Source organism: Paraburkholderia sp. NMBU_R16 (assembly GCF_013282575.1).
GTDB lineage: Bacteria > Pseudomonadota > Gammaproteobacteria > Burkholderiales > Burkholderiaceae > Trinickia.
This window is the reverse complement of sequence record NZ_JAAAYE010000050.1, coordinates 1-42,180: the sequence shown is the minus strand read 5'-3', so window position 1 is coordinate 42,180 and position 42,180 is coordinate 1. Positions and strand designations below refer to the sequence as shown.

Below are 42,180 nucleotides of genomic sequence, written 5' to 3'. Positions count from 1 at the left end.
CCGCTGCCGCCACGCCAGTACTCTCATCCTGATTGACGCGCTGCTCTCATCTTGTTTGACGCGCGGCATGGTTGTCTCGTTGACCCATCCGCACGATCCCTATGCGATACCACGCGAGTACTGGGACCTTTATCGCGACGATGAAATCGAGATGCCCGCCGTGTCGCTCTCGCATGACGAGAGCGATCCGCATTCGAAGCGTGTGCGTGCCGTTTGCGAGGTCGACCGCACGCCACCGACGCCGCAGCAGGTCCGCAATGCCAGGCACGCGTATTACGGTGCGGTTTCCTACGTCGACGCACAGTTCGGTGCGGTGCTCGATGCGCTGCGTTCGACCGGCCTCGCCGAGAACACTGTCATCGTCGTGACGTCGGACCACGGAGACATGTTGGGCGAGCGCGGGCTTTGGTACAAGATGACGTTTTTCGAAAACGCTTGCCGTGTTCCCCTGATCGTGCACGCGCCGCAGCGTTTCGCCTCCGCCCGGGTCAAAGCATCGGTTTCGCACATCGATCTGTTACCCACGTTCGTCGAGCTGGCGAGCGGCAAGCCGAGCGGGAGTTGGCCGGACCCTGTCGATGGGTCGAGTCTGATGCCGCATCTGCGCGGCGAGGATGGCCATGACGAGGTTTTCGGCGAATATCTCGCCGAAGGCGCGATCGCTCCCATCGTGATGATTCGGCAGGGTCGCTACAAGTACATTCATTCGCCGGCCGATCCCGATCAACTATTCGACCTTGCGGACGATCCGCGGGAGCTGCACAACCTGGCGTCCGATCCGGCTGCGGCCCACGTCCTCGACACGTTTCGGGCTCGCGTGGTGCAGCGGTGGGATCTAGCGCGCTTGCGCGAACAGGTGCTGGTGAGCCAGCGGCGCCGGCGCTTTCACTATGAAGCCACGACGCAAGGCAAGATCGAGTCATGGGACTGGCAACCGTTTTCCGACGCGAGCCGCCGTTTCATGCGTAACCATCTCGAACTCGACACGCTCGAAGCGATGGCGCGCCTGCCACGCGTCGCGCCGAATCCAACCGCCTCTCATGGAGAGCCGCAATGAGGAAGACCACACTTGCTTTTTGGTGCCTGTCGTCGCTTTTGTCCGCATTCTTCGTCAGTTGGGCGTCGACGGCTGCCGCAGCCGACGGCGCGAGCTGCACGTCGGTGCGCATGGCCGACCCGGGTTGGACCGATATTGATGCGACGAACGCGATGGCGGGTGTCGTGCTCAAGGCGCTGGGCTACCGGCAGACAGTGCAGAACCTGTCCGTTCCGATCACTTACGAAGGTCTTCGCAAAGGACAGATCGACGTTTTTCTCGGCAACTGGATGCCCGCCCAGGCGCCGCTAGTGAAACCGTTTATCGACGCGCATGCATTGGACGTGGTCCAGGCCAACCTGACGGGGGCGAAGTTCACGCTTGCCGTGCCCGATTACGTGGCTGCGGCCGGCGTTCATAGCTTTGCCGATCTCGCCCGCAATGCGTCGCGCTTCGGCGGCCGCATTTACGGCATCGAGCCCGGAGCGCCGGCCAATCAGAACATCAAGAAAATGATTGCCGATAAAGCGTTCGGCCTCGGTGATTGGAAGATCGTCGAATCGAGCGAAACCGGCATGCTGACCCAGGTTTCGCGTGCGGTACGCGAGAAACAGTGGATCGTGTTTCTTGCATGGGAGCCACATCTGATGAATACCGAGTTTCATCTCACGTATTTATCGGGAGGCGACACTTATTTCGGTCCCAACTATGGGGGCGCAACGGTCAATACGGTGGCGCGTAGCGGCTTCACCGCCGAATGCGCGAATCTCGGGCGGCTATTCAAGCAGATGACGTTCGATGTGACGATAGAAAACCAGATGATCGCGCGCGTGCTGCGCGATAAGGCCAGCCTTGAGACCGCCGCGCGACAGGCTTTATCGGCTCATCCGACGATGCTCGAAAAGTGGCTCGATGGTGTCACGACGGTAAAGGGAACGAACGGTTTGCAGGCGGTCCGTGCATCGCTCGATGCGCATTAGCGCAACGGGCGGCCAGAGCGAACTCAGGTTGCCCGTGGACAGCTCGTCTCGCCTTGTATGAACGCTTCCACCGAAATCATGGCCGACGCATTGGCCGGTGCAGGCCGCTCGGCGGGACGAAACACGGCGTCGCCGCGGCGGATGGCACGGCGCGAAACGACGCAGGTTCCCGACGAATTGGCCGAGCGGCGACGCCAGCGCTGTTCGCCGTAATGGCAACGACCCGGCTCGACCCAGCGGATCACGAGCGTGTTTTCGGACTGCTCGAGTATTTCGATCTGGACGCGGCTTAGGTCGGGGGCGGGAGTTTTTCTAGTCCTCATTGCAGCTCCTTGAATCGAGCTCCCTAAATGTATTCGCCCGAGCGCGGAACGAACATCGCTATATCCGTAGAAACACAATTCTCGAAACCGCAATAATGACGTGTCGTTACTTCATATTTGACGGATTGTTCGTAATCTCCGGCTAGTTTTTGGGCTGGAACTACGTTTTGGCGGATTAATCGACGATTGAAGCCGCGTGCGCGTTGTGCCGGCATGCGGCGATCGGAATCACGCGGGACTGTGGATGCGGCTCGCCCAGGCATCGAGCGAATCGAGCGAGGGCGATTCGATTGCGGGACGTTGGGCGCCGGCGGCGAGCGGCAGCCCGACACGGTTGTGCCAGTAGGTACACATCCCGAGCGCGGCAGTGCCGAACATGTCGTAGCTCGACCCGGCAACGAAGGCGGCATCGCCCGCGCCCACGCCGAGCTTTTGCAACGCGAGCTCGTAGGGGCGCTTGTCAGGCTTGTAGGCACCGGCTTCTTCCGCCGTCACGACGGCGTCCCATTGGACAGGAACGATCGCGGCGGCTTGTCTGCCGAGCCGCTCGGAGCAGTTCGTGACGACCGCGAGTTTCGTGCGGCTGCGCAACCGGCCCAGCACTTGGGCGGCCTCGGGCCAAGGTTCGAGTGTCAGCCAGTTGTCCTCGAGAGCGTGCGGCGCGGACGGCGGCAATCCCACGTTCTCGGCGGCTTGTCTGACGAGCGTTTCGTACGCCACGTATCGTCCGCATCCGTAGGTGAGCCGCAGATATTCGGCGCGCCATGCGCGGCCGGCTTCGATCGTCCCGGCACTGCGATTCCACAAGCTCCACGAATCGAGCAATGCGGTCAGCAAATCGAACAATATGGCCTTGGGATAGTGCTCCGAGCGGGCGTTCATCTTGCGCAACCTCGACATGGATTTCGGATGCGTTCGAGTATACGTTTCGAGAAACGACGTTGGGTTAAGCGGCGCTAACTGTACGATTTATCCGTGCTACATGCTCGCCGACGTGATTTGCCTTTGCCAAAATTCCGAGGCCGGCCAACGCTGCTCGAGGCAATAGAGATCGCGTCGCAAGTCCACATATCGGCGGTACTGTGTGCGGACCATTTGCGCAAATGCTTGGAGCGCATCGGAGGTTCCGCTCATCCAGCTTTGAATCGCCTGGGCGGCATGGATCCCATTTGAGAGAGATTTGACGATTCCCTGAGCAGTAATGGGATCGTAGGCTGACGCGGCATCACCGATCGCGAGCCATCGTTCGCCGCATAGGCGGTCCAGGCAGTAGGACGGCACGGGATAACACCGGACGTGTGCATCCCGCGGATCGATGCCATCCGTCAGTTGCGACATATGAGGCGCAGCGCGGAGCATCCGGTACCAGCGCTCAGCTTTTTGCAACTGCATCGTGCGCACGATTTGCGCGTTCGTTGCGAACGCGATGACGACAGCGTTGCCTGGTACGGACGCGACATACCACCAACCTTGCTCGACAGCCTCGAGGTGGGTAAGCCTTGAAAACGCTACGTCGACGTTGCGTCGCCGCAAGGTCGCGGCACAGCAGATGAGGGGATTTGAATTGATTTGCCTGGCACCGCGTTGTCGGGCAAACAGGGAGCGTCGACCGCTTGCATCGACAACGAAATCCGCGTGCACGCGCGCGAGGACGCCGCCGGGGCATCTGATGTGCAACATGTGTCCCGTTGAACCGAGCGGCTCGGATCCCGACAGCGAACTCCCGGTCAGCAATTCCACGCCGGCGGCGTGCGCTTGCGCGGCGAGAAAGGCATCGAACCGGCTTCGGTCGAGATGCCATCCGTGCCCATGGGGGTTAAGAAGAAAATCGTTGTAGCCGCGTTTGTCGCTGCCCCAATAGGAACAACTGCCGTAGCACGGCTCATGATGCCGCGTGAGAAACGCCTCGTCGATATTCAGGCTTCTGATCAACATCCGGGATTCGGGGGGAATACTTTCGCCCACCTTGAATCCGCTGTAGGAAGAAGCTTCAACGACCAGGATATCGCTGACGCCGGCGTTTGCCAGCGCCAGTGCGCAACTGCTACCGGCGGGTCCGCCTCCTATCACCGCGACCCGATAGTGCGATTGACTGGGTACCGGTGAAAGCCGATTCTCCACGAGGGCGGCATGGGCCCCATCGCATTGGGTGTTCACCTATCGCGGTTCCTCGGCGGATGGACCCGATCGGTCACTGTGTTGGCCCAAGGTTCGACGAGATTGCTGTGATCCTCCTTGAAGCGGCTTTGGACCTCCAGATAGTAGTCTCGCGGATAGCCGGGGCGATATCCCTCTATCGCGACACCCTGAATGACAAAGCCGATCTTGTCCCAATTGACGAGGATATCCCGGCGCTGCTGATAACGCCCGACGTTCATGGCCGGCGTATTGAACTTGTCGGATCCGGCATGACGCACAGCCGCCGTGCCTTCGCCGCGAACGGAATAACGCTGAACGGGCAGCTCACCGCCGTTCGCCGCAAGATCCTCATAGGTGTAGACCGCCACCGGTCTTTGTGCTGGCCAGGACCAGAACAAGGTCGTATTCACCCGTCCTCCATATACGTTGCTCTCGGTCAACGGGCCGTTCGGGTTGGGGTCGGGGACATGCGTCGCACATGAGTTGTAGTCCGTATGCCATGGAATGGACATGAACTTGCAAAGATCTCCGGGCTCGACCGTCTGATATTTCTCGTTTGTTGATCGCGGTATATAACCGATGCCGAGAAATGGCTTGTCCGCGGTGGCGGTTCCGTAGTCGAGCTTGCGCATGTTGATCCGAAACGGTCCGATCGTCGGCTCATGCCAGTTCGCCTTGTACAGATTCGGATCCCGGACGATAAACGTCAGGTCGATTCCCGGGCTGAAACGCCCACCCAGACAGTTGGAAAGCACGGCTTTATCGAGCGCTTCGCCCGGGCCGAGGTGCGCCTGCCGCCCGGACGGCTGGCACCGGCCGTCGGTCCACTGCTTGATGAAGAAATACTGCGACGTGGTGAGCGTCAGGAAACTTTTCCCGTTATCGCCCAGGGAAAGCGGCATCAGCGGCGAGCCGGTCTTTATCTGCGTCGAAGACTTTGGGTCGCGAATGAAGGACAGAATGTTGAACGTAGGCTTCGTCGCCTTGAGCTGGTCGAGGTTGCGATGGCTACTGATCGCCGATTTCGGCAGATTCGTGGTCCACATCTGCAATGAGGCCGCGCGAAGAATCGGGAAGACGTCCTCATCGAACGACGGCTGGAAGTCGGTCTGGTAGGTGAGATCTCTGTAGATGTCAGGTCTGAGTTGGAACTTCTCGATCCATGTGTTCAGGATGTCGTCCCACAGCGTCACGACGTTTCTCGTCTGCGGCGCATAGGCCGGGTCGGTCGACACCACCCACGCACCGCTGTCCACTTCACGCTTGCTGCCATCGTCGAAAACGAGCCATGCGGTAACGGGGCCGTCCGCGGTGTCGTCGAACCAATTGTCGTTATCGACATCCTCGTTCAACGGTGCATCCGGGTTGGCATGTCCCTTGGAATCGAAACCGCAAGCGCGACCGTAAGCCCCCAGCACAAGCAGACGCCCCTTTGGCTCGGTGGTCATCTCTCCCAGCTTCGTAATCGGCTGGCTGGCCGACGACGCAACCTGCTCCGTACCATCGGACGGCGGAAACGACTTCGGATAGTGGTGTAAGTCGACTAGCTGGCCTTTGGCGTTGCAGTAGCTCGCCATCGTGGTCTTATCGAATGCAACTTTCTCCTGTTTCGATGCTGCAATCGCTCGAGGACCGGCATCGATGACGAGTTGCCTCAGGCGGATCTCGTCGCCGGGGTCCGACGGCTTGCCGGAAGGGTCCCGCATAAAATTCGGATTGCGAAGCGGTGGCTGTTTATCGCCTGCATAGCCGTCGAGGCCGCCGGGCCACGGCGCTGCCTCGATCCGCCAGCAGTTCGCTTTCTTGTTGGCAAGATGCACGGTCCAAACGATGTCCTTCACGAGCTTGCCATCGACTCTCGAGCCGATGACGACCTCCGTGCCTGCGCCGCAGGGATAGCCGGTGGGGCCGGCATCGTCGTACTGGTAAATTCGGAAGCGTGCGGCTTGGCGCTTGAGACGTCCGTGCTGATCGCGGAGGTCCGCACTGGTAATGGGGGTGTTTTCTTCCGTACCCGGCTTGATGGGAAGTCCTCCCGTGGCCTCTTGCCCGGCGACGGGCAAGCCAGCGGACGTTTCCGGGCCGATGTAGTACTCCTCACTGCTGCCGACCCGCGCGAATCCGATGCTGGGATGAATGCGTAGGCTGGTTTTCGACATGGTGGGCTCCCTGGTCTTGACGGCGAACGTGCGGGATGGCGGTATCGCGCGGAAATGAATGTCCGCGTCGTGTGCCGGCTATCGCTTGATGACGGGGTTGTTCATGTATTTGCGCAGCAAGATATGACTGGTGTTGATATCTTTGCCCGGCAATACGAGCGGCAGGTCGCGTGTATCCGTGACTGCCATCGTGTTGTGGCAACTGAAGCATTGATTTTTGGAAACCTTGTTCTGCGTAAACGTCTCGATCACCGAGTTCGAGAGCTGATCGGAGCCCTTGATCTGCGAGTTATCGATCTGCGGACTCCAATCAGGATGAAATGGTTTCGCCGAGGCCTGATCCTCTCCCATCCATACGGCACCCACCTCTTCGTAGTTTCGCCAGACTGACTGCTTGGTTGCGAGGTGGTCCCGAACGCTCTTGTTGAGCGAATCGATATTCTTGACGTTGAGTTCTTCGCCCCCTCCAGTCCGGTACTGCCGGCAAGTCTGAGTCACAGGCGTCAGCTTTTGTGTCGACTTATCGAGCTCGATCACTGATGCATTGTTGACGTTGCAATCCTGAGCAGGGGTGCCGGCACGGTAAAACGTGTAGGACTTGTTCGCGACAGGTTGCGACATCTGCTGGTTTTCCTTGAAATCCGGCGCGTTATCGACCTGTTCGAACGTGGCCCAGATGGCTTCGGGATGGCCGTCTACCACCCATGCGATATGAAAGCCGACCAGAGCGACCTTTACGGTCTCGAGCTTGCGCTGTGGGTCGATATCCACGGTGTTACCCGCTTTCGAGAGCAACGCAATCTTTGCAGTGGTGGTATAGAAGCGGCTGACGTCTTCGTTCGGGCCGACGATTTTCCAGGCGGCTTTCAGCGAGATGGCGCCGGTCGGGAAGACCAGGTTGGCAGCGGCCTCTTTCATGCCTTCCCGCGTGTTCAGTCGGCGGTCGATGACGAACTGGCGATAAACATCGTTGATGAGCATGTTGGTATAGACGGCTCGACCATTCTGGTCCACCAGAATGCCGAGCGAATCGGCCTGCTGCACGCCGTCGAGCACATGTTCGGTTGGATTCTTGACCTTGGAATCGATTGAAGCATCTGAAAACATGCTCTGGAACCGTGGTGTGCCGTTTTGTAGGGCGTCGGTGAGCCATAGGAACGCTTGCCACGAGAATTGATGGAACGCGCAGTTCGAGTGGAATGTGCTTCGATGCGCATCGTCCGGCTTTGGAACGCCGGTCGACGCGAACCAAGTGTCGGAGGCCTCGCATTCTTGCGCCGACGCGGGCTGACCGAGACACGCCCAGCATCCGGCGACAGCGATGGCAACCCAGATTCTTGGATTCATCATTCGTCTTCTCCGCTCAGTGGATGCAGCAGACGGCGGATGAGATGCGCGACGCCGCCGTCGACAAGTGAGTCGATTCAGCATAGGCGTCGTCGGCGGAGAGGGGCACCTATCGCCGTTGACGGGTGGGCATCGATGGATTTATGGGATAGCGGACGAGGTCCGCGGGGCGATCGGCAGACGCTTAGCGAAACGCGTTCACATCGATGCCATGTCGGGCAATCTTGTCATAGAGCGTTTTGCGCGGGACATCGAGCAGCTCCGCTGCTCGCAGCACCTGTCCGTCGGCGCTTCGCAATGCCTCCTCGATGCATGCGCGTTCGGCGCGCGCCATCCGAGCTTCGAGCGAACCCGCATCGTGCGCCGGTTGCGCCAAGCCATCGTCGAGTCCGAGCGAGAAGCGCTCGGCGATGTTCTTGAGCTCCCGGACATTGCCGGGCCAATCGTAGGCTTGCCAGCGCGCCATATCGGAGGCTGTCCATGCCGGCTCGGCGCGTCCATAACGTGCGCAGGCATCGCGGACGAAGTGCGCAAAGAGCTCGGGGATATCGTCGCGCCGTCCCCGCAGCGGTGGAAGATCGATCGTCGCCACGTTGAGGCGGTAATAGAGATCGGCGCGAAACGTCTGGCGTTCGACCAGCTGCTTGAGGTCGTCCTTGACGGCCGCGATGACGCGCACATCGACGGACATTGCCGTGTTGCTGCCGAGGCGCTCGACGGTGCGTTCCTGCAAAACGCGCAGCAGTTTGGCCTGTAATGGGAGCGACAGGCTTTCGAGCTCGTCGAGAAACAGGGTGCCGCCGTGTGCGTGCTCGAACTTGCCGATCCGCTTTTGCTGCGCGCTCGTGAATGCCCCGGCTTCATGGCCGAAGATTTCGCTTTCGAAGAGCGTTTCGGGCAGGGCGGCGCAATTGAGCGCGACGAACGGACCGCTGCGGCGGCTGGACGCGTGCAGCGCTCTCGCAAGCACCTCCTTGCCGGTTCCCGTTTCGCCGCGGATCAGCACATCGGCCGGTGTGGGCCCGATGGCATCGATCATCGCGTGGACGTTGCGCATGGCCGGCGAGCGGCCCAGCATCAGCTGCTCGCCGCGCAGTTGCGCCCGCAAGTGGCGGTTGTCCACGACGAGCCGTCGATGCTCGAGCGCGCGGCGCACCGACTCGACGAGACGATCCGACTGAAACGGCTTCTCGATGAAATCGTAGGCGCCGGCGCGCATGGCGGTCACCGCCATCGCGATGTCGCCGTGGCCCGTGACGAGGATGATCGGGATGTCAGCGTCCTTCGCGCGCGCTTTGACGCTTGCCAGCAGCGTGAGTCCGTCGATGCCGGGCAGACGGATATCGCTGACGATCGCAGCGGGCACCGCGTGGGACAGTGCGGCGAAGGCGCTTTCCGCGTCTTCGAATTCGCGTACGGCGATGCCGGCGAGCGAGAGAGCTTGCGAGCATCCCAGCCGGACGGCGGGATCGTCCTCCACGACATACACAGGGTGGTCGGCAGGAAAATCGACGGAATTCATGTGGTGGACTCTGATTGAACGGTTGCGCGTTGCAGTTCGACGACGAATACCGCACCCGAGCGTCGTCCTGGCTCGGCTTCGACGTTGGCGGCGCTGAGACTGCCGCCGAATTCGTCGACGATGGCCTGCGAAATTGCCAGACCCAGCCCGAGCCCCTTGCCCGCGCTCTTCGTCGTATAAAACGGTTCGAACAGCCTCGGCAACGCTTCGGGCGCGATGCCGGGCCCGCTGTCGCGAAAACTCACTCGCACGGTGCGGGCCGTCATCGCGGCTTCGACGACGACTTCTTTTCGGTCTTCGCTCATGGCACACGCGTCGATTGCGTTGGTGAGCAGGTTGACGAACACCTGCTCCGTGCGGATCGCGCTCGCCAATGCGATGGCTTCGTCGGGAATGGGTGCCACGCGGATCGTCACGTCGTTTGCTTTGCGGTGCCCCTGCACGAGCGCGAGCGACTGCTTGATCGTCTCGTCGATCGAAACCGGTTCGCGCTCCACAGCATCGTTGCGTGCGAACGCCTTGACGTGCGCCACGATTTTTCCCATCCGCGCGGCCAGATCGTTGATGAGTTCGAGATTGCGCGCCAGCTCGCGAATACGTTGAAGTTCTATCAGACGGACCGCGTTGTTCGATAGTGTCATCAGTGCGGTCAGCGGCTGATTCAATTCGTGCGTGATGCCCGCCGCCATTTGACCCAATGCGGCGAGCTTGCCGGCCTGGATCGCCGCATCGCGCGTGTCGCGCAGTATCCGCCGCGCGTCATCGAGCGCTTCCACTTTCCGCGCGAGATCGCTGTTGGCCTGCGTCAGTTCGGCCGTGCGCTCCGCGATGCGCGTTTCGAGATCGCGATGTGCCGCCTGTAATGCGAGGCGGGCTCGCACGCGTTCGCGCTCGCGAGTATGCCGCAGCCATAGTGCGGCGGCCAACGCGAAGGCGAGTGCGCTGGCCGCCGCGGCGCCTATGGCCGCCAGCGCTGCCGTCTGGCGGTCTTCGGCGGGGGCCGTGAGGATGGCGATGCGCCAGCCGAGCGAGCCCGTCGGCCGATAGTGCACGCGATAACGACGCAGCGTATCGCCCGGCAGCGCGTCGAGCGGCGCGTCCCCGTACTGTCGGGTCGCGCGCAAATGCGCCCGTGCTTCAGCTGAAAGCGGCGCAAGGACGCGATAACGCCATTGGGGTACCGAACCGAGAAACACGACGTTGTCGCGATCCGTTAGGACGACGATATCGCCGCTGTTGGCCAGTGCGTCCTCATAACTTCCGAGCGGCGCCTTGATCGCCACCACGCCGATGGGCGCGGCATTGGGATGCTCGGGATCCCGTATCGGCACCGACAGAAAGTAGCCTGCTTCTCCCGTGGTGTTGCCAACACCGTAAAAGCGGCCGACGCCGTGCGCGACCGCGTCGCTGAAGTACGGCCGATAAGCGTAATTTCGTCCGACGAAGCTGCCTGGCTCGTTCCAATTGCTAGCGGCAAGCGTATTGCCGCGAGTATCCATCAAATAGGCAGCGGCAAGCTGTGCGTTCGTCTGAACGGCCTTTAGATAGCTATTCGCAGCCGCTTGCTCCGCGGGATCGCCCGGGTTGCGCAGCAGCCGCGTCAGCACCGGAGCCAGCGCGGCGATACGAGGCAGCGACTCGTAGCGCGCGAGCTGCGCTTCGAGCGATAGCGCGTAAAACGATGCGCGCTGCGCCACCTCTCCGGCACGGACCCGCTCGTAATGGCGCAGGGCCTCTACGTAGGCGAACCACGCCATCAGCGCGCAGCACGCCAGAACGCCGACACCGATCGCGACATACCGTACACGCAGCGCGGAACGCAGCTTCATCGCGTGCGCCCCGCCGCGCAGCCGGCCGCGCCGGGATCAGTCCTCGATACGCGAATGCCGTTTCGAATCGCGCGAGAAGATATACACGAGCAGGGAACAGAAGATCGCCCCCGTGACGTACCAATAGAACATTTCCTCATGTCCTGCCTGCTTGAGCCACAACGCAATGTACTCGGCGGTACCGCCGAAAATCGATACGGTAACAGCATACGGAAGGCCCACACCCAAAGCACGCACTTCGGCCGGGAAAAGCTCGGCTTTCACGACAGCGTTGATCGAGGTGTAGCCCGAGACGATGACGAGTGCCGCCACAATCAGGAAAAAGGCGGTCCACGCGCTGTGAGTATGACTGATGGCCGTCATGATCGGCACGGTAAACAGTGTGCCGAAAATGCCGAAGGCAATGAGAATCGGGCGCCGGCCAATGCGGTCCGAAATGGCCCCGACGAGCGGCTGCAGCGCGGCGAAAAGCGCAAGCGACGCACCCGAAACGAGCGTAGCGTCGAGCTTGCTCATGCCGACGGTGTTCGCGAGAAACTTCTGCATGTAGATCGAGTAGGTGTAGAACGCGACCGTACCGCCCATCGTAAGCCCCACGACGGTCAGCACCGCACGCGGATGCCTGGCCAACTCGGCCAGCGTGCCGCGGGCTTTGCGCGCCTTACGGGCCTTTTCGAATTCGCCCGTTTCTTCCATCGTGGCGCGCAAACGCATGCCGACGAGCGCGCACGCCGCACCGACAAAAAATGGGATGCGCCAGCCCCACGACTCGAGTTGCTGCGTCGTCAGCAGGAATTGCTGCATGAGGATCAAAAGCACGATCGCCACGAGTTGGCCCATGATCAAGGTCACGTACTGGAAGCTCGAGTAAAAGCCGCGATGCTTTGCGGTGGCGACCTCGCTCAGATAGGTGGCCGACGTGCCATATTCGCCGCCGATACTGAGGCCCTGAAGCAGGCGCGCGACGACGAGCAGTGCCGGAGCGGCGGTACCGATGGTTTGATAGCTCGGGCACAGCGCGATGATGAGCGAACCGAGGCACATCATGACCACGGAGATGAGCAGGGCCGAGCGGCGTCCGTGCCGGTCGGCATAAATGCCCATCAACCAGCCGCCGATCGGGCGGGCAAGAAAGCCGACGGCAAAGACGGCTGCCGTATTGAGCAGTTGGGCGGTGCTGTTGCCGGCCGGAAAAAACGACTTCGCGAAATAGAGCGCGAACGCGGAATACACGTACCAGTCGTACCATTCGATTAGGTTGCCGACCGAGCCGGAAAAGATCGAGCGCAGACGCCAGCGCGTGTCTTTCGAGGTGGAAACCGGTAGTTCGCCGGTGCTGGCGACACGCGCGGGCGCGGCCACGTTTGAAGGAACAGGATTCATTGTGTCTCCGGAATGTTGTCAAACATTCGCTCGCGAACGAGCGACGGCGCTTGGCAACGCAATGGCTATGCCAATTCCGGCTACACGCCGGTCGGGATGCAAGTAATTGTTTTTAAAAGAAAAGCAGGCGGGAACTGCCAGATGCGACGGCCGCCCTGTGCGATGCGTCGGAATTCAGGCTCTGTCGTGTGCGGAATTCCGCATTGAAGCGCGGCCGCCGGCGCCGACTTGGCGGCAAAGCGAGTCGCGCGGCGAGGGCAACGGTTTGGTATAGTGCGTCGTCTTCACGCATGCGCTCGGATGGAAAGATGTTTTCAGCTGCTGTTTTCGATATGGATGGATTGCTCATCGATTCCGAGCGCACGATCATGAATACCTGGATTGCCGTCGCGCGGGAGTTGGGCATCACGCTGCTGCCGAGCGACTATGTTCGGATCATTGGGCGATCGTTGCGCGAGTGTCACGTGATGCTGGCCGAGATGCTAGGCAGCGAGGCCGTTTTCAGCGAGGCGCGCACTCGCGTGCGCGCGCAATTGACGGAGCCGCAGGCAGGGCCGTTGTTTCCGTTGAAATCGGGCGCCGCCGACTTGCTCGCTTCGCTCGCCCGCGCAGGCATCCCCTGTGCCGTGGCTTCTTCCTCCGGGCGGGAGGAGATCGAATTGCGCCTGAGGCGCGTCGGCGTGCTGCCGTTCTTTCGTGCAATTGCGGGTGGCGACGAAGTTGCCCGCGGCAAGCCCGATCCCGCGGTTTATCGGCTCGCGGCCGAGCGCCTGGGTGCCCCAGCCGCCCATTGTCTTGCGTTCGAGGATAGCGAGAACGGCATCCGAGCGGCCGTCGATGCCGGCATGGCAGTCGTCGCTGTGCCGGATCTCAAAGCGCCAACCGATGAAATCGCCGCGCTGAGTCTGCATGTGCTCGCCCAACTCGACGACGCGCTCGCGCATGTGCCCGCCTGGTTCGGGCCGCGAGCAAGCGTCGCCGCTTAGGCGCGTTTTGGCTGTGCGCCGATACCGATAATCGAGACGCCGCTATTTGCCTGGCGTTCGCGAAGCGCCTGTTCTCCAATGATTCCGATATGGTTGCCGGAGACGTCGACCCACTCGCGCGACACGGGGTCTTGGGCGATCGACAACGCGCCCAAGGTGCCGAACTCATTGCGACTGACGTCGATGCGCCGAAGCGTGTAGCTCTCGAAGATCGTCGCTATGCCTTCATAGCCAATGCGATTATTCCCCAGCATGGCCGACGTCAGCGCGGGCAGCGAGACGAGAGATTTCATATCGGCATCGTCGAGACCGCAGCCGCACGCTGTTAGCGATGTCAAAGTGCCAAGTTGCGCAAGCGTCGGCGCGGCCTTCCATTGTCCAATCGGGTGTCCGCTCACATCGAGCGCAGTGAGCCGCAACGACGACAAACCTTCGAGGTCGGCGTGCCTGAGCCCGCGGCATTCGGAGAGATCGAGCGCGCCGACCCATTCCGGCAGGTATTGCAACTCGCCGGGACCAAAATAGCCTTCGAGTTTCAGCGGCGGTGCCTCCGTTCCGTCGTACTGCTCGCGTAGCCGCTTGAGCGCGGCGGCGTCGCGTATCACGAGGGGCGCTGCTGACGACAACGCGTCTGGCGCGCGTACACCGTCCGCGTTCTTTGCATGCGCAAAGCGCGCGGTAGCCATCGTACCCGGCGTTTCACCGTCAATGGGGGGGGCGCCACCATCATGCGCATCGGAAAGTCTCCTCGGCGCATCGCCGTGGCGGCCCAGTGCGCGGACAGTAGACGGCGATACGGCGGCCGGCGTTTCGCCATCCGTCGTGCTGGCCTGATAGTTCGGAGAAAAGTTGCTTCCGTCGATCGATATTGGCATCTGGCTTTTGGGCGGTTACTCGAATGGGCCAATGGTAGGATGGTTCGCGGCCCCGGTTCATGCACGTGCGAAGCGGCAAAGCGTTGCGCGCAGCGACGGTCTGTTCGAGGTAACCGCAGCGCGGGCATCGCCCCCTCGTCCGCGATTCCCCGATCGGTCCATGGGAGGCTTTGGGGTACGATGGAACTACGCTACTTCGCGGGACTTGCGCACAAAATGAAATCCGTCTTCCGGCTGATGACCGTCGCTTCCGTCGGCGTCGCAGTGCTGCTGGCCGGCTGCGATCAACAGGATAGCGAACATGCCATGCAAAAATTCAAGGCTTTTCTCAACGCGATCAAGCCCGATGCGCTATTGCTGCGAGGGCTGACGCCGGGCGTGACGACCGAGGCGCAGATTCGCGATCAAATGGGCCAACCCGAAACCGAGCGCAGCTTCACCGACGGTTCGAAGCGGCTCGAATATCCGCGCGGCCCGCAGGGCGTGACGACGTATATGGTCGACATCGATCCGCAAGGCAAGCTACGCGCCGTCACGCAGGTGCTGAGCGCGGAAAACTTCGCCAAGGTTCGGCAAGGCATGACCGAGGACGAGGTGCGTCGATTGCTCGGCAAGCCCGGTGAAGTCGCCGTTTATCGGCTCAAGCCCGAGACCGTCTGGAGCTGGAAATGGAACGAAGGGCCGCCGGCGGGCGAGGTCTACTTCAACGTCCATTTCAACGCCGAGGGCGTCGTTTATACGACTTCGCGTTCGGACATCATTCGCGGGCGTTAGGAAACGCGCAGCGGGCAAGACATCATCGAGATCGGTCAGTGCCGTTCCAATTGCAGATAAACGCGTTGCACGTTTTGGGGGTGTGCGATCGAATACAGCTTCCAATGACGAAAGTTCGGCGTTACGACTTGCGTCCGCGCATTCGTCAACCCGACGCCTGCGCCATAGGCCTGACGTACGCCACGATCGAGCTCTCTCAAGTAGTCTCCGACCGAATCGATGCGGTCAGGCTTCACGACCGGACCGAAGCCCGGCACGACCTCGGTGACATCCAGCGCATGAATTCGGTCGAGGGCTGCCAGCCACCCCGGAATGGATTCGTTGCGCAACTCGGGAATGCGGCCGACGCTCACGAGCGCGCCGGCGAACAAGACGCCGGTCTGCGCATCGCGAACCGCGAGGTCTCCCGGCGTTGCGGCCGCACCGAAATACAGCAGCTCCAGTTGCCGGTCGCCCGCGTCGATGCGGGTGGTCGCCTCGACTGTGCGATCCGGAACAGTCACGCGCGAACCGCTCATTTCCTCTTCGCCCAGCGTGCGGCGCAGATTCGCCAGACAAATGGAGCAACGGGCGGCGATCAAGTCGGCAGTACGGCGATGCGCAAGGATCGGTACCCCCGCATCGCGAAAAGCCGCCGCGCCGAATACGAACTCCGGCGCCTGATGCGTTATGACGACGAGTTCGATCGGCAGCGGTGTGACCCTGCGAATCGCTTCGATCATGGCACGGCCGTAGCGATAGGACGCGCCTGTATCGATCACGACCACGCCGCGCTTGCCGACAACGAAGCCGTTGTTTGCAACGATTCCGTGATTGCTGGGCGCGACGGCGTCGCCGCTGCCCTGCATGGCATAAACACCCGGCGCGATTTGCACTGCGCGGGGAATGTCGCGCTCGTTCGCGACTTTTGGCTCGCGCTCGACGGCGGCTGCCGCCCCGGACGCTGCGCTAATCGTCTGCTCTGCGCTCGCCGCGCTGATTGGTGCGGCGGGCGCTGCGGCCGCGGCGGGTAGCGCGGTGATGCAGAGGCTCGACACCCACGCCATCGCAACGCTGACGCGCTGCGCGCGCGCGGCGAATTTTCCGAGCAGCCCGACCCGCGCGCCGAATGTGCGCGATAGCGGCGTTTGCCCCATCGTCACATCCGCGCGGGCGCCGGCTCGGCGCTCGCGTTCTTGGCCGGCACGGGAATGGCGGCTTCGAACACGTGCTCTTGGGAATCGCGGACCGTCGCTTTCAACTCGCCGGGCGTGCGCGACAGGAAGTAAAAGCGGAAATTCGGATTCTCGCTGATCGAGAAGTTGACGTTTGCGGTCATCACCGGTTTGCCTGCGTAGGAGACCTCGATTTTGCGGACGAAGTACGCCGATGCGTATTGCCGAGTGATCTGGTTCATCGCCATGCCGGTGCGGTTCGGATGGCTGATCATCAACTGCGCAAGCTGCGGTTGGCCGGCGGCGGCACTCCCCTGCGTGCGCAGACGCATCTTCCCGATGTTCGCGAGCGCCGCTTCGTCATCCTTGCCCACTGGAGCCGAGCAGCCTCCCGATGCCTTGACGAAGCGGATCGCGCTGTAGAGATGGCCGTCGTTGGTCTCGGCGATAGCGCGCATGAACGTGTAGTCCTCCACCCGTACGCGCGTTTCGATACTCGCGCGCCCCGATTCGGGCGTGAATTCGAACCAGCCCGCGTAGGGCTCGGGGTTCTGATCGATGAACAAGTAAATCCGCCGAATGTAGCGTGCCGGCGTCTGAGGAAACTGCGCCGTGATCGAAATGGGCACGATCGCGGCGTCCGCCGCGCGGGCGGGGGCATCGAGCTTGATGACCGCTTCCCCGTGCGGATCGATCTGGCGGTCTTTGAAGGTGCCGTCGCGGAAATCGACCCAACTGGCTACCTTGTTGGGGTCGTCATCGGCCGACGGTGTCGCGCCCCGGGCGGCGGGCGCTGCGACGAGCGCGCCGGCGGCGCCCACGGCGAGCGCCGCGGCCGCAATTGCCCGACGAATGGCTTCGGTTTTCATGTGTCGCCTCCATAGCTACGTGGCTAGGGCTCCCACTCGAGCTCAGCATACGCCGTCGTGACGTTGCGGCGTTGATAGACATCGAACAGCTTCCATCGCGCACGTTCGCTCAGGCCGATGGTATCGACGGCCTGCCGCATCGTCCGGCCTGCGCGAATGGCCGCGCGCACGTCGTTGGCGAGTCGCTCGAGATAGCCGCGCTCGGCGTCGAGCGCCTGGGGCCAGGGTGCGTCGAGCGGCCCGTGGCCCGGCACCGCGCGACGGACTCCCGGCAAAGCGCGGATTGCCGCGAGATCGTGGAGCCAACCCGTTACGCTGCCGTCAACCACGGGCAGGCAGCCCGCGAAGAGTAGATCGGCGAGCCATAGCGTGCCGCTGCTTTTATCGTAGACCGTCAGATCGCTGTTCGTATGTGCTGTTTTCCAGGTTTGCAGCGTCAGCACCCGGGAGCCCAGGTCCAGATCGAGCGTGTCGTGAACGAGCAGCGTCGGCGGGATCACCCGGCTGCCCGCGGCAACGCTGCCGAGTTCGCGCGTCAGCACGCGCAGATAGCTTTGCGAATGCGAGAGCTCGGCTTCCCGGAGCTTGTCGCTGCCGACGAACTGCGGATGATCGTCGAGGAATGCTGCGTTTCCGAAGATGTGGTCGGGATGCATATGTGTGTTGATCACATAGCAAACCGGCAGCGGCGTGGCGCGGCGGATGGCCGCCCGCAGTGCACGCCCTTCGGCCAGCGTGCCGCCTGTGTCGATCACTGCCACGCAACGCGTGCCGATGATGAAGCCGATATTGGCAATATCGCCGCCGTTTCGAGGCGTGGCCACGTCGTCATGTCCGCGGTGCGCGTAGAGTCCCGGCGCCAGTTCCTTCACGGGCAGCGGCGCGGCCGGTGAGGGCGCCGCGGCATATCCCGGCGAGAGCGTCACGACCCATGCGAGCGCGGCGCCGATTGCCTGGGCAAGCGCGCCGCTCGGAAGACGCCAATGTCGCGAAAGACGCATGAGTTCGTGAGGATACGTAAGGACGCGCGAGCAGGCGCCGCCCGAGCTCAGGGTGCTGGGTTGGGCTGCGCCTCGTAAAGCGCGTCGATTTCAGCGAACGCCGCCTCGGGCAGCGTCACGTCGATACTCGCAATATTCTCGCGCAATTGGTCGAGCGAGGTTGCGCCTATCAGGTTGCTCGTCACGAATGGACGGGAGTTCACGAATGCCAGCGCGAATTGCGCGGGCGACAGGCCATAGCGGCGGGCCAGCGCAACATAAGCGCTCGTCGCCTGGATTGCTTGCGGCTTACTGTACCGCTGGAAACGCTCGTAAAGCGTGATGCGCGCTCCGGCCGGCCGCGCCCCGCATTCGTATTTTCCCGATAACCAGCCGAATGCGAGGGGCGAATAAGCGAGCAAACCGATCCGTTCGCGATGGCTGAACTCGGACAGTCCGATTTCGAATGTCCGATTCAATAAACTGTAAGGATTCTGAATACTTACGATGCGCGGTGCGTCGAGGCGCTCGGCGGCGCGCAGGAACTGCGAGACGCCCCACGGAGTTTCGTTCGATACGCCGATGTGACGGATCTTGCCCGCTTTCACGAAATCGGCAAGTACGCTCAGCGTTTCCTCGATCGGCACCGTGTATTCGTCGTCGATCCATGGATAGGTTGGCCTTCCGAACGTCATGGTGTTGCGATCCGGCCAGTGCAACTGGTATAGATCGATATAGTCGGTGCGCAGACGTTCGAGGCTGCCGTTCAGCGCCTCGGTCAGGTTCTTCCGGTCGAACTGGTTCTGTGCGCCGCGAATGTGACGGGGGTTGTGCGGCTGACGCGCCGGGCCCGCGATTTTCGTCGCGAGCACGATCTTCTCGCGTGCGCCGGGGTGCTTTGCCAGCCAAGAGCCGATATAGCGTTCGGTCGAACCCTGCGTATCGGCTTTGGGCGGGACCGGATACATCTCCGCGGTATCGATCAGATTTACGCCTTGATCGAGTGCGTAGTCGATCTGCGCGTGCGCTTCGGTTTCCGTGTTTTGCTCGCCCCAAGTCATCGTGCCGAGGCCGATTGTGCTGACTTTGACGTCCGAGTCGCCGAGTTTGCGGTATTCCATCGATCCGATCCATTCGTTGTCGAATAAAGACGCGAAACTACCATGATGGCGACGATCGTGCAGGCGGGGACCCGGAGTGCTGTAGTCATGACCTTGCATCCATGAGGGATAGTCCGCGTCGGCTACGGCAATATCGCTATGATCTGCACGAATTACCGATGTCCTGCCACCTTCCACTCGAGATCGCACGCCAGTGCGCATTCCATGCAACAGCGCTTAACACCGGGCACCGCCTTGCTGCTTACCGTGCCGCCTTTTCTGTGGGCGGGCAACGCCGTCGTCGGCCGGATGGTCGGTGGGCTCGTACCGCCGCTCACGCTCAACTTTTTGCGGTGGCTCGTAGCATTTGTCTTTCTCGCGCCGTTCGCGGGCCGTGTGCTGCACCCATCGAGCGGATTGTGGGCGCACTGGCGCCGGTTTGCGCTGCTCGGCCTGTTTGGCGTCGGTTGCTATAACGCGTTGCAATACCTCGCACTGAAAACTTCCACGCCGTTGAATGTGACGCTGATGGCCGCGAGCATTCCCATCTGGATGCTCTGTGTGGGACGGCTTTTCTTCGGGCAGCACATTACCGGGCGGCAATGGATTGGCACCGCACTCTCGATTGCCGGTGTTTTACTGGTGCTGTGCCGAGGGCATTGGGCCGCGCTGGCCCAGTTTCATCTCGTGCCGGGCGATCTCTATATGCTCGTGGCGGCGTTCGGCTGGTCGCTATATAGCTGGCTGCTCATGCGTACACGCGAGCCCGCTCGATGGCGTAACGACTGGTCGGCGTTCCTGGTGGCGCAGATTGCGTTCGGTTTGCTTTGGTCCGGGGTTTTCTCAGCCGGCGAATGGGCATTGACCGGTGCGCATATCGTCTGGGGCTGGCCCTTGGCCACGGCGCTGCTCTATGTCGGCCTCGGGCCGGCCATCCTCGCCTATTGCTGCTGGGGGCTCGGCGTTCAGCGTGTCGGACCGAATATTGCCGGGTTTTTCGCCAATCTTGCGCCGCTTTTTGCTGCGCTTATGTCCGCGGCGTTTCTCGGCGAGTGGCCGCAGCTCTATCACGGTGAGGCCTTCGCGTTGATCGTCGGCGGAATCGTCGTGGCCTCGCGGCGCTGAAGGCAACCGTTTGTCAGGTTTCGGCGACGAGAATCGATTCGCCGCTCGACGGTCGCAATCCGTCGGTTCGGCCCGCGAAGTATCGATCGATGAGATCGCCCGTCGACACATGCCGCGCGTGTTTGAAGCCGGTCTCATGTGCGAGCGCGATCATTTCGTCCGGAGCGAAAAAGCTCAGGAACGGCGTGCCGGCTGCGCGTGCGCGTTCGTAAACCGCCTCATGCTGCGCGCGCTCTTCGTCATCGTCGATGAGTTCGAGCGGTAACAGGAATGTCATCGTGAGCGTCGAGCCTGGTGCGAGCGTTGCGATCTGACGCAGCGTGGCCGCCACGGCGTCGCGCGTCAGATACATGGAGACGCCGGTCGACGCGACCATGGCGGGGTGTGCCGTATCGAAGCCGGCCGCGACCAGTTTTTCCCACCACGAATCGCCCGCTTCGAAATCGACGGGTACGAACTTCAGCCAGTCCGGAATAGCCAGACCCATCTCGCCCAGACGTTGCTGCTTCCATGCTTGCGGGCCCGGTTGGTCCACCTCGTAGATGCGCATCCGCTCGGCAAGCTCGGGCCGGCGCTGCGCGAACGTATCGATGCCGGCGCCGAGGATGACATATTGCGTTACGCCGTGTGCGAGTGCCTCGGCGAGTTCATCTTCGACGAAGCGGGCGCGCGCGACGATCGATGCTCGATAGCCGCTTGTGCCTTTGGGATGCATATCGGGTCGCGCGCGCCAGTCCTCGTCGGGCGCGGCGATCTGCAGACCGATCGTGTCTGCCAGCACGTGCGGTGGGGCATCCACCTCGCTGTGCAGGGCTCGCCAAAGCGCGACGCGCACGGCCGTGCTGTCGGGGGCTGCGGACGGTTTGTCGGGCATGGCTCCTTCCCCTACTCGAGTTTGAAAGTGTGACTGAACTTAAGCGGCAATCGACGATTCGTCGCCGAGTTTATCCGCTCCGCGCGGGGGATGTCCTCGACCTCGGCGTTTCGTGCGCGAATGGATTGGTGCGTTGCATCAATCGATTCGGATCGCCGTTTGTTACTTCGTCGTGCGGACAACGGCAGCCACAGTCATTCCGTGACAATTGCGCCTCGCGCAGAACCGCGCGCATGACCCAACGCTTTCTCAAAAGGTGAACGAGTGAACGATATGACCGCCAGGGTTATTGGAGCAGGCCGAAAGGAGCTTGCGGGCCCGCCTTCGGAAGCGGCGCATAAAAAAAACGAGCTGGCCGAGGGAGGGCACGGTCATCTGCAAGGGGCGGCATTGCGTCGGCGAGTGGCGTCGGGGCAACTCATAGGGCTGCCTTCGATGGGGCCGCGCGTGGTGCCTCGCCCGAAATTGAAACTGGACGCGGCAGTCAGTCATGGTGAAAGCGCGATCGATCGGGTGGCCGCGATTTTGGACACACTCACCGATCCGAATGTGAGCCGCAAGCCGTTTCTCCATTCATCCGAATCGTGGGTGCCCTGGCAGCTGGAGAACATGAACCGGTTCAACTTCGTGACCCAGCGCGGCGCAGAGTATGTCAATCAGGCCGGCAAGCCGAGCACGGATCACATCCACACGGCCAGCATCGCGCTGTCGGGCGACGCAGTGCGATCGGCTAGCCTCGCGCGCAACCACTTCAGCGGCGTAGCTCGGGTAACGATACTCGGCACGAGCGAGAAACCGAGCGAGCACGAACAACGGTTCGCTCGCTACGCTGACTCGGATCTGTTCGTGCTGCCGGAAGGAGGTCCGCAGGCGCCGCGGCAATTCCTCGAGGTCGTTCGATGTTTGAAGGCCGGTATGGCGGACGAGCAGTCGGCCGACAGATTGCCTAAGGAATTGGTCGTCACCAACTACGGGTTCTATCGACCGCTGTTGATGGGGCTTTTCGGCTTGCCGCCGAGCGACGCCGCGCCCGGCAAGGTACCGGTGCGCGAATACTATCGCCAGGCGCTCGAAAAAATCATCGGCACGACGCCCGATGGCTTGCCCCGAGCAAGAGTCGTATTTGCCGATTCGCTGGAGCGGGTACCGGTATCGCGTGTGCCAGGCGACGCGACGAAAGCGAAAGAGGCACGGACAGGAGACCTTCGGTTGGCAGGGGCCGTTCCTGAAGAAATTATCGTCACTCACCCCTTTTTTGGCAGCGCTCAGCTGCATAAGCTCGAACATTGGGATAAAGCGTTCGGCAACGAGGTCACCCAGTTGCTTTCGCTGATCCAGACAGATCTGCCGCTGGGAGAGCCTCCTGAGCGTTATCACACTTACGAGGCCAATTCGGGCGGCCGGTCTCCCGCGCTCGACGGACGATCGGGTAAAGCGGAATCCTTCTATCGGACGATATACCAAGTGTTGACTGGCGAACATCCGACGGTATCACGCGAGGAGTTTTTGGCTCGCCTGAAAGGGCTTGGTGTGGACGCCGAACGTGGCGACAACCTGACGTTCATCACAGACGATCGCGGCATCGAGTGCCCGGACTGGCATCTCATCGCGCCATCCTTCCCAACAGACATGTTGAACAACTTCTTTAAGGAAGTGGAGCACCAAGTGGGCGGCCACGATCCCGCACTTCAGTCTATGCCGGGCGTGGAGACGACCTGGTTCTTCAACAAATTCGGCGGTGTATCCGCGGCACTCGAGCTCATCGACAAGGCCTATGACGCGTACGAAAAGGACAATCCGGGCGTGCGGCTCAAGCGTCGCATTCGGAGCGTGTGCGCGGCAACACTGGTACAAGTCGACCTCGGCCGCGACGCGCAAAGCGCTCGAGAGGCGAAGCCCGTCGTGCGCAATTTCTCGGGCAGTACCACCTACGCGTTAAGGAAGCCCCCAGAGCACGTCGATCCGAACGATTCGTACTCGTGGTGCGTACCCGAAGACGAACTCGGCATCGACAATCGGTCTGTCGAGGAGCGCATCGAACTCGGCATTGACGGCCCATATATGGGGGAGCTTCCTTGGATGAAGGTCAAGGCGGCGATGGAAGCCTCCGGCGTGAAGTTTGTCGATGCGGGAGACATGCCGCGCGTTGCCGACTATCGGATTTACACGCTTGGAGACGAAACGGCGACTATCTCCGGTCAGGAATTGCAACGAAAGGTCCGTGCTGACGCGAAGTCGTTGCTGCCGCAAGCACCCGCGTTGATCAGGTCATCCGAGCCACCGCAATTGGCGTCTTCAGCGGCTTTGGCGGCTGCGCAGGTGCCTTTCGATCCTCACGATATCGAGCGGCGGATGCACGGAAACGACGCGCTCATTCTTGCAAGTACCACCGACGACGTGCTCGAGCTTTCGAAAGCTGCGTACGCATATTTTTCGGCTCATGTTGCAAAGCACGAGCACCCCGATCGCAAGCGCATGCTTGTGCTCCTCAATGGCGGCGATCCCAGGCTCCAGATCCTCCGACGCCAATCGCGGGTCGTCTATGGAAACGGCTTGGCCGAGAAGCCGGGTTTGTTGTCGAGTGTGTACACCGATGGCGAGCATGCCTTGGCGCGTGTACGGACGCACTGGGAAGGATACCGGCGCGTGCCCGCGTCGCCGATCAATCCGTTCGATCCGTTCGACCCCGAGGCCAAGCTTATGGAGGGCAGGGCGGAGCGCCCTCGGCTGGGGGCCTTTTTCAGTTCGGCCAGGTCTGTCAACGACGAGCTGCTCCGCGGCTCCCGGGCCATCGGGCGTTTCATGGCGCAAAACGGTTTCGACATGAGTTACGGAGCGGGCTCCAAGGCGATGATGCTCCACGCCGCAAAAACCTTCGTGGATACCGTCAAGTCCCAGGATACGGACCAGCGGCTGCTGGGCGTCAGTACGCCGATGGTCATCAAGCTCGAAACCGAGGACGGTCGGTTGCCGACTTGGCTCGATATCGGGCATATCTCTCCCGACATCGTGTTGCGGATGAAAAAAATCGTGAACCCGGCGGACTTCGGTTTCGTCGATAAAGGTGGCGACGGTACGCTTCAGGAACTGGCATTCGTGGCGGCTGTGAATGCTGCCGTGCAAAAGGCGGGTGGACCGATCAGCGGCGATCCGCTGATGCGCGAAAGGACCTTCATATTGCTCAACGCCCCCATGTTGAACGGGCAGAAGCTTTACGATCCGTTCATCGAATTCTACGCACCGTGCGACGCCAAACCTCATCAGCGGTACGAAGCTGGGCGCGAGGTTCTGCGAAGGCTGGGAATCCACGAAGTCACGAGCAGCGAAGGCCATGGACTCGAGGACGATATCGCGGAGATATTGGGGCTTTGATTGGGTGCGCCGATAGGAGACAATGACGCCTTCTACGCGGGAAGCGCTGATCACGAGCAATACCCGCGCATTCGAGCGTGTTTCCGGGGTTCGATTCGAAGCTTGGATATCGCCGCAAGCCTAGCTGCGCAAGCTGTTTCCCGCGCCACGACATGACAAATAAATCGACAGCCTCACACTTCGGCGATCTTCCGCTTGCGCCCGCCACGCTCGCCAATCTTGCTCAGCTCGGCTATGTCGACATGACGCCGATCCAAGCCGCGAGCCTGCCGATTGCGCTCGCGGGACAAGACCTGATCGCGCAAGCGAAGACGGGCAGCGGCAAGACCGCGGCGTTTGCGCTCGCGTTGCTCGCGAGGCTCGATGTAGGCCGCTTGGTCGTCCAGGCGATGGTGCTGTGCCCGACTCGCGAGCTGGCCGATCAGGTCACGCGGGAAATACGGCGTCTTGCGAGAGCCGAGGAAAACATCAAGGTGCTGACGTTGAGCGGCGGCACACCGATGCGTCCGCAAACGGCAAGCCTCGAACATGGCGCGCATATCGTCGTCGGCACACCGGGGCGCATCATCGATCATCTCGAGCGAGGCAGCCTGACGCTCGATACGCTGAATACGCTCGTACTCGACGAAGCAGACCGCATGCTCGACATGGGTTTCTTCGACGACATCGCGACTGTGGCGCGTCAATGTCCGGTGCAGCGCCAGACGCTGCTGTTTTCGGCGACGTACCCGGAAGGCATCGGCAAACTGAGCCAGCAATTCCTGCGCGACCCGAAAAAAGTGGTGCTCGAAGAGCGTCACGATGACAGCAAGATTCGCCAGCGCTTTTACGAAGTGACGGAGGACCAGCGGCTGCATGCGGTCGGGATGCTGTTGAATCACTTCCGTCCCGTGAGCACGCTTGCGTTTTGCAACACGAAGCAACAATGCCGGGATCTGCTCGATGTGCTGCGTGCGCAGGGCTTTCATGCACTGGCGTTGCATGGCGAACTCGAGCAGCGCGAACGCGATCAGGTGCTGATCCAGTTCGCGAATCGTAGCTGCTCGGTGCTCGTCGCCACCGATGTCGCCGCGCGCGGTCTCGACATCGCGGACCTCGAAGCGGTCATCAATGTGGACGTGACACCCGACGCCGAAGTACACGTGCATCGGATCGGCCGGACAGGCCGGGCGGACAAGGACGGCTGGGCACTGAGTCTCGCGAGCATGGATGAGATGGGGCGCGTCGGGAACATAGAACAGGCGCAAAAGCGCGAAGTGGAGTGGCACTCGCTTGCGGAGTTGACACCCGCAAGCACCGCGCCGTTGTTACCGCCGATGGAAACGCTCCAGATCCTCGGTGGACGCAAGGAGAAGATTCGGCCCGGCGACGTGCTGGGGGCGCTCACGGGCGAAGCGGGTTTTCGCGCCGAGCAGATCGGCAAGATCAATGTGACCGAGTTTTCGACATACGTGGCGATCGAACGCGGCGTTGCGCGTGATGCGTTGCACAAGCTAGGCGCAGGCAAGGTGAAGGGGAAGAAGGTGAAGGTCCGTTTGATGGACGAGTAATAACGACTCAAAGCCGACTCCCCAACTTTCGGTACCTGCTAACGATACGAAGCGTCGCAACTGTCATGGCGGGGCAGCCATCGCACTGTGCGTTGCGGTCGATCTCGTCGATAAATACGTCAAACACATGATTGCTTAGTAGGAGACCCGATCACTCGAGATCGGCCAAATGGCCAATCAGGGGCGTTGGCGTACCTCAGGCAGTTGCCTCTCGTGCGCGCACGATCTATACTGGACGTTAACGTAATTCGTACAAAATATGTTAAAGGTAACGGTGATGAGCGTGCGAGCCTGTGATGTTGTGCCGATCAGCGAAGCGCGGGCGCGGCTGACCGAGTTGGCCGACGAAGTAGTGGGCGGCGCGGAAAAGGTCCTCACTAAAAACGGAGCCTCCTTCGTTGCGCTCGTAGATGCCAAGAAGCTCGACTACTATCACGCGCTAGAGGCTGAGCACGCGAATCTGGTGTTACTTGATGAGGCGGAAGCAGGCTTGCGCGAGTTGCTGGACGGCCGATCGGTTGGCCCCGATGACTTGATGCGCGCGTTGACGACGCCGGCGAAGCTGTGACGGCGCGGGCAGTTGTCGAGGCGGCCCCCAACTTTCTTGCTACGCTTGACGAAGCGCGACGTTTCCTTGTCGAGCAGGATGCGGAGGCGGCGCCCGCGCGCTATGCTCAGCTCCAGGCGGAGCTTGTCGAGATGGTTCAGATGCTCGGTTGGTCGCCGGGGTGCGGCCGCTACGCGCGGTTCCTGGGGGCGCACTCGGCTCAAGGCAGGTTGCACCTAGCACGAGTGCAACGTCTTGCGGCCGATGCAGCACTGCCCGATCTGCGCGAATTCGTCCTGCAGCAATACGTGGTGCTCTACGCTCACTCATCGAAGCGCGTTGCGCTGCTGGCAATCAAACACCAGCGTGAACTCACTTATTCGGCATGACACTGGTGTGGTGGCGTTCGTGAGAAGGTAGCGACAAGCTTGCCATCGAAGATGGCGGTTGTTCCGTACTCAAAGCGCTTCGGCATCCGGCACCGTCAACACGAGATCCGTCTCGGCCATCGCGACGCATGGCAAGACAAAGCCCTCAGCCTTTTCCTCTTTCGTCAGTCCAGGCCACTCGATCCGGTATCTGACGCGGCCGCTCGCCAAACGACACATACAGGTGCGGCACGTCCCGTTGCGGCACGACCTGGGCAGTCTCAGCCGGGCGGCCGTAGCCGCCTCCAAAAGCGTCAAATGCGCGGGCGCATCGAATTCCCGGCCGAGCGGTTCGATGCGCACCGACGGATAGCGGGCTATGTCGGACATGAGTGGTTTAATTGCAAGCGGCGGAGCGCCGACTGATGGATTTTGCAGCGCAGCATACCTGACAAACGACACAAGACGACACGAGCCGATGCAACCGCGGTCTGAGACAAGCATCGCTGTGAAACTTGCTTGTCGCCGCAAAACGCCTAAAGTACATCCAACGGTCGGAATTCTGTCATTTTCCGCCGTGTCAGCCCGCGCTGTCTTCAAGAAGGCAGCAATCCCCGCACGGCGCGGTTCGGTGCTTTCGTCATGGCAAAGGCGAATCCCATGCAGATCAGTTTTCCGAACGAAATTCCCGAATATTCGGCGCGCGAGTTGACGCTGGCGTTCCCGGCACTCGTCGACGGGGAGCGTGTGCAATGCGAGATCACGGCAGAGGCGCTGGAAGACCACTTCGGCGCAGCCTCCCCGCGGCTCGAGGACATGGTCGGCGCCTTCGACGCGCATCGCGCGCGCATCGAAGCGGCAGCCCGCCGTTTACTGTCCGAGACGCGCGCCCAATGCGCCGTCCTGAGAAGCGGTTACGTACGCTTTTACGAAGCGAACGCCCGCGCCTGAAGCGCGGGGGACCGACGATTCACCGAATGCGCGCGGCCTTGTGCCGCGCGCATCGTCATTCCGAGCCGAGATAGAAGAATCGGAACAGAAAGACTGCCGCAATGATCCAGACGATGGCTTTCACTTGGCGAGCGCGCCCCGTAAACAGCTTCAGTCCGGCGTAGGAAATGAATCCGAACGCCACGCCATTGGCGATGGAATAAGTGAACGGCATCAGAAGCGCGGTCAACGCGGCCGGAACGACCTCGGTCGCATCGTCCCAGGGCAACTCGACGAGCTCGCGCAGCATCAGGCACGAGACATACAGCAGCGCGGGCGCCGTTGCGTAGCCCGGCACCACGCCGGCCAGCGGCGCAATGAAAAGGCAGGCAAGAAAGAGCACGGCGACCGTGATGGCCGTGACGCCGGTCCGGCCGCCGGCTTGGACGCCCGAGGCACTTTCGATATAGGCCGTGGTGGACGACGTGCCGAGCACCGAGCCGGCGACGATGGCGGTGCTGTCGGCCAGCAGCGCCTTGTTGAGCCGATCCATCTTGCCTTCGACGAGCAGCCCGGCCCGATTGGCCACGCCCATCAGCGTCCCGGTGGCATCGAACAACTCCACGAGGAAGAACACCAGAATGACATTGATGACCCCAGTCGACAGCGCACCGGCGATATCGAGGTGAAAGAGCGTTGCATCGATCGAGGGCGGCGGAGAAACGATGCCGTGGAACTGATTGCCGGCGAAGAAGAACGACAGCACCGTCACGGCGAGGATGCCGATGAGAATGGCACCGCGCACGCGCAGGAAGTCCAGCGTGACGATCAGGAAAAAGCCGATCGTGGCGAGGATGACGGGCGGCTTGTGCAGATCGCCGAGCGTTACCAGTGTGGCGGGATTGCCGACCACGATGCCGGCCGTTTTCAGCGAAATGATGGCAAGGAAGAGCCCAATGCCGCCTGTAATGGCGGCACGGATCGAGTGCGGAATGCCGCCCACGATCATTTCGCGCACGCGCAAGAGCGTGACGACGAGAAAAAGGCAACCCGAGATGAAAACGGCCCCAAGCGCGGCTTGCCACGTAAAGCCCATGCCTTTCACGACGGTATAGGCGAAATAGGCGTTGAGGCCCATGCCTGGCGCGCAGGCGATCGGGTAATTCGCATAAAGACCCATGATGAGCGTGGCCAGCGCCGAGACGAGGCAAGTGGCCACGAACACCGACTCCTTCGGCATGCCGGCATCGCCCAGAATGGCCGGATTGACGAAGATGATGTAAGCCATCGTCAGAAACGTGGTGAGTCCGGCAAGCAATTCGGTGCGCAGATTCGTGCCGGCTTCCTCGAAGCCGAAATACCGTTTTGCCGATTCCAGCAAGGGGAAGGCTTTCACTTGTTCCATGGACGCTGTGTCTCCTGATGCGGTGCGGTACGACGTCGAATGCGGTGGGTCCCACTGTACACAGCCGATATACCGATACCAGCTGCCAGGCGTAATAGCGACTATTTGAGCCGCGCCATCGCTCTCGCATCGAACATGCCCCGAAAATCAGGCGGCGCGCGCCCTAGCGGCGGCTGAGCAGGCTCTCCAGGACATCGATCGGGAGCGGGAAAACGATAGTGGAGTTTTTGTCGGCAGCGATTGTAGTGAGTGTTTGCAGATATCGCAATTGCATGGCCTGCGGCTGCCGAGCGAGCGTCTGCGCGGCTTGCAACAGTTTTTCCGACGCTTGCAGTTCGCCGTCCGCATGGATCACCTTGGCGCGGCGTTCGCGTTCGGCTTCGGCCTGGCGCGCGATGGCGCGAATCATCGTTTCGTTGATATCGACATGCTTGATTTCCACGGTCGAGACCTTGATTCCCCACGCGTCGGTCTGGGAATCGAGCGTCTTTTGAATATCGGCGTTCAATTGCTCGCGTTCCGCCAGCAGTTCGTCGAGCTCATGCTTGCCGAGAACGGCTCGCAGCGTCGTCTGCGCAAGCTGACTCGTCGCTTCGAAAAAGCGCGCGACCTGAATGACCGCCTTTTCGGGATCGACGACCCGGAAGTACACGACCGCATTGACTTTGACCGACACGTTGTCGCGAGTGATGACGTCTTGCGGCGGCACGTCGAAGACGATGGTGCGCAAATCCATACGTACGGCTTGCTGGATCACAGGGGCGATCAGTACGAGCCCGGGGCCTTTCACTTTCCAGAACCGGCCCAGCGTGAAGACCACTCCGCGTTCGTATTCTCGAAAAATACGGATCGAGGACGCAACGAGCACGATCGCGAACAGAATGAGCAGACTGCTGAAGCCGAAGGTAAATCCGATCATTACGATTCTCCTGTGGGGACGACGATCAGCACGAGCCCATCGCGGCGAGTGACGCGCACGCGCGTGCCAGCGGGCAGGGCGGCCTGTGCGCGTACGCGCCAGCGCTCGCCGTGTACGCGTGCCCATCCTGTCATTCCTTCGCTCTCGGGCGATCCGCTTAGCGCCGGCGACAGACCGTCGTCGATCACCTCGCCGACGCTGCCAATCATTGCCTCGGCTCCCGTTACGACGGGCCGGCGTCTCGCCTTGAGCGCGAACCGGGACATGAGGAAGACGAACGCGATGCCTGCCGTGAGCAGCGCGGCGATGACTGGCAATGGAATGCCGTAACCGGGGACGTCGGTATCGATCAGCATGAGCGCACCGGCCGCGAACGCGACGATGCCGCCAAAGCCGAGCGCGCCGAAGGTCGGCAGGAATGCTTCCGCGATCAGGAAGGCGATGCCGAGAAATACGAGTGCCAGGCCGGTGTAGTTGATCGGCAGCAGTTGCAGCGCAAAGAGGCCGATCAGCAGGGAAATTGCGCCGGCCACGCCGGGCAATACGAATCCTGGGTTTGCGAATTCGAAGAAAAGCCCGTACACCCCGATGGTCAGCAAGATCAGCGCAACGTTCGGATCGGTGATGACGGCAAGCAAGCGGCTGCGCCAGTCAGGCTCGAGGATGACGACGTTGGCATGCGATGTGGCGAGGCGGTGAGCGCCGGTCGAGGTCTCCACCGTACGACCGTTTGACTTCGCCAGCAGGTCTTGCAGGTCGTTCGCGATGAAATCGACGACGTGCTGTCCTGCGGCGTCGCCGGCAGGCAGGCTTGCCGCATAGCGGACCGCATGTTCGGCCCATTCGGCGTTGCGCCCACGCATTTGCGCGAGGCCGCGGATATAGGCCACAGCGTCTGCCATGCGCTTGCGCGCTTCTGTCGATTGCGTATCTGACGGCAACGGTGTGGACGCGGCGGAGGCAGCTTCGGTGTTCGCGTCGTTGGGACGGTCGCGCGGCGCTGCGGCGGGTGTGGGCGGCGATCCGGGGCTCCCGCCCACACCTATTTCGATCGGCGTGGCAGCGCCAAGGTTTGTGCCGGGAGCCATTGCCGCGATGTGGCTTGCATAGACGATATAGGTTCCCGCGCTCGCGGCGCGTGCGCCACTCGGGGCGACGTACGCGGCGACCGGCACCGGCGATGCCAGGATCGCCTTGATGATCTGACGCATCGACGTATCGAGCCCACCGGGGGTGTCCATCTCCAGGACGAAGAGTTCGGCCCGATCATGGGCCGCTCGGGCAAGGCCTCGCATGATGAAGTCCGCACTGGCCGGCCCAATGGCACCCGCCACCGTCGCGACGACGACTTCGTTCGCGTTGGCTGGCGTACCGGCGACTGCGCAAGCGAGGCACACCGCGAGCAAGGCGAGTGCCCTGCCGAACGGTATCGAAACGAATCGTGCCACGTGCGCGGGCGTCCCGGCAAACGGGCCGCGGGGGCGCTGCGGGAACAGGCGGGTTTCCATTTTTTTCATCCGGCGCCCTCCGAGACGCCGCCGCCGGCGGCGAAAGGCCGCGCAGCTAGCTAAAGCTTAGGATGGATCGGCACGCAGCGTAAGGGACAGTTCATAAAGCGCTGTATCGCTTCTGAGTTCCATGCATATTTCATTGGCGAATCGCGGGTGCCATGAGTAGCAGCACCGCGATCGATTTTCATATTGCGATGCCATAGGTTTACGTCTATAACGCATGGCAAGCCGCATTGGTGTTATGTTTAACGACCGTGCGCGGCACTAAAAAAGACAATCAGACCTTGTCGCACCTTCGCGCCTGCGAATCGAAGAGGCAAATACGGCTATGGCCGTTTCGGCCTCAACGCTTGCAGCGTCCTCTTTAGGGCAACGACCGTTGCGCCGGTCTTCTTCCGCCCTCGGGACACCTCGATTTTTTGTGGCACCACGAATACGAACGCTTTCTCCACCGCCGGTATTCCTGCCCGGATTCCGGTGGGGGATAACGCATTGTCATCGATTTCGCATCAAAACCGAATTTCATGAGGGGGCGAATCATGGCTACACCCATAGGACCGCTGTTCGCCGCAGGCAATCAGGTCATCACGAAGTCGGGGCATACGATCAGCTACTGGCCCGATGCTCACAACGAAATGCTTCAGCGCGCGGGACAGGCGCCGATTTACTACTGGCTTCCCGAACAGGTCATGCTCGCGAAAAAGGACAATGGCGACTACAAATTCGGAATGGTCCACTTCGTAGGTATTCGTTCGCATGACACGACGGTGGGTGAGTCGAGCGATGACAACGAGGTGGCCGGCGGTCTGCTGACGTTCTCGACGGTAGCCGCGCCGCCCGCCGATGTGCTGAACGAAGCGCATCAGCAACTGACGGACTTCGTGCGCAACAACAGCAATCCGCTGTGGGCTTATACGAGCCGGCTCACGCCGCAGTTCATCTTCGTGCCGATCGTCGACAACAATTGCGTGCTCTCGAATACGCTGCCGGGCGCGGACGGTGGCGTGCCCGCGGCGACCCCGGGGAAAAGCGGTGTTGCGGGCGCACCGCCCGTGATTTCGGCGCTTCGCTCGGCCCCTCCCATGCGCGCCATGCCGCGCAGCGTGCCCGTCAGCTACCGCGGCTCCAACATCGACCCGATGTACGTGCGGCTGGACGGACAGGGCAAAGGCACGATCGACCCGAACGCCGACAAGCCGTTCAGCGCGCTCTTGGGGAGCATTCCTGCCGCCGTCGTCTACAACGGCTTTCACATGGGCACCGCCCCGATGTTCGTGACGGAGAACATGCAAGTCCGGGTCGTGAGTCCGATGATGACGATCGACATCGTCGGCGACTGGGACCGCATTCAGCGGCACTTTTCGGCGGCCGCGCATGCGGGCGGCCTGATCTGGAGTGCCGACGTCAAGGTTCAGTTCGACAGCCTGCGCGAAAGCGGTGACATCGAAGTGCATACGTTCGTCGATCAATCGCTGCCTGGTGCGCAGCAGTTGCAGGACTACATGGACAAGCGCAGCGACCTGATCTTCAACAAGTTCATGGACGCGGCCAAGCAAGTGATCTTCGATCCCGCGCCATTCAACGAGCAGCCCGCGGAAGCGAGCAGCGGCCTGCTTGGTGGGATCTTCGGCGGTTTCGGCGGCGCATTGAAGGTCCGTCAGCAAGAAACGCATCTGCATCTCGAGTATCACGAGACGAAGGAAATGGCGTACCTGCAGCCCTATCAGGTCAACGGTACGCTCGATGGCATCGCCGATGCGATCAAGGCCGATCCGTCGAAAGAGAAGATCTACTTCACGAACGTCGACCTGACCGACTGGGACCGGAAGGTCTCACGAATCGTGAAGCCCGTCGTGAACTGGCCCGATCCGGCGCAGAAGTGGGTGGGGGAACCTGTGGCATTCATCTCCGTGCAGACAGGCTACCCGAACGCGGCAGGCGCGCTCGAATGGGACGGGCACGTCTTCGGCGCGGCTGACGGTGCGAACGCGCAATGGAACATGGCGGTTGCGATGAAGCAGGCGACGGACGTAACGAATGCGCCGGCCGGCTGGGCACCCGACAAGCTTTTCCTCAAGCGGCAGATCCACTTCACCGAGCCGCCGAGCGAATTCGAGAATCCGTTCGCGCGCGTCCAGGTCGAAAAGAATATCGTCGATCTCGATCCGACCGATCTCGGCACGCCCGATAACAACATCACCGTCGAGGTGCGCGTGGAGGAAGCGGGAACGTTGTCGGTGGGACCGATCTGCCTCGGTGCGACGCTGACCGACAACACGCAGTATGTCGAAGTCACGATGCGCGCGCTCGGCAAACGTGACGACGGCAAGGACCGCGATCCCGTGAAGTTCACGTTCAAGTACGACGATCAGGATCAGCCCCGCTATTGGCTCGTCTATACGGGGCAAAAAGGCTTCGTGCCGAAATTCGAGTATCAGGTGCGCGTTGTCGTGAAAGGTACCCTGTTCAGCCACGGCCAGGAGTGGTCGACCAAGACGCCGATATCGACCGGCGGCAGCGGCGGCTTGATGATTACGGTGCCGACACCGGACGATCCGAACGTCATCACGAAGGATGTGCCGCTGTCCGCATTCGCGCCTGCGCCGACGCAAGCGGCTGCCGGTGCTGCAGGAAGCACACCGGCCAAACCGCCTTCGACGCCACTGCATGCGGTACCGCCGCCCACCACGCCCGTGAGGGCCGGTGCCCAAGGGCGCGGGTATGACGACGTCTCCGGGTGGAACAGCGCGCCGCCGAAAACGGGGACCTCGTCGCGCGCGGCAGGCGCGGACGTCGACGGCCATGTGACGTTCGGCTCGTATCTGCCGTCGAAGAGCGCATGAAGGCACGATCATGTTCGTGCATCCCGCACCGCCTGCGACGCCAGTCTCGAGGCTGGGCTGGCGTCGCCTGATCGGGCCATCGGGCGAGCGGCTCCTCGTTCGTCCGGGTGATGGCGAGCCTTGCCTGTGTGTCCGGGAGAGCCTCTGTCTTGCCCGCGACGGCGCAGGGCGTCCGCGTGTAGCGTTGACGCTCGTGCTTGCGCGTGCACCCACGCCGGCCGATGCGTCGATCGCGCCGTTGGTCGTGGGCGGCTCGCTATCGATGATCTGCACGCTTGCCCCCGAGGCCGACGCGTTCGCGTATGCGGAGCAACGGCTGAGCGAGCCGTGCGCGGGCGTATTCATCCGTGCGGGCGCCGCGTTCTTGCGCGACGCGCAGCGCGTCTACCGGTCGTTTGCGCTGCTGGGGCGCGGCGATCGCATCGCGCTGGGTGCGTACCTCGGTGCGCACGAAGCCTTGGACGCGCTGCACGCATTCGACGGCACGCCCTCATCGCTGTGGGCCGGCGCGAAAATCGAGGGGCCGCAGCCGGTACCGATCCCCGCGACGACGCTCGATCAACTGCTCGGCGGCGTGCTCGACGGTCTCGACAGACGCGATTACATATCGCTTGTCATCACGCACGCCGACGGGACGACGCAGCGCGCGCCGTGGCTCGCCGCCAACTTGAAGACGGGCGATAGCGGAGCTTCGCGCGACGCGAAGCCCGGCATTGCGATGATCGCGATGTCGCATCAGTTCATGTCGATCCCGCAAGCCATGACGCCCGCCGCTGCGCACGCGCCTGCCGCGGCTTTGATTCCCGGCGGCGCGTCAGCGCACGGCACCCGCATCGACGACCATACGCAGTTCTGGCTATTGGCCGACGCCCATTTTCCTGTTACGCCGACGGACGGCGATAGCGATACGGCGGGACAACATCTGCCGCTGATCGACCAGCCGTCTGGCGGTTATTGGAAGGATGCGCTCGACGCGAGCATTTTTTGGTATGCGCCAACGTTCGAGCTTGTCATGCCGACGCCGCGCGACGACCCGGCGAGTGCATCGTTCGCATTCATCTATACGGCGACCGGTGCAACGCTGGGCGCGGGAGGATTGAAGCCTGGTGTCTCGGCGACGCTGCGGGTCACCGTCGCTGCGCAGATGCCGGCCGCCGCGACGGCAGCGCTTGCGTCCCTATCGAGTGCGTCGCGGCGACAGGTGCCGCTCGGCGGTTTGTGTGCCGCGCTCGAACTCACGTACCGTCAAAGCGGAGCCCAAACGCCATCGGTACAGCGTTTTCCCGGCACGGTCGTGCAAAACGGCAACGTGCTCGCGGTGTCGATCGCGCTGCTCGACGATTGGGCACGCCTGGCTTACAGCGCGCTCGCGTACCCGGGCGGTGACGGCGGCACCGCCGCGCGCCTCGTCATCGATTACACGTTTTCCGCCTATCAAAACGTGTTCGTCGGCTCCGACGTGCAGATCGTTGCCGGAGGCAAAGTGGTCGAAACGGCGGTCGTGCAAAGCCGCGCGGAGTTGCCGCCGGTGATCGACAGGCCGTTCGTCGTGGCGAAGGAATTGGCCGTGGTCGGACCCACGGCGTCTGTCAGCTATCACGTCGAGCAGCCGAACGCCGGCGCGCAGCGTGCGCCCGTCCTTTCAGCCATCGGGGTCCATGCCGTCGCTCCTGTGTCGAATGCGATCGGCAGTGTTCATGCCGTTGCGCCGCTGTCGGGTGGGGCGGGCAGCGTTCATACGGCAACGAGCATCGTTCCGGTCGTGCAGCCGGCGCCGATTCTGACACCGCAGATTCCCATCCGTCGGCGCCTGATGACGCGCTCGATGCTGCGCGAGAACGCGATCGACCTGGCGTTTCCTTGCGCACAGTACGGCACGCAATACGCGCAGCAAGGCTCTGACGGTCAGCTTGCCTCGGTCGGATGTCAGGACGCGTTCCGGCTCGGCGATACGCCGACAAAGGCATTCGCGGAAGTCGACGCGTTACATGACCCGGCGTACCGCGTCTATCGATCGCTGCAACAGCCCGGGCGTTTTCTCGTGATGCCAACCACGTATCGCGCTGGCCGGTATTCCCTCCTCGACGGCGACAAGGCGTTTCGCCCCATGCTGATGGTCTATGGCGTGCTCGACCCCGATCCGGCCAACGATCGTTACTTCATCGCCGCGACGCTCGTCGCCGATGTGTCCGCGTGCAAGATGGCGCTGTTGCGCCGCGCACTTTGCGATCAAGTGCCGGCCAATGTCGTGCCGAGCATCGTCTTGCCGACCGATCCGTTCGTCGGCGCAACGCTCTCTTATGCGTGGGCTGTGCCGGCCGGGGTGGCCACGCCCGAGTGTTTGAATGCCGTCGATGCGATTACGGTCACGATGTCTATGTCGATGACCGATGCGGCGATCTTGACCGCGCAGATCGAGCGCAACGGCGTGGACGGCAGTGTCACATTCACGTTGGCTGACGGCACGGTGTTCACCGCGGCGCTCAGTCTCTCCGGCGATGTCGTCGGACCCGCCGATACGGGGCCGGTCGTCGGCAAGTCCGCCAGCGGTCAATGGCGGTTGACGAACCGAACGCAGCAGCCCGTCAACGTGCTCGATGCGGCGTCGATCGACGCAAACGGCAACGTCGTCGTGGCGGCGATCAATGCGGTGCTGGCGCCCGGTGCGTCGATGCCCGTACAGGCCGCCGCGGGCACCGTAACGTTGCTGGCCGAAGCTCGGCTCGCTGCGGCGACGACGATCGACGAAGTCGATGTGTTCGTCGAAAACGTCACGGTGACGGTCACGTTCATCAATCAGGTGAACTTCGGCAATCATCAGCTGACCGCGCTGAGCGTGCGCGCGAAGATGAAGGCAAGCGATCACGTCGAGGAGACCGTACTGGGTGAAGCGGCGGTGGCGACGGTCACGTTCACGCTGCCGATCACGAACTATCTCGCACAGCAAGTGCTGCAGTTCATGCTTGTGAAGACGACGCCAAGCGCGACGACCGAGACCAGTTGGTGCGACTGGGATCTGAGTCGAGGCGCGGTGATTGGCATCACCGCCGATCGGCTGTGATGCGTTGACAACCTAAGGAGTAGCGGTCATGGGACAAGGACTCTCTCTGCACATCGGCTTGAACAGCGTCGATGCGTCGAAATACAACGGCTGGCCGGGCACGCTCGCGGGGTGTGTCAACGACGCCAACTCGATGCAGGCGATCGCTGTTGCCCAAGGATTTACGCCAACGCAGCTGATCACCGAGGCCGCGACGGCCGATGCGATTCTGACTGCGATCGGCCAGGCTGCGCGCGCGTTGAAATCGGGCGATACGTTCCTGATCAGTTATTCGGGGCACGGTGGCCGTGTGCCGGATCCGACCGGCGATTCCCCCGACGGCATGGACGACACATGGGTCGCGTACGATCGCATGGTGCTTGGGCACGAGCTCTACAACATGTGGAGTCAGTTCCAGAGCGGTGTGCGCATCGAAGTGTATTCGGACAGTTGCCATAGCGGCACGGTGATCCGCGATCTGATCGTGACGAACAACCTGCCTTTCCTCAGTGCGCCCACGTCGATGCCGCTGCGCGGCGTGTCGCGGCGCGGGAACGATCGAGCGGCGCAGGCATTCAACACCGTGTATGCCGCCGCGATTACGCAGGAGCGGGCGGTACGCGATGGTCCGGAGAAACTGGCGCCGGTGTTCGGACGCTCGATTCCCTCGGAGCTTGCGCTGCAGCTTTACAACAGCAACTTGCAGGCGTATGCAGCGCGGCAATGGGCAACGGCGCGAGGCGAGCCAACGGCCACCGTCATTCTGATCTCGGGTTGTCAGGACAATCAGGTGTCGCAGGACGGCGAGCGCAACGGCTTGTTCACGGAGAAGCTCTTGAATGTCTGGAACAGCGGGGCATTTACGGGGAACCTTCCGCAGTTTCACAAGGCGATCGTTGCGCTGATGCCGGCGACGCAAACACCGAACTACTTCTCGGTCGGGCCGGACGATGCCGCTTTTACCGCGGCGCGGCCGCTGACGCCCGTGACGGCGGCGGGCACGGGCGATACCTCGCAACAGCCTGCCACCCAGCAGACGGCACCGGCGATCACAGGACCGGGTTCGGTCCAGCGCGGCGCGCAGCCGCCGACGTTTCAGGTGACGACCGGTTCGAACCGCTATTACGCCGTGGAGCTGGCGGCCGACCCCGCGCTTTTCGGCGATAGCAACGCGCGCCAATCGTCGAACTTTTATGCTTCGTGGAACGATTCCGATGCGCAAGCGCGGATGACGGATCCGAGTTACACGCTATCGAGTGCGGCATGGGATGCGCTATCGCCGAATGACAAACTCTATTATCGGGTTCTGTCGACGTCGAGCGCCGATCCACAATCGTGGGATAACTACATGGTATCGGTGACCGATGGAGATGCAGCGGCGGCGGCGCCATCGTTCTCGGTGCTCGCGAGCGATACGTCGACGGACACGACGGAGGCGGGGGCGCAGGACACGGCTGTTACGGCCTAGTTCGGCTGCGGGGAGTGCGAGAAGAGTGAGAAAGCGCCGGTTTGCCGGCGCTTTCTTTCATCTGAAGCCGCTTAATGCGAGCGTTGAATGCCGGGGTACGGTCATCGGTTGGTCGAAGACCGACCTACCGCTTGTCGGTCATCCGCTCCCATCCGTGCCGAACAGCGGCCTTGAAGCGCTCCCAGGCGCTTTCCGGATAGCGTGTTTCCCAATGTTTGCGCGCATGGGCCTCGACTTGAGACCAATCGCGTCCGTGATTTTGTTCGTCCTGCGCGACCGACATGCCGTGGATATATGCGCGGCGATAGTCATCGTAGGGCGCGTCTGCATTCGCATAACGGCTGTCATAGTCTCGGCGGAATTCTTCGTCGTATTCACTATCGTCGCTGAACGGCGTATCCATGCCCGGGTCGCCGGCGTATCCGGCACCGGGGGTGTACTGTGATCCCGACGCCTTCACCCCCTCGTCGCGCCATCGATCTGAATCAGACGGACTGCCTTCCGACTCGCGAGCCGTGCCAGCAGACTGCGGCTCTCTCTCGAAGACGTCAGAAGCATCGCCTGGAACGCCAGAGGAGAGGCCCGGTTGCCCGGGTTCGTTGCTGCGAAGGGGCGTGCGGTCATCCGTGCGCGTCGATACTTGCTGCATGCGGCTGCTCGGAGCCGGCATCGATGAGGGTGTGGCATGAGGCGTCGGCGTTCCGCCAGCAGCGGGAATATTGCCGACGGAGGCCGCGGTTCCTTCGGTCGTATTCGTCGATTGGTGCTGTTGCTGCCCGAGCGACTGCTGCGGCGCGGATGCCAGCGGCGACTCCGTCCGGCTCGTCATCGTGCGCTCTTCATCCTGTGCCCGCCGCGACTGTTCGTCCAGGCGATCGCGCCACGCTTTGGCTCGTTCTGCGATGTCGTCCGCACCGGTCCGGCGCATGACGTCGCACGCGAGATCGGTTTGCACTTCCGGTACATCGACGCTGACGATCGCGCCGCCTCGCCGTATGACTTCTCGATAATCTTCCGTCTCGGGCGGATACTCGCCGGGCTTGAAAAGCCTGGAGAACAATTGTTCGAGTTGATCGAAGACCGGCTTTTCGCGGCGCACCTCGGTTCCCCCGGGAGCGTAGACGCGCGGGCCGCCGGTGGACGACGTGCCAACCGAAGCCGCGTAAATCGAAATGTCGGCCTGCGACAGACCGGCTTCAGTCAGCGCACGCTGTGCCGCGCACGCATCGGCATAGCCGTCATAAACCCCTACGACGGTTTGTCTCATGATCGCCTCCTCCCGGCTTGGCTACGGCCTATCCGTATCCGGATGGTGGGATAGCCGCAACGGACGTGCCTATATCGGTCAGAGGAAAATTGCTTTTCGAGCTTGCTTTTCGAGCTTGCTTTTTCGAGCGGGCCATTCGCGCTCACAGGGGTATGATCGTGCTTTAAATCAGCTCGATCCGGCATGCTCGCGCTCAAACTGACGCTTGTTCCGCTCTTCTTGGCTATCGTTTCAATGTCGGGCAGGTGGTGGGGGCCGTCGATTGCTGGATGGTTAGCCGGTTTACCCGTAGTCGCCGGGCCGATATTGTTCATCCTTGTGCTCACGCATGGCCCTGTCTTCGGCGCGCATGCTGCTACGCTTTCCCTCTCTGCGATCCTCGCATCGGAAGCATTCAATTTCGCCTATGCGTGGAGCTGTCGCTCCCATTCGTGGCCGATAGCGTTAGCTGCCGGCCTGGTTACGTGGTTCATGTCTGCGTGCGGGTTGTCGATCCTGCCGGCATCGCCTGCCTGGGCCATCACCGCAGCCCTCGCTGCTGTGAGCTTCGGCCAGTTCTTCTTACCGCGCAGTTCGTCCAGCGCCGCAGGCGCAGCGCTTCAGCGCTCCGACTTGATCGGTCGGATGGTTGCAGGCGCGGTCCTGTCGCTGCTGGTTACTTCCTTGTCTGGTCGACTGGGCGCCGCTTGGAGCGGTTTGCTCGCGGTCTTTCCGCTGCTCGGAATCGTCTTGTCGGTCTCATCGCACCGCGCGTATGGACCAGACTTTGTGATTTCGCTGCTGCGAGGCATGGTACTCGGCAGATTCTCGTTTGCGGCTTTTTGCTTGCTGCTCGCGTTCTCGTTGCCTTATCAGCATCCGGCTGTGGCGTTCTCGGAGGCGTCACTGTTGGCGATGATCGTGCAGTGGGGCACCAGGCGATTAGCAACCATGCCGCGCGCAAAGAGTTCGGCGACGAACGTCGTTGCTACCGATTGAGTCGAGCGAGGTTCCTAGCGATCGCCCTGCTTAAAAGATGGACCGCTTGCTCAGGGTGGTCAACCATTCGAGGGACAACGTGCCGGCGAGTGAATTGCCATTGGCATCGAGCCCGGGCTGGAGTTGACCCGGTTTCGTGGACACCTATCCTTTGGAACAGGAGGTGCCTGCCATGGGAAAGCACCACAACCCCTACGCGCCGGAATTTCGGGCGCAGATGGTCGAGTTGGTCAAAGCCGGCCGCTCGCCAGAAGAGCTTGCGCGCGAGTTCGAGCCGACAGCGCAAACGATCTACAACTGGGTGGCACAAGCCGATCTCGACACCGGCAAACGGCATGACGGCTTGACGACGGCGGAGCGCGAAGAGCTGACGCGCTTGCGCCGCAAGGTTCGCCAACTTGAGCTTGAACGAGAGATCCTCTCAAAAGCCGCGGCCTGGTTTGCACGGGAGACCGGAACGGTGCCCGAAAAGGGTTCGAATTCATGAAAGCGAACCAGGCCACATTGCCCATTGCGACGATGGCGCG

At 62.0% G+C, this 42,180-nt stretch carries 34 protein-coding genes; 15 read left to right on the top strand and 19 right to left on the bottom strand.

Going from position 1 to position 42,180, the window contains the following annotated elements; genetic code table 11:
* Both betC and choX read left to right on the top strand, forming a co-directional pair.
* A partial coding sequence (gene betC / locus GWC77_RS21755; RefSeq protein WP_173260231.1) for a choline-sulfatase occupies positions 1-1,057 on the top strand: 1,057 nt, incomplete at its 5' end.
* Positions 1,054-2,016 (top strand): choline ABC transporter substrate-binding protein, encoded by a 963-nt coding sequence (choX, locus tag GWC77_RS21750; RefSeq protein ID WP_173260230.1) that lies wholly within the window; start codon positions 1,054-1,056, stop codon positions 2,014-2,016. The genes betC and choX, both read left to right, overlap by 4 nt.
* Positions 2,017-2,039: 23 nt before the next feature.
* On the opposite strand, the gene GWC77_RS21745 is transcribed toward choX, so the two are convergent.
* The 8 genes from GWC77_RS21745 to GWC77_RS21710 form a co-directional block, all read right to left on the bottom strand.
* Complete coding sequence (locus tag GWC77_RS21745) at positions 2,040-2,339, bottom strand: DUF3331 domain-containing protein (protein ID WP_173260229.1); 300 nt, start codon at positions 2,337-2,339, stop codon at positions 2,040-2,042.
* 228 nt (positions 2,340-2,567) lie between these two features.
* On the bottom strand, positions 2,568-3,221 hold the full coding sequence (locus GWC77_RS21740) for an HAD-IA family hydrolase (RefSeq protein ID WP_173260228.1): 654 nt from the start codon (positions 3,219-3,221) through the stop codon (positions 2,568-2,570).
* A 96-nt stretch (positions 3,222-3,317) separates the two neighbouring features.
* Positions 3,318-4,409: a tryptophan 7-halogenase gene (locus tag GWC77_RS21735; protein WP_367949075.1), complete on the bottom strand. Its 1,092-nt coding sequence runs from the start codon at positions 4,407-4,409 to the stop codon at positions 3,318-3,320.
* An 83-nt stretch (positions 4,410-4,492) separates the two neighbouring features.
* Positions 4,493-6,637, bottom strand: a complete 2,145-nt coding sequence (locus GWC77_RS21730) for a LodA/GoxA family CTQ-dependent oxidase (protein ID WP_173260226.1) — start codon at positions 6,635-6,637, stop codon at positions 4,493-4,495.
* A 78-nt stretch (positions 6,638-6,715) separates the two neighbouring features.
* Positions 6,716-8,068, bottom strand: a complete 1,353-nt coding sequence (locus GWC77_RS21725; RefSeq protein WP_173260225.1) for a hypothetical protein — start codon at positions 8,066-8,068, stop codon at positions 6,716-6,718.
* A 100-nt stretch (positions 8,069-8,168) separates the two neighbouring features.
* Positions 8,169-9,506 carry a sigma-54 dependent transcriptional regulator gene (locus tag GWC77_RS21720; protein ID WP_173260224.1) on the bottom strand — a complete coding sequence of 446 codons (1,338 nt, stop codon included), beginning with the start codon at positions 9,504-9,506 and terminating at the stop codon, positions 8,169-8,171.
* Positions 9,503-11,335 (bottom strand): ATP-binding protein, encoded by a 1,833-nt coding sequence (locus GWC77_RS21715; protein ID WP_173260223.1) that lies wholly within the window; start codon positions 11,333-11,335, stop codon positions 9,503-9,505. Before GWC77_RS21715 ends, GWC77_RS21720 begins: the two co-directional genes overlap by 4 nt.
* A gap of 36 nt (positions 11,336-11,371) precedes the next feature.
* Positions 11,372-12,718 carry an MFS transporter gene (locus GWC77_RS21710; protein ID WP_173260222.1) on the bottom strand — a complete coding sequence of 449 codons (1,347 nt, stop codon included), beginning with the start codon at positions 12,716-12,718 and terminating at the stop codon, positions 11,372-11,374.
* A 308-nt stretch (positions 12,719-13,026) separates the two neighbouring features.
* On the opposite strand from GWC77_RS21710, the gene GWC77_RS21705 reads away from it, so the two are divergent.
* Complete coding sequence (locus GWC77_RS21705) at positions 13,027-13,704, top strand: HAD family phosphatase (RefSeq protein ID WP_173260221.1); 678 nt, start codon at positions 13,027-13,029, stop codon at positions 13,702-13,704.
* On the opposite strand, the gene GWC77_RS21700 is transcribed toward GWC77_RS21705, so the two are convergent.
* Positions 13,701-14,579: a hypothetical protein gene (locus GWC77_RS21700; RefSeq protein ID WP_173260220.1), complete on the bottom strand. Its 879-nt coding sequence runs from the start codon at positions 14,577-14,579 to the stop codon at positions 13,701-13,703. The two genes, GWC77_RS21705 and GWC77_RS21700, sit on opposite strands and share 4 nt — an antisense overlap.
* A 237-nt stretch (positions 14,580-14,816) precedes the next feature.
* Here GWC77_RS21700 and GWC77_RS21695 point away from each other — a divergent pair, with 237 nt between their 5' ends.
* On the top strand, positions 14,817-15,353 hold the full coding sequence (locus GWC77_RS21695) for a hypothetical protein (protein WP_173260233.1): 537 nt from the start codon (positions 14,817-14,819) through the stop codon (positions 15,351-15,353).
* A 35-nt stretch (positions 15,354-15,388) separates the two neighbouring features.
* Here the strand turns inward: GWC77_RS21695 and GWC77_RS21690 are convergent, their stop codons facing one another.
* The 4 genes from GWC77_RS21690 to GWC77_RS21675 are packed head-to-tail and all read right to left on the bottom strand — an operon-like array spanning position 15,389 to position 19,477.
* On the bottom strand, positions 15,389-16,489 hold the full coding sequence (locus GWC77_RS21690; RefSeq protein ID WP_173260219.1) for an MBL fold metallo-hydrolase: 1,101 nt from the start codon (positions 16,487-16,489) through the stop codon (positions 15,389-15,391).
* A 2-nt stretch (positions 16,490-16,491) separates the two neighbouring features.
* The gene (locus GWC77_RS21685; RefSeq protein ID WP_173260218.1) at positions 16,492-17,376 is read right to left on the bottom strand and encodes a quinoprotein dehydrogenase-associated SoxYZ-like carrier; all 885 of its coding nucleotides are present in this window, start codon (positions 17,374-17,376) and stop codon (positions 16,492-16,494) included.
* Positions 17,377-17,399: 23 nt separating this feature from the next.
* The gene (locus tag GWC77_RS21680; RefSeq protein WP_173260217.1) at positions 17,400-18,377 is read right to left on the bottom strand and encodes a quinoprotein relay system zinc metallohydrolase 2; all 978 of its coding nucleotides are present in this window, start codon (positions 18,375-18,377) and stop codon (positions 17,400-17,402) included.
* 47 nt (positions 18,378-18,424) lie between these two features.
* Positions 18,425-19,477, bottom strand: coding sequence for an NADP(H)-dependent aldo-keto reductase (locus tag GWC77_RS21675; RefSeq protein ID WP_173260216.1), 1,053 nt, complete (start codon positions 19,475-19,477; stop codon positions 18,425-18,427).
* Between the two features lie 204 nt (positions 19,478-19,681).
* Between GWC77_RS21675 and GWC77_RS21670 the strand changes: the two genes are divergently transcribed.
* Complete coding sequence (locus GWC77_RS21670) at positions 19,682-20,581, top strand: DMT family transporter (protein ID WP_173260215.1); 900 nt, start codon at positions 19,682-19,684, stop codon at positions 20,579-20,581.
* 13 nt (positions 20,582-20,594) lie between these two features.
* On the opposite strand, the gene GWC77_RS21665 is transcribed toward GWC77_RS21670, so the two are convergent.
* On the bottom strand, positions 20,595-21,455 hold the full coding sequence (locus GWC77_RS21665) for a class I SAM-dependent methyltransferase (protein ID WP_173260214.1): 861 nt from the start codon (positions 21,453-21,455) through the stop codon (positions 20,595-20,597).
* Positions 21,456-21,728: 273 nt separating this feature from the next.
* Here GWC77_RS21665 and GWC77_RS21660 point away from each other — a divergent pair, with 273 nt between their 5' ends.
* The 4 genes from GWC77_RS21660 (at position 21,729) to GWC77_RS21645 (ending at position 27,313) form a co-directional block, all read left to right on the top strand.
* On the top strand, positions 21,729-24,827 hold the full coding sequence (locus GWC77_RS21660; RefSeq protein WP_173260213.1) for a hypothetical protein: 3,099 nt from the start codon (positions 21,729-21,731) through the stop codon (positions 24,825-24,827).
* Positions 24,828-24,979: 152 nt separating this feature from the next.
* Positions 24,980-26,377 carry an ATP-dependent RNA helicase DbpA gene (gene dbpA / locus GWC77_RS21655; RefSeq protein ID WP_173260212.1) on the top strand — a complete coding sequence of 466 codons (1,398 nt, stop codon included), beginning with the start codon at positions 24,980-24,982 and terminating at the stop codon, positions 26,375-26,377.
* Between the two features lie 277 nt (positions 26,378-26,654).
* Positions 26,655-26,945 (top strand): type II toxin-antitoxin system Phd/YefM family antitoxin, encoded by a 291-nt coding sequence (locus GWC77_RS21650; protein ID WP_173260211.1) that lies wholly within the window; start codon positions 26,655-26,657, stop codon positions 26,943-26,945.
* On the top strand, positions 26,942-27,313 hold the full coding sequence (locus GWC77_RS21645) for a hypothetical protein (RefSeq protein WP_173260210.1): 372 nt from the start codon (positions 26,942-26,944) through the stop codon (positions 27,311-27,313). The genes GWC77_RS21650 and GWC77_RS21645 overlap by 4 nt, the downstream gene beginning before the upstream one ends.
* Positions 27,314-27,382: 69 nt before the next feature.
* Here the strand turns inward: GWC77_RS21645 and GWC77_RS21640 are convergent, their stop codons facing one another.
* Complete coding sequence (locus GWC77_RS21640) at positions 27,383-27,682, bottom strand: 2Fe-2S iron-sulfur cluster-binding protein (protein WP_173260209.1); 300 nt, start codon at positions 27,680-27,682, stop codon at positions 27,383-27,385.
* 270 nt (positions 27,683-27,952) lie between these two features.
* Between GWC77_RS21640 and GWC77_RS21635 the strand changes: the two genes are divergently transcribed.
* Complete coding sequence (locus GWC77_RS21635) at positions 27,953-28,243, top strand: DUF1488 domain-containing protein (RefSeq protein WP_173260208.1); 291 nt, start codon at positions 27,953-27,955, stop codon at positions 28,241-28,243.
* A 55-nt stretch (positions 28,244-28,298) separates the two neighbouring features.
* On the opposite strand, the gene GWC77_RS21630 is transcribed toward GWC77_RS21635, so the two are convergent.
* The 3 genes from GWC77_RS21630 to GWC77_RS21620 all read right to left on the bottom strand — a co-directional run bounded on the left by GWC77_RS21630 (position 28,299) and on the right by GWC77_RS21620 (position 32,054).
* Positions 28,299-29,600, bottom strand: a complete 1,302-nt coding sequence (locus tag GWC77_RS21630; protein ID WP_173260232.1) for an NCS2 family permease — start codon at positions 29,598-29,600, stop codon at positions 28,299-28,301.
* 190 nt (positions 29,601-29,790) lie between these two features.
* Positions 29,791-30,546, bottom strand: coding sequence for a slipin family protein (locus GWC77_RS21625; RefSeq protein WP_173260207.1), 756 nt, complete (start codon positions 30,544-30,546; stop codon positions 29,791-29,793).
* Entirely contained in the window at positions 30,546-32,054 is a 1,509-nt protein-coding gene (locus tag GWC77_RS21620; protein ID WP_173260206.1) for a nodulation protein NfeD, read from the bottom strand. Before GWC77_RS21620 ends, GWC77_RS21625 begins: the two co-directional genes overlap by 1 nt.
* A gap of 542 nt (positions 32,055-32,596) precedes the next feature.
* Between GWC77_RS21620 and GWC77_RS21615 the strand changes: the two genes are divergently transcribed.
* From GWC77_RS21615 to GWC77_RS21605, 3 genes are read left to right on the top strand one after another with little or no spacing between them, the layout of a single operon-like run.
* Positions 32,597-34,900 carry a hypothetical protein gene (locus GWC77_RS21615; RefSeq protein ID WP_173260205.1) on the top strand — a complete coding sequence of 768 codons (2,304 nt, stop codon included), beginning with the start codon at positions 32,597-32,599 and terminating at the stop codon, positions 34,898-34,900.
* Positions 34,901-34,910: 10 nt separating this feature from the next.
* Positions 34,911-37,961 carry a hypothetical protein gene (locus tag GWC77_RS21610; RefSeq protein ID WP_173260204.1) on the top strand — a complete coding sequence of 1,017 codons (3,051 nt, stop codon included), beginning with the start codon at positions 34,911-34,913 and terminating at the stop codon, positions 37,959-37,961.
* A 28-nt stretch (positions 37,962-37,989) separates the two neighbouring features.
* Positions 37,990-39,408 (top strand): caspase family protein, encoded by a 1,419-nt coding sequence (locus GWC77_RS21605; protein WP_173260203.1) that lies wholly within the window; start codon positions 37,990-37,992, stop codon positions 39,406-39,408.
* A 124-nt stretch (positions 39,409-39,532) separates the two neighbouring features.
* Here the strand turns inward: GWC77_RS21605 and GWC77_RS21600 are convergent, their stop codons facing one another.
* The gene (locus GWC77_RS21600; RefSeq protein WP_173260202.1) at positions 39,533-40,675 is read right to left on the bottom strand and encodes a hypothetical protein; all 1,143 of its coding nucleotides are present in this window, start codon (positions 40,673-40,675) and stop codon (positions 39,533-39,535) included.
* A 183-nt stretch (positions 40,676-40,858) separates the two neighbouring features.
* On the opposite strand from GWC77_RS21600, the gene GWC77_RS21595 reads away from it, so the two are divergent.
* Positions 40,859-41,653: a hypothetical protein gene (locus GWC77_RS21595; protein WP_173260201.1), complete on the top strand. Its 795-nt coding sequence runs from the start codon at positions 40,859-40,861 to the stop codon at positions 41,651-41,653.
* 172 nt (positions 41,654-41,825) lie between these two features.
* A complete protein-coding gene (locus GWC77_RS21590; RefSeq protein WP_173260200.1) occupies positions 41,826-42,140 on the top strand; it encodes a transposase in 315 nt (104 codons plus the stop codon).
* Positions 42,141-42,180: the final 40 nt, after the last annotated feature.

What these genes read in the sequence shown, in the direction of transcription:
- choX (WP_173260230.1), top strand. Translation starts at nt 1,054, where the DNA reads ATGAGGAAGACCACACTTGCTTTTTGGTGCCTGTCGTCGCTTTTGTCC.
- GWC77_RS21745 (WP_173260229.1), bottom strand. Translation starts at nt 2,339, where the DNA reads ATGAGGACTAGAAAAACTCCCGCCCCCGACCTAAGCCGCGTCCAGATC.
- GWC77_RS21740 (WP_173260228.1), bottom strand. Translation starts at nt 3,221, where the DNA reads ATGAACGCCCGCTCGGAGCACTATCCCAAGGCCATATTGTTCGATTTG.
- GWC77_RS21730 (WP_173260226.1), bottom strand. Translation starts at nt 6,637, where the DNA reads ATGTCGAAAACCAGCCTACGCATTCATCCCAGCATCGGATTCGCGCGG.
- GWC77_RS21725 (WP_173260225.1), bottom strand. Translation starts at nt 8,068, where the DNA reads ATGCTGAATCGACTCACTTGTCGACGGCGGCGTCGCGCATCTCATCCG.
- GWC77_RS21720 (WP_173260224.1), bottom strand. Translation starts at nt 9,506, where the DNA reads ATGAATTCCGTCGATTTTCCTGCCGACCACCCTGTGTATGTCGTGGAG.
- GWC77_RS21715 (WP_173260223.1), bottom strand. Translation starts at nt 11,335, where the DNA reads ATGAAGCTGCGTTCCGCGCTGCGTGTACGGTATGTCGCGATCGGTGTC.
- GWC77_RS21710 (WP_173260222.1), bottom strand. Translation starts at nt 12,718, where the DNA reads ATGAATCCTGTTCCTTCAAACGTGGCCGCGCCCGCGCGTGTCGCCAGC.
- GWC77_RS21705 (WP_173260221.1), top strand. Translation starts at nt 13,027, where the DNA reads ATGTTTTCAGCTGCTGTTTTCGATATGGATGGATTGCTCATCGATTCC.
- GWC77_RS21700 (WP_173260220.1), bottom strand. Translation starts at nt 14,579, where the DNA reads ATGCCAATATCGATCGACGGAAGCAACTTTTCTCCGAACTATCAGGCC.
- GWC77_RS21695 (WP_173260233.1), top strand. Translation starts at nt 14,817, where the DNA reads ATGACCGTCGCTTCCGTCGGCGTCGCAGTGCTGCTGGCCGGCTGCGAT.
- GWC77_RS21690 (WP_173260219.1), bottom strand. Translation starts at nt 16,489, where the DNA reads ATGGGGCAAACGCCGCTATCGCGCACATTCGGCGCGCGGGTCGGGCTG.
- GWC77_RS21685 (WP_173260218.1), bottom strand. Translation starts at nt 17,376, where the DNA reads ATGAAAACCGAAGCCATTCGTCGGGCAATTGCGGCCGCGGCGCTCGCC.
- GWC77_RS21680 (WP_173260217.1), bottom strand. Translation starts at nt 18,377, where the DNA reads ATGCGTCTTTCGCGACATTGGCGTCTTCCGAGCGGCGCGCTTGCCCAG.
- GWC77_RS21675 (WP_173260216.1), bottom strand. Translation starts at nt 19,477, where the DNA reads ATGGAATACCGCAAACTCGGCGACTCGGACGTCAAAGTCAGCACAATC.
- GWC77_RS21670 (WP_173260215.1), top strand. Translation starts at nt 19,682, where the DNA reads ATGCAACAGCGCTTAACACCGGGCACCGCCTTGCTGCTTACCGTGCCG.
- GWC77_RS21665 (WP_173260214.1), bottom strand. Translation starts at nt 21,455, where the DNA reads ATGCCCGACAAACCGTCCGCAGCCCCCGACAGCACGGCCGTGCGCGTC.
- GWC77_RS21660 (WP_173260213.1), top strand. Translation starts at nt 21,729, where the DNA reads ATGACCGCCAGGGTTATTGGAGCAGGCCGAAAGGAGCTTGCGGGCCCG.
- dbpA (WP_173260212.1), top strand. Translation starts at nt 24,980, where the DNA reads ATGACAAATAAATCGACAGCCTCACACTTCGGCGATCTTCCGCTTGCG.
- GWC77_RS21650 (WP_173260211.1), top strand. Translation starts at nt 26,655, where the DNA reads ATGAGCGTGCGAGCCTGTGATGTTGTGCCGATCAGCGAAGCGCGGGCG.
- GWC77_RS21640 (WP_173260209.1), bottom strand. Translation starts at nt 27,682, where the DNA reads ATGTCCGACATAGCCCGCTATCCGTCGGTGCGCATCGAACCGCTCGGC.
- GWC77_RS21635 (WP_173260208.1), top strand. Translation starts at nt 27,953, where the DNA reads ATGCAGATCAGTTTTCCGAACGAAATTCCCGAATATTCGGCGCGCGAG.
- GWC77_RS21625 (WP_173260207.1), bottom strand. Translation starts at nt 30,546, where the DNA reads ATGATCGGATTTACCTTCGGCTTCAGCAGTCTGCTCATTCTGTTCGCG.
- GWC77_RS21620 (WP_173260206.1), bottom strand. Translation starts at nt 32,054, where the DNA reads ATGGAAACCCGCCTGTTCCCGCAGCGCCCCCGCGGCCCGTTTGCCGGG.
- GWC77_RS21615 (WP_173260205.1), top strand. Translation starts at nt 32,597, where the DNA reads ATGGCTACACCCATAGGACCGCTGTTCGCCGCAGGCAATCAGGTCATC.
- GWC77_RS21610 (WP_173260204.1), top strand. Translation starts at nt 34,911, where the DNA reads ATGTTCGTGCATCCCGCACCGCCTGCGACGCCAGTCTCGAGGCTGGGC.
- GWC77_RS21605 (WP_173260203.1), top strand. Translation starts at nt 37,990, where the DNA reads ATGGGACAAGGACTCTCTCTGCACATCGGCTTGAACAGCGTCGATGCG.
- GWC77_RS21600 (WP_173260202.1), bottom strand. Translation starts at nt 40,675, where the DNA reads ATGAGACAAACCGTCGTAGGGGTTTATGACGGCTATGCCGATGCGTGC.
- GWC77_RS21595 (WP_173260201.1), top strand. Translation starts at nt 40,859, where the DNA reads ATGCTCGCGCTCAAACTGACGCTTGTTCCGCTCTTCTTGGCTATCGTT.
- GWC77_RS21590 (WP_173260200.1), top strand. Translation starts at nt 41,826, where the DNA reads ATGGGAAAGCACCACAACCCCTACGCGCCGGAATTTCGGGCGCAGATG.